Annotated in this window: 57 protein-coding genes (1 of these 57 running past the window's edge); 37 read left to right on the forward strand and 20 right to left on the reverse strand. The window is 63.5% G+C overall.

All coding sequences use genetic code 11. The features are described 5' to 3' along the window. The first annotated feature begins 141 nt into the window (after positions 1 to 141). Entirely contained in the window at positions 142 to 864 is a 723-nt protein-coding gene (locus NKI96_RS00005; protein ID WP_023715379.1) for an RlmE family RNA methyltransferase, read from the forward strand. 191 nt (positions 865 to 1055) lie between these two features. On the opposite strand, the gene NKI96_RS00010 is transcribed toward NKI96_RS00005, so the two are convergent. Continuing rightward, complete coding sequence (locus NKI96_RS00010; protein ID WP_352802437.1) at positions 1056 to 2477, reverse strand: MFS transporter; 1422 nt, start codon at positions 2475 to 2477, stop codon at positions 1056 to 1058. A gap of 243 nt (positions 2478 to 2720) precedes the next feature. Here NKI96_RS00010 and NKI96_RS00015 point away from each other — a divergent pair, with 243 nt between their 5' ends. The 5 genes from NKI96_RS00015 to NKI96_RS00035 all read left to right on the forward strand — a co-directional run bounded on the left by NKI96_RS00015 (position 2721) and on the right by NKI96_RS00035 (position 6094). After that, positions 2721 to 2966, forward strand: coding sequence for a type II toxin-antitoxin system Phd/YefM family antitoxin (locus NKI96_RS00015; RefSeq protein WP_023673036.1), 246 nt, complete (start codon positions 2721 to 2723; stop codon positions 2964 to 2966). Continuing rightward, a complete protein-coding gene (locus tag NKI96_RS00020) occupies positions 2963 to 3418 on the forward strand; it encodes a PIN domain-containing protein (protein WP_023673035.1) in 456 nt (151 codons plus the stop codon). Before NKI96_RS00015 ends, NKI96_RS00020 begins: the two co-directional genes overlap by 4 nt. Before the next feature lie 142 nt (positions 3419 to 3560). Beyond that, on the forward strand, positions 3561 to 5063 hold the full coding sequence (guaB, locus tag NKI96_RS00025) for an IMP dehydrogenase (RefSeq protein ID WP_023711555.1): 1503 nt from the start codon (positions 3561 to 3563) through the stop codon (positions 5061 to 5063). 19 nt (positions 5064 to 5082) lie between these two features. Beyond that, positions 5083 to 5652 carry a hypothetical protein gene (locus tag NKI96_RS00030; protein ID WP_023749016.1) on the forward strand — a complete coding sequence of 190 codons (570 nt, stop codon included), beginning with the start codon at positions 5083 to 5085 and terminating at the stop codon, positions 5650 to 5652. A 22-nt stretch (positions 5653 to 5674) separates the two neighbouring features. After that, positions 5675 to 6094 (forward strand): MAPEG family protein, encoded by a 420-nt coding sequence (locus NKI96_RS00035; protein WP_023673032.1) that lies wholly within the window; start codon positions 5675 to 5677, stop codon positions 6092 to 6094. Between the two features lie 58 nt (positions 6095 to 6152). Here the strand turns inward: NKI96_RS00035 and rnd are convergent, their stop codons facing one another. The 3 genes from rnd to NKI96_RS00050 form a co-directional block, all read right to left on the reverse strand. Beyond that, positions 6153 to 7304, reverse strand: coding sequence for a ribonuclease D (rnd, locus tag NKI96_RS00040; RefSeq protein ID WP_023682426.1), 1152 nt, complete (start codon positions 7302 to 7304; stop codon positions 6153 to 6155). Between the two features lie 75 nt (positions 7305 to 7379). Next, complete coding sequence (locus NKI96_RS00045) at positions 7380 to 8624, reverse strand: MFS transporter (RefSeq protein WP_352446908.1); 1245 nt, start codon at positions 8622 to 8624, stop codon at positions 7380 to 7382. A gap of 104 nt (positions 8625 to 8728) precedes the next feature. Continuing rightward, the gene (locus NKI96_RS00050; RefSeq protein ID WP_352460102.1) at positions 8729 to 9934 is read right to left on the reverse strand and encodes an MFS transporter; all 1206 of its coding nucleotides are present in this window, start codon (positions 9932 to 9934) and stop codon (positions 8729 to 8731) included. A gap of 111 nt (positions 9935 to 10045) precedes the next feature. Between NKI96_RS00050 and NKI96_RS00055 the strand changes: the two genes are divergently transcribed. Beyond that, positions 10046 to 10804, forward strand: a complete 759-nt coding sequence (locus NKI96_RS00055) for a DeoR/GlpR family DNA-binding transcription regulator (RefSeq protein WP_023819606.1) — start codon at positions 10046 to 10048, stop codon at positions 10802 to 10804. Here NKI96_RS00055 and NKI96_RS00060 read toward each other — a convergent pair. Next, complete coding sequence (locus NKI96_RS00060) at positions 10801 to 11220, reverse strand: hypothetical protein (protein ID WP_023734157.1); 420 nt, start codon at positions 11218 to 11220, stop codon at positions 10801 to 10803. The two genes, NKI96_RS00055 and NKI96_RS00060, sit on opposite strands and share 4 nt — an antisense overlap. 223 nt (positions 11221 to 11443) lie before the next feature. Here NKI96_RS00060 and aspS point away from each other — a divergent pair, with 223 nt between their 5' ends. Next, positions 11444 to 13231, forward strand: coding sequence for an aspartate--tRNA ligase (gene aspS / locus NKI96_RS00065; RefSeq protein ID WP_023682421.1), 1788 nt, complete (start codon positions 11444 to 11446; stop codon positions 13229 to 13231). Between the two features lie 230 nt (positions 13232 to 13461). Here aspS and NKI96_RS00070 read toward each other — a convergent pair whose 3' ends face one another. Continuing rightward, complete coding sequence (locus tag NKI96_RS00070; protein WP_352802442.1) at positions 13462 to 14652, reverse strand: aq_1923 C-terminal domain; 1191 nt, start codon at positions 14650 to 14652, stop codon at positions 13462 to 13464. Between the two features lie 404 nt (positions 14653 to 15056). On the opposite strand from NKI96_RS00070, the gene parC reads away from it, so the two are divergent. Further along, a complete protein-coding gene (parC, locus tag NKI96_RS00075) occupies positions 15057 to 17309 on the forward strand; it encodes a DNA topoisomerase IV subunit A (RefSeq protein WP_352802444.1) in 2253 nt (750 codons plus the stop codon). A gap of 280 nt (positions 17310 to 17589) precedes the next feature. Next, entirely contained in the window at positions 17590 to 18804 is a 1215-nt protein-coding gene (locus NKI96_RS00080; RefSeq protein WP_023819331.1) for an AI-2E family transporter, read from the forward strand. Here NKI96_RS00080 and NKI96_RS00085 read toward each other — a convergent pair. The 3 genes from NKI96_RS00085 to NKI96_RS00095 form a co-directional block, all read right to left on the reverse strand. After that, positions 18792 to 19688: a DMT family transporter gene (locus NKI96_RS00085; RefSeq protein WP_352802447.1), complete on the reverse strand. Its 897-nt coding sequence runs from the start codon at positions 19686 to 19688 to the stop codon at positions 18792 to 18794. The two genes, NKI96_RS00080 and NKI96_RS00085, sit on opposite strands and share 13 nt — an antisense overlap. Before the next feature lie 133 nt (positions 19689 to 19821). After that, positions 19822 to 20586 (reverse strand): arginyltransferase, encoded by a 765-nt coding sequence (locus tag NKI96_RS00090; protein ID WP_023682417.1) that lies wholly within the window; start codon positions 20584 to 20586, stop codon positions 19822 to 19824. 139 nt (positions 20587 to 20725) lie between these two features. Next, entirely contained in the window at positions 20726 to 21196 is a 471-nt protein-coding gene (locus NKI96_RS00095; protein WP_352802450.1) for an RDD family protein, read from the reverse strand. 190 nt (positions 21197 to 21386) lie between these two features. On the opposite strand from NKI96_RS00095, the gene sthA reads away from it, so the two are divergent. Further along, positions 21387 to 22775, forward strand: coding sequence for a Si-specific NAD(P)(+) transhydrogenase (gene sthA, locus NKI96_RS00100; RefSeq protein ID WP_023682415.1), 1389 nt, complete (start codon positions 21387 to 21389; stop codon positions 22773 to 22775). A gap of 57 nt (positions 22776 to 22832) precedes the next feature. Here sthA and NKI96_RS00105 read toward each other — a convergent pair whose 3' ends face one another. Next, positions 22833 to 23504 (reverse strand): alpha/beta hydrolase, encoded by a 672-nt coding sequence (locus NKI96_RS00105; protein WP_245260553.1) that lies wholly within the window; start codon positions 23502 to 23504, stop codon positions 22833 to 22835. A gap of 217 nt (positions 23505 to 23721) precedes the next feature. Between NKI96_RS00105 and NKI96_RS00110 the strand changes: the two genes are divergently transcribed. Next, on the forward strand, positions 23722 to 24915 hold the full coding sequence (locus NKI96_RS00110) for an OpgC family protein (protein WP_352802454.1): 1194 nt from the start codon (positions 23722 to 23724) through the stop codon (positions 24913 to 24915). Here the strand turns inward: NKI96_RS00110 and NKI96_RS00115 are convergent. After that, positions 24904 to 26013, reverse strand: coding sequence for a LacI family DNA-binding transcriptional regulator (locus NKI96_RS00115; protein ID WP_023743624.1), 1110 nt, complete (start codon positions 26011 to 26013; stop codon positions 24904 to 24906). The genes NKI96_RS00110 and NKI96_RS00115 overlap by 12 nt on opposite strands. Before the next feature lie 146 nt (positions 26014 to 26159). On the opposite strand from NKI96_RS00115, the gene NKI96_RS00120 reads away from it, so the two are divergent. Beyond that, entirely contained in the window at positions 26160 to 26303 is a 144-nt protein-coding gene (locus tag NKI96_RS00120) for a hypothetical protein (RefSeq protein WP_023673015.1), read from the forward strand. Positions 26304 to 26367: 64 nt separating this feature from the next. Next, positions 26368 to 26511: a hypothetical protein gene (locus NKI96_RS00125; protein ID WP_023689522.1), complete on the forward strand. Its 144-nt coding sequence runs from the start codon at positions 26368 to 26370 to the stop codon at positions 26509 to 26511. Positions 26512 to 26550: 39 nt separating this feature from the next. Here NKI96_RS00125 and NKI96_RS00130 read toward each other — a convergent pair whose 3' ends face one another. Further along, a complete protein-coding gene (locus NKI96_RS00130; protein ID WP_023673013.1) occupies positions 26551 to 26925 on the reverse strand; it encodes a DUF423 domain-containing protein in 375 nt (124 codons plus the stop codon). Between the two features lie 43 nt (positions 26926 to 26968). Next, positions 26969 to 28234 (reverse strand): multidrug efflux MFS transporter, encoded by a 1266-nt coding sequence (locus NKI96_RS00135; protein ID WP_027049607.1) that lies wholly within the window; start codon positions 28232 to 28234, stop codon positions 26969 to 26971. A 150-nt stretch (positions 28235 to 28384) separates the two neighbouring features. Between NKI96_RS00135 and NKI96_RS00140 the strand changes: the two genes are divergently transcribed. After that, entirely contained in the window at positions 28385 to 29050 is a 666-nt protein-coding gene (locus tag NKI96_RS00140) for a GntR family transcriptional regulator (protein WP_023730845.1), read from the forward strand. A gap of 109 nt (positions 29051 to 29159) precedes the next feature. Further along, a complete protein-coding gene (locus tag NKI96_RS00145) occupies positions 29160 to 29393 on the forward strand; it encodes a DUF982 domain-containing protein (protein ID WP_245259900.1) in 234 nt (77 codons plus the stop codon). A gap of 72 nt (positions 29394 to 29465) precedes the next feature. Here NKI96_RS00145 and NKI96_RS00150 read toward each other — a convergent pair whose 3' ends face one another. Then, on the reverse strand, positions 29466 to 29624 hold the full coding sequence (locus NKI96_RS00150; protein ID WP_023673009.1) for a hypothetical protein: 159 nt from the start codon (positions 29622 to 29624) through the stop codon (positions 29466 to 29468). A gap of 178 nt (positions 29625 to 29802) precedes the next feature. Here NKI96_RS00150 and NKI96_RS00155 point away from each other — a divergent pair, with 178 nt between their 5' ends. After that, positions 29803 to 30774, forward strand: a complete 972-nt coding sequence (locus tag NKI96_RS00155; RefSeq protein WP_023700560.1) for a glycosyl transferase family 90 — start codon at positions 29803 to 29805, stop codon at positions 30772 to 30774. Between the two features lie 20 nt (positions 30775 to 30794). On the opposite strand, the gene NKI96_RS00160 is transcribed toward NKI96_RS00155, so the two are convergent. Next, the gene (locus tag NKI96_RS00160) at positions 30795 to 31838 is read right to left on the reverse strand and encodes an aldo/keto reductase (protein ID WP_352802457.1); all 1044 of its coding nucleotides are present in this window, start codon (positions 31836 to 31838) and stop codon (positions 30795 to 30797) included. Positions 31839 to 32081: 243 nt separating this feature from the next. Between NKI96_RS00160 and ppk2 the strand changes: the two genes are divergently transcribed. After that, the gene (gene ppk2 / locus NKI96_RS00165) at positions 32082 to 33002 is read left to right on the forward strand and encodes a polyphosphate kinase 2 (RefSeq protein ID WP_023682405.1); all 921 of its coding nucleotides are present in this window, start codon (positions 32082 to 32084) and stop codon (positions 33000 to 33002) included. A 189-nt stretch (positions 33003 to 33191) separates the two neighbouring features. Here the strand turns inward: ppk2 and NKI96_RS00170 are convergent, their stop codons facing one another. After that, complete coding sequence (locus tag NKI96_RS00170; RefSeq protein WP_023736467.1) at positions 33192 to 33836, reverse strand: dihydrofolate reductase family protein; 645 nt, start codon at positions 33834 to 33836, stop codon at positions 33192 to 33194. A gap of 110 nt (positions 33837 to 33946) precedes the next feature. Continuing rightward, on the reverse strand, positions 33947 to 34642 hold the full coding sequence (locus tag NKI96_RS00175; protein WP_023682403.1) for a winged helix-turn-helix transcriptional regulator: 696 nt from the start codon (positions 34640 to 34642) through the stop codon (positions 33947 to 33949). 176 nt (positions 34643 to 34818) lie between these two features. Here NKI96_RS00175 and NKI96_RS00180 point away from each other — a divergent pair, with 176 nt between their 5' ends. Further along, positions 34819 to 35145, forward strand: coding sequence for a DUF1330 domain-containing protein (locus NKI96_RS00180; RefSeq protein ID WP_023693250.1), 327 nt, complete (start codon positions 34819 to 34821; stop codon positions 35143 to 35145). A gap of 34 nt (positions 35146 to 35179) precedes the next feature. Here the strand turns inward: NKI96_RS00180 and hemB are convergent, their stop codons facing one another. Both hemB and NKI96_RS00190 read right to left on the reverse strand, forming a co-directional pair. Then, positions 35180 to 36235: a porphobilinogen synthase gene (gene hemB / locus NKI96_RS00185; protein WP_023815667.1), complete on the reverse strand. Its 1056-nt coding sequence runs from the start codon at positions 36233 to 36235 to the stop codon at positions 35180 to 35182. A gap of 88 nt (positions 36236 to 36323) precedes the next feature. After that, the gene (locus tag NKI96_RS00190; RefSeq protein WP_352802462.1) at positions 36324 to 36830 is read right to left on the reverse strand and encodes a pyridoxamine 5'-phosphate oxidase family protein; all 507 of its coding nucleotides are present in this window, start codon (positions 36828 to 36830) and stop codon (positions 36324 to 36326) included. A 180-nt stretch (positions 36831 to 37010) separates the two neighbouring features. Here NKI96_RS00190 and NKI96_RS00195 point away from each other — a divergent pair, with 180 nt between their 5' ends. From NKI96_RS00195 to NKI96_RS00275, 17 genes are all read left to right on the forward strand, one after another. Continuing rightward, positions 37011 to 38048, forward strand: a complete 1038-nt coding sequence (locus tag NKI96_RS00195) for an enoyl-CoA hydratase/isomerase family protein (protein WP_023693253.1) — start codon at positions 37011 to 37013, stop codon at positions 38046 to 38048. Further along, the gene (locus NKI96_RS00200; protein ID WP_023682398.1) at positions 38045 to 38467 is read left to right on the forward strand and encodes a DUF6163 family protein; all 423 of its coding nucleotides are present in this window, start codon (positions 38045 to 38047) and stop codon (positions 38465 to 38467) included. The genes NKI96_RS00195 and NKI96_RS00200 overlap by 4 nt, the downstream gene beginning before the upstream one ends. A 203-nt stretch (positions 38468 to 38670) precedes the next feature. Continuing rightward, entirely contained in the window at positions 38671 to 39186 is a 516-nt protein-coding gene (ldtR, locus tag NKI96_RS00205) for a transcriptional regulator LdtR (RefSeq protein WP_023672997.1), read from the forward strand. A gap of 379 nt (positions 39187 to 39565) precedes the next feature. Next, positions 39566 to 40819, forward strand: coding sequence for a L,D-transpeptidase family protein (locus NKI96_RS00210; protein ID WP_023736470.1), 1254 nt, complete (start codon positions 39566 to 39568; stop codon positions 40817 to 40819). Positions 40820 to 41002: 183 nt separating this feature from the next. After that, entirely contained in the window at positions 41003 to 42649 is a 1647-nt protein-coding gene (locus NKI96_RS00215; protein ID WP_023700554.1) for a Na+/H+ antiporter, read from the forward strand. A gap of 171 nt (positions 42650 to 42820) precedes the next feature. Then, positions 42821 to 44134 (forward strand): serine hydroxymethyltransferase, encoded by a 1314-nt coding sequence (gene glyA / locus NKI96_RS00220; protein WP_023669349.1) that lies wholly within the window; start codon positions 42821 to 42823, stop codon positions 44132 to 44134. Positions 44135 to 44214: 80 nt separating this feature from the next. Continuing rightward, positions 44215 to 44799, forward strand: coding sequence for an invasion associated locus B family protein (locus NKI96_RS00225; protein ID WP_023669350.1), 585 nt, complete (start codon positions 44215 to 44217; stop codon positions 44797 to 44799). A 138-nt stretch (positions 44800 to 44937) separates the two neighbouring features. Further along, positions 44938 to 45432, forward strand: coding sequence for a transcriptional regulator NrdR (gene nrdR / locus NKI96_RS00230; protein ID WP_023669351.1), 495 nt, complete (start codon positions 44938 to 44940; stop codon positions 45430 to 45432). 2 nt (positions 45433 to 45434) lie between these two features. Further along, the gene (gene ribD, locus NKI96_RS00235; protein ID WP_023669352.1) at positions 45435 to 46565 is read left to right on the forward strand and encodes a bifunctional diaminohydroxyphosphoribosylaminopyrimidine deaminase/5-amino-6-(5-phosphoribosylamino)uracil reductase RibD; all 1131 of its coding nucleotides are present in this window, start codon (positions 45435 to 45437) and stop codon (positions 46563 to 46565) included. Position 46566: 1 nt separating this feature from the next. Next, the gene (locus NKI96_RS00240; RefSeq protein WP_023669353.1) at positions 46567 to 47184 is read left to right on the forward strand and encodes a riboflavin synthase; all 618 of its coding nucleotides are present in this window, start codon (positions 46567 to 46569) and stop codon (positions 47182 to 47184) included. Between the two features lie 94 nt (positions 47185 to 47278). Continuing rightward, positions 47279 to 47773 (forward strand): 6,7-dimethyl-8-ribityllumazine synthase, encoded by a 495-nt coding sequence (gene ribH / locus NKI96_RS00245; protein ID WP_023669354.1) that lies wholly within the window; start codon positions 47279 to 47281, stop codon positions 47771 to 47773. Continuing rightward, on the forward strand, positions 47770 to 48270 hold the full coding sequence (nusB, locus tag NKI96_RS00250; RefSeq protein ID WP_023669355.1) for a transcription antitermination factor NusB: 501 nt from the start codon (positions 47770 to 47772) through the stop codon (positions 48268 to 48270). Before ribH ends, nusB begins: the two co-directional genes overlap by 4 nt. Beyond that, positions 48267 to 49484, forward strand: coding sequence for an MFS transporter (locus NKI96_RS00255; protein ID WP_023669356.1), 1218 nt, complete (start codon positions 48267 to 48269; stop codon positions 49482 to 49484). The genes nusB and NKI96_RS00255 overlap by 4 nt, the downstream gene beginning before the upstream one ends. Positions 49485 to 49661: 177 nt before the next feature. Then, the gene (gene osmF / locus NKI96_RS00260) at positions 49662 to 50573 is read left to right on the forward strand and encodes a glycine betaine ABC transporter substrate-binding protein OsmF (protein ID WP_352597463.1); all 912 of its coding nucleotides are present in this window, start codon (positions 49662 to 49664) and stop codon (positions 50571 to 50573) included. A gap of 316 nt (positions 50574 to 50889) precedes the next feature. Next, complete coding sequence (locus NKI96_RS00265) at positions 50890 to 52053, forward strand: ABC transporter permease (RefSeq protein ID WP_352597462.1); 1164 nt, start codon at positions 50890 to 50892, stop codon at positions 52051 to 52053. Then, entirely contained in the window at positions 52050 to 52988 is a 939-nt protein-coding gene (locus NKI96_RS00270) for an ABC transporter ATP-binding protein (protein ID WP_352802467.1), read from the forward strand. The genes NKI96_RS00265 and NKI96_RS00270 overlap by 4 nt, the downstream gene beginning before the upstream one ends. Then, positions 52985 to 53752: an ABC transporter permease gene (locus NKI96_RS00275; protein WP_023736475.1), complete on the forward strand. Its 768-nt coding sequence runs from the start codon at positions 52985 to 52987 to the stop codon at positions 53750 to 53752. Before NKI96_RS00270 ends, NKI96_RS00275 begins: the two co-directional genes overlap by 4 nt. A 40-nt stretch (positions 53753 to 53792) precedes the next feature. Here the strand turns inward: NKI96_RS00275 and NKI96_RS00280 are convergent, their stop codons facing one another. Continuing rightward, complete coding sequence (locus NKI96_RS00280; protein WP_156933240.1) at positions 53793 to 54023, reverse strand: hypothetical protein; 231 nt, start codon at positions 54021 to 54023, stop codon at positions 53793 to 53795. Between NKI96_RS00280 and NKI96_RS00285 the strand changes: the two genes are divergently transcribed. Further along, a protein-coding gene (locus NKI96_RS00285; protein WP_023689501.1) for a sodium-translocating pyrophosphatase crosses the window boundary here: on the forward strand, positions 54013 to 55595 show its 5' portion. The gene runs 559 nt beyond the window's last position; 1583 of the gene's 2142 nt are visible here — the first part of the coding sequence; the start codon lies at positions 54013 to 54015; the stop codon falls past the right edge of the window. The genes NKI96_RS00280 and NKI96_RS00285 overlap by 11 nt on opposite strands.

Raw genomic sequence — 55595 nt, forward strand, 5'->3', positions numbered from 1 at the left:
CGCCTTTCCTCTCCCTCCGGAGGGGGGAGAGGTGGCGCGGCGAAGCGGCGACGGAGTGGGGGAAGCCCTCCGCGAAACGCGAAGCGGCCGAAAAACGGCGGCAACTCGGCGAGTGCAAAAACTCAAACAAGAAATAACGTCATGACAAAGAAGCCGGAAAAGCCGGGCTCCGCCAGCATTCGCGTCCTCAAAACACGAATCAAGAAGAAGTCGGGCCTCAAAGAATCGTCGCGCCGCTGGCTGCAGCGCCACATCAATGATCCCTATGTCCAGCGCTCCAAGGCCGACGGCTACCGGTCGCGCGCGGCCTACAAGCTGATCGAGATCGACGACAAGCACCATCTCTTGAAGCCCGGCATGAAGGTCATCGACCTCGGTGCGGCCCCCGGCGGCTGGTGCCAGGTGGCGGCCGCGAGGACCAAGTCGACGGCGGAAAATCCACATGTCATCGGCATCGACTACCTCGAAATGGATGCGGTGCCGGGTGCGCCGGTGCTGCTGATGGATTTCCTCGACCCGGAAGCGCCGCAAAAGCTCGCCGAGGCGTTGGGCGGCGACCCCGATGTCGTGTTGTCGGACATGGCCGCGCCGACGACGGGTCATAAGCGAACCGACCACATCCGCACCATGCATTTGTGCGAGGTGGCCGCCGATTTCGCGCTGTCGGTGCTGAAGCCGGGCGGGCATTTCCTCGCCAAGACCTTCCAGGGTGGCGCCGAGAACGAGCTGCTTTCGATGCTGAAGAAGAACTTCCGCTCGGTGCACCACGTCAAGCCGCCGGCGTCGCGCGATGAGTCGGTGGAACTGTATTTGCTGGCGAAGGATTTTAAGGGCAGAGAGCCACCAGTGGCATCGTCATCCTAGGGCGAAGCAAGGAGCGAAGCGACGCAGCGCAGACCCTAGGATCCATGCCGTGACGTTAACGCGTTGAAACGCTGCAGAATTCTGTGCCGCTGCATCCTTCGATCAAGATCACGGCATGGATCCTAGGGTCTGCGCGACGCTTTGAGTCGCTTCGCCCTAGGATGAACGAAGTGATGAGGGGCGCTCGCCCCTTACTTCCCAGCCGTGCTCACCGGCTCCAGCGTCTTCGGCGTCGTCAGCCGGCCATGTCCCGACACGGCATTGCCGGCATCCGGCGCCAGCCGCATGAATGACACGGACGCTGCCGCCGACACCGCCGCCACGATGAAGAAGGCGATGTGGAAATCGCCGAGCGCCAGCGGTCCGCCATGGATCGAGGTCGAGACTTCCAGGATGCCGCCGGCCAGCGCCACGCCGAGCGCGATCGACAGTTGCTGGAACACCGCCGTGATCGGCGTTGCCTTGCTGGTGTCTTCAGCCGTCACCTCGGCATAGGAGAGCGCGTTGACGCCGGTGAAGAACATCGAGCGGATGAAGCCGCCGACCAGCAATATCGCCAGCATCAGCGCGTAAGGCGTCTCCGGCGTGAACAGGCCGTATATGGCGATCGATGCCGCGGCGATCAGCGAGCCCCAGATCAGCACCCGGCGGAACCCCGCAAGCCGGAAGATCAGCGCGGTAACGAATTTCATGCCAATGGCGCCGATGGCCGAGACGAAGGTGATCATGCCCGACTGGAACGGCGTCAGCCCGAAGCCGATCTGGAACATCAGGGGCAACAGGAACGGCACCGCGCCGATGCCGATGCGAAACAGCGAGCCGCCGAGCACCGAGGAGCGGAACACCTGGTTGCGGAACAGTTCCAGCGCCAGCAGCGGGTTCTTGGCGCGCCGCGCATGCAGCAGATAGAGCACGCCGGAAATCAGCCCGACCGCCACGGTGATGAGGCCGGTCGCCGGCGGCAGATAGGGCAGGCTGACCACCGACAGGCCAAAGACGACGCCGGAGGCCGCCAGCCCGCTCAGTACGAAACCGACGAAATCGAGCGGCGGCGTCTCCATCGAGTCGGTTTGCGGCAGGAAGCGCGTCGCCAGCCAGATGCCGATCAGGCCGATCGGCACGTTGATCAGAAAGATCCAGTGCCAGGTGAAATAGGTGGTGATGAAGCCGCCGATCGGTGGTCCCACAAGCGGGCCGACCAGCGCCGGCACCGTCAGCCACGACATGGCCGCGACCAGCTCGCTCTTCGGCGTCGCGCGCACCAGGACCAGCCGGCCGACCGGCGTCATCATGGCGCCGCCTATGCCTTGCAGGAAGCGCGAGACGACAAAGGCCGGCAGTGAATTGGAGATGGCGCAGCAGACCGAGCCGACGATGAACACGCCGATCGCGGCGCGAAAAATGGTCTTGGCGCCGAACCGGTCGGCCATCCAGCCGCTGATCGGAATGAAGATGGCCAGCGACACCAGATAGGCGGTCAGCGCCAGCTTGAGCGCGATCGGGCTGGTGTGGATGTCGACGGCAATCGCCGGCAGCGATGTCGCAATGACGGTCGAATCCATGTTTTCCATGAACAAGGCGACCGCCAGAATGAGCGGAATGATGCGGTTCAACGAACGCGTCCGAACTGGTCTAAATGTGCCTGCCGGCCAATCCAGGCAATGAAAAGGCGGGCAAGCCGATACAAACGGGCGGTTATCACGCCTCAGGCGCGATGTCGCATTAATTTGCTGTCACTTTTGTGCGACCGTGGGCGGACAAGAGGCATCGCTGCGTTTCGCCACATTGAATGAACTTGCGAAAATTGACCGGGTTCACTATGCTGTAGTGAATATAACTACTATCTGGACAATGTCATGGAAGAAGCCGTTTCCGCAGCCGACGCCAACCGCAAATTCTCGCTCCTCCTGCGCGGTGTCCGCGAAGGACAGAGCTATGTCGTGACCAGCCATGGGCGCCCCGTGGCGCGGATCGTGCCTGCAGGGCAGCCCGACCCTGCGGCGTCTCGTTCGCGCACAGCGCTGCTGTCGCGCCTCGAACGCCAGCCTGTTGTAGAAGCCGGGCGCTGGAGCCGCGACGAGCTTTACGAGGACGAGCGGTGAAGGTCGCGCTCGATACCAACATCCTTGTTTATGCCGAGGGGATCAACGGAGCCGAGAAGCGCGACATCGTTTTCGGCCTGCTGCACGACATTGCGCAAGAGGCAGCCGTCATTCCAGTCCAAGTGCTCGGCGAATTGTTCACCGTTCTCACACGCAAGGCCGGACGATCACGTGCACAAGCGCGCGACGCCCTGTTGAGCTGGCGCGACGCGTTTCCGGTTGTCGGCACGACGCCGGAGGTGATGACGGTCGCGGCTGATCTTGCGACCGATCACCATTTCGGCATCTGGGATGCGACCATCCTGTCTGTTGCCTCGCAAACCGGTTGCCGGCTGCTGCTGTCGGAAGATCTGCAGGACGGCTTCACCTGGGGCGGCGTAACGGTCGTCAATCCTTTCGCGTCACCGCGCCATGTCTTGCTCGATGCCCTGTTGGGCAAGTCCGCCGAATAGGCCACGACCGGCTTTTCATCGGCGCCGCGACGTGTTACCAGCCAGCGCCAATCCTGAAAGGGAAGAAACGAGTCGGCGCTGTCCATTTCGGTCCAGCGCTTTTTTGTATTCTCCCAGCGCTTTTCGTATCCGAGGACTGGCCATGGCAAAAATCATCGAAACGTCCACCGGCGCGCTGGCGCTGACCTTTGACGACGTGCTGTTGCAGCCCGGTCATTCCGAGGTCATGCCCGGTGAGACCGACATCCGCACCCGCATCGCCACCGACATCGACCTCAACGTGCCGATCCTGTCGGCCGCCATGGACACCGTCACCGAGGCGCGGCTCGCCATCGCCATGGCGCAGGCCGGCGGCATCGGCGTCATCCACCGCAATTTCTCGCCGGCCGAACAGGCCGAGCAGGTTCGCCAGGTCAAGAAGTTCGAATCGGGCATGGTCATCAATCCGGTCACCATCGGCCCCGACGCCACGCTCGCCGACGCGCTGGCGCTGATGCGCACCTATTCCATCTCGGGCATTCCGGTGGTCGAGAATGGCGGCACCGGCGGCCAGAAGATCGGCCGCCTGGTCGGCATCCTGACCAACCGCGACGTGCGCTTCGCCTCCGATCCGGGGCAGAAAGTCTACGAATTGATGACCCGTGAGAACCTGATCACGGTCAAGGAGAATGTCGACCAGGACGAGGCCAAGCGGCTGCTGCACCAGCACCGCATCGAAAAGCTCGTCGTCGTGGACAAGTCCGGCAATTGCGTCGGCCTGATCACCGTCAAGGACATCGAGAAGTCGCAGCTCAACCCGCACGCCACCAAGGATGCGCAGGGGCGCCTGCGGGCGGCGGCCGCCACCAGCGTCGGCGATGACGGCTTCGAGCGCGCCGAGCGGTTGATCGATGCCGGTGTCGACCTCCTGGTCATCGACACCGCGCATGGCCATTCGCAGCGCGTGCTCGATGCGGTGACGCGGGCCAAGAAGCTTTCCAATTCCGTCCGCATCCTGGCCGGCAACGTCGCCACCGCCGAAGGCACACAGGCGCTGATCGACGCCGGCGCCGATGCCGTCAAGGTCGGCATCGGCCCGGGCTCGATCTGCACCACGCGCATCGTCGCCGGCGTCGGCGTGCCGCAGCTTTCGGCCATCATGTCGGCGGTCGAGAGGGCGCATAGATCCGGCGTGTCGGTCATCGCCGACGGCGGCATCAAATATTCGGGCGATCTGGCCAAGGCGCTTGCCGCCGGCGCCAGTGCGGCCATGATCGGTTCGCTGCTGGCCGGCACCGATGAAAGCCCGGGCGAGGTCTATCTGCACCAGGGCCGCTCCTTCAAGGCCTATCGCGGCATGGGCTCGGTCGGCGCCATGGCGCGCGGCTCGGCCGATCGCTACTTCCAGGCCGAAGTGCGCGACACGCTGAAACTGGTTCCGGAAGGCATTGAAGGGCAGGTGCCCTACAAGGGACCTGTGTCTGGCGTGCTGCACCAGCTTGCGGGCGGGCTAAAAGCCGCTATGGGTTATGTCGGTGGCCGCGACCTTGCCGATTTTCGCGAACGCGCCACCTTTGTGCGCATATCCAACGCCGGACTTCGTGAAAGCCACGCCCATGACGTCACGATTACCCGCGAAAGCCCGAACTATCCTGGCGGAGCCTGACCGGCAGCCAGAGCGGTACATGCTCTGGCGCCACCAGGCGACGATCGTGCTGCGGCTGGCGCGCCATGCCGGCGCGCTGTGCTTTGCCGCCGCGGCGGTTTTCATCATCATGACGCTGCTGGAATTCTTCTATTTTCGGCGGCTGAGCGGTGGCCTGCCGTCGCTCGACGTGCGCCTTGGCGGGTTCACGCCCGACGAGGGCATGGCCTGGCTGACGGCACTCGGCCGACGCGGCAGCGAGATCATCCTGGTCTGGCACTATTTGACTTTCGACCTTCTCTTCCCGGCGCTGCTGTCGCTGACCATGGTCAGCCTGATCCTGGCAACCGGGCGGCGGCTGAAGAATTTTCGTGCCATGCCGGTGCAGCTTCAGGCGCTGTTCGCGCTGGTCATCGTGCTGCCCTACACATGCGCCGACTACGCCCAGAACATTGCGGTGGCGCGGCTTCTGTCCGATGCGCTGTCGGCCAACCCGGATTCTCTGTCTTTCGCCTCGTCGCTGATCGTCACCAAATTCGCGCTGCTGGCGATCCCCGTCATCGTCATCGCGTTTTTGATCCTTGCCGCCCAGCGGCGTCCACAGGCATGAACGACAGAGCAGGGGCAACGCCATGAGCCAGACCGCGATTTTCTGGCCGATGCTGGCGCAGGTGTTGCTCGTCTATATCGTCTATGTCGTGATGGGCCGGCGCCGCTACGGCGCGGTCAAATCGGGCGAGGCCAAGGTCGGTCAATACAAGGTGCGCACGACCGAGCCCGGGTCGAGCGTCACGGTTGCCAACAATCTCATCAACCAGTTTGAACTGCCGGTGCTGTTCTATGTGCTGTGCCTGGCGCTGCACGCGACCAATGGCGTCAATTATCTGACCCTGGCCTTGATGTGGATTTTCGTGATTTCCCGCTATGGCCACGCCTGGGTCCACCTCACCAGCAACAATCTGCGGTTTCGCAGCCGCGCCTTCTACGTCGGCGCGATCATTCTCTTGCTGGCATGGATCTGGTTCGCGCTACACCTGCTCGGAGCGGTGTAGGGCAGTTGTTTACCCTCCCCCTTGTGGGGAGGGTCGCTCCGCGGAGCGGGGTGGGGGTCTACAAATCGAACACCGCGATCTTGCGCTTGTCGAACTTGATGCCGATTTCGCCGCGCACCAGCTTCAGTGCGGCTTCGCCGAACACGGCGCGTCGCCAGCCCTGCAGGGCCGGCACGTCGGCATCCTCGCCCTCGGCGGCGATGCGGTCGATGTCGTCGCTGGACGCCAGCACTTTCGAGGCGACGCCTTCCTTCTCGGCGACGATCCGCAACAGAACCTTCAGCAGCTCGGAGGCGGCATTGGAGCCCTCGGGCGGCTGAAAGCTCTTGGGCAGCTTCGGCATCTCTTCGCGGGGCAAAGCGAGCGCCGTGTTGACCGCGCCAAGCAATGCGGTAGCCGTCGACGAACGCTCCCAGCCTTTCGGCGTCGTGCGCAGCTTGCCCAACGCTGCCGCATCGCGCGGCGCCTGCTGGGCGACCTCGTATATGGCGTCGTCCTTGAGCACCCGGCCGCGCGGCACGTCACGCTCGCGCGCCTCGCGTTCGCGCCATGCCGCCACCGTCTGCACGATCGCCAGCTCCTGCGGCTTGCGCAGCCGCATCTTCAGCCGCTTCCAAGCGTCTTCGGGGTGCGGATCGTAGGTCTCGCGCGAAGTCAGCACCTCCATTTCCTCGTTTAGCCAATGGGCGCGGTTTTCCCGCTCCAGTTCGGCGCTGAGATGCTTGTAGACGTCGATCAGATGGGTGACGTCGGCCAGCGCATAGTCGAGTTGCTTGTCCGACAGCGGCCGGTGGCGCCAGTCGGTGAAACGCGAGGATTTGTCGAGCCGTGCGCCGGTGATGCGCTGCACCAGCTGATCGTAGGAGACGCTGTCGCCGAAGCCGCAGACCATGGCCGCGACCTGGGTGTCGAACACCGGATGGGGCACCAGATCGCCGAGATGGACGATGATTTCAATGTCCTGGCGCGCGGCATGGAAAACCTTGACCACCGCCTCATTGGCCATCAGCCGGAAGAACGGGGCGAGGTTGATGTCGGGCGCCAGCGGGTCGATCAGCGCGGTGACGCCGGGCGCCGCCATCTGGATCAGGCACAGAATCGGCCAGAATGTCGTTTCGCGGATGAATTCGGTGTCGACGGTGACGAAATCCGACTTTTCAAAAGCGGCGAGAACGGACTCGAGCTCATTTTGGGTGGTGATGACGTGCATCAAATCGCTTTTTATTAACGGGTAAGGTTCTCTTTCAATTTCAGCCATGGGCGCTTTCGTCAAGCCGCCCTCCGGTCAAGTATCCGCCGATCCGTCGGAATCGCCATTCCTGCGCGCCAGCCGCGCGAAGACGGTTGATGTGCGCAGCAGCGCCGTGAAGCGGCTGCGCTTGCCCGCCGGCACGCTGCCGCGCACCTGCATGCGGTAGAGAATGACGGCGATGAGGGTGGCGTAGACGACTGCGCTGAAGACAAACAGGGCGCCCGGTCCGAAATATTGCATGGCCGTCGAGGCCGCGAAGGGGCCACCGATGGCGCCGAAGGAATAGAACAGCATCAAGGCGGCATTGATCAGCACGAACTCGCCCTTGTCGGCGCGGTCGTTGGAATGCGCCGCCGACAGCGAATAGAGCGGCATGGCGAAGCTGCCGAAGATGAAGACGATGATCAAATTGAGGGTCGGATCGGCGCCGGCGACGAAGACCAGCGCCAGCGCCGCGAACATGGCGCCGCATGTCGTGGCCAGAAGCACCGCGCGCCGATCCCAGCGGTCGGAGAGGTAGCCCAGCGGATACTGGATAAGGGCGCCTCCGAAAATGCCGACGCTGACGAAGGTGACGACATCGGCCACCGACATGCCGATCTGCTCGGCATAGACCGGCGACAGCGTGCGGAACGCGCTGTTGGTGACGCCGACGCAGATGCAGCCGAAGCAGCCGAGCGGCGAAATCCGCCAGACGCGGGCGAGATCGAGCTTGACGTCTTCCGGCGGCGTCGGGTTGGAGCGGTCGCCGAGCGACACCGGAACCAGCGACAGCGTGATCATCATCGACATGATGGCGAAGATGGCAAAGCCGCCGGGGCCGAAGATCGGGATCAGGAACTGCGCGCCGGTTACCGAGCCGATATCGACCATGCGGTAGACGGCGAGCACCCGCGCACGATCCTTGTTTTCGACGCCGGAGTTCAGCCACGCTTCCATGACGGTGAACAGGCCGGCAAAGCAGAAACCGCCGGCAAAGCGCACCGCGCACCACATCACCGGGTCGATCACCAGCACCAGGAGCAGCGTACTGGCAGCGGCGATGGCGGCGAGCGCTGAAAACGTCCGGACATGGCCGACTGCCTTGAGGATGCGGGTGACTGCGAGGCAACCAAGCAGGAAGCCGGCGAAATAGAACGTGCCCATCAGGCCGATGTCGGAGGCCGAAAACCCTTCCTGCGCGCCGCGCAACGCGATCAGCGTGCCCTGCAGCCCGTTGCCGCCAAGCAGGATGCCGGCGGCGATGAGGAGCGGGATCAGCGGGCGGATGGAGGACATACGGAACCGTTGCTTGGGTGGCTCCACAGTTCTGAACCATCGGTGTGGCCAATGCCAGTGGCTTGTCCCGCCGCCAACAGGTGTGTGGCTTCAGGTGCGGCCGTTCAAGCTCCGTCGGCCCTCGCCAAAGCTTCGCTCGCCGGCGCAGGCTTGCCCCGGGCAGCCCTTCGGCCAAGCGAGCCGGCGGTCAGCAGGCTGAGCATGATGAACGGGATGCCGATACCGAAGGCCGAGCGGATGCCCCAATGGTCGGAGACGAAACCGAGCAGCGGCGGGCCGAGCAGGAAGGCGACGAAGGAAATCTGCGACAGCGCCGCGACATTGATCGTCGCGGAGCGGTCCGTCCGCTGGGCTGCCGCCGAGATCGCCAGCGGAAAGAGCACGCTGCTGCCGATGCCAAGTAGCGCAAAGCCCAGCATCGATACGAGCGGGGCAGGCGAGAAGAAGACGAGCAGCACGCCCACCGCCATCGTCGCCAGCAGCACCCGCGCCACGACGCTCGGCGAGTGGCGGTCGACAAAGGAGTCGGCAAAGAAGCGCGTGCTCGCTTGCGAGAATGCAAACAGCGCCACTGTGAAGCCGGCGACGAAAGGGCCCGCATCGAACACGGTGCGCATGTAGATTGCCGACCAGTCGATGCTGGCGCCTTCCATCAGCATCGCCGACAGTGTCACCGCGACGAGGACGAGGATCGGCAGCGTCGGCCGCGCCAGCGTTGGCGCCGTCTCGTCATTGCCGGCGAAGCGGCTCGGCGCCGGTTCGTAACCGCCGAGAAACAGCGCGATTCCTGTCGCCACCATCGGTACGACAATCGCCAGGTGCAGTTGCGGCGAAATGCCGAGATGCGCAAGCGCGGCGCCGAACAGGCCGGCGCCGAAAAAGCCGATGCTCCAGAACGAATGCGCCCGGTTCATGATCCGGCGCTTGAGCAGGAATTCGGTTCTGTCGGCCTCGACATTGAGAATGATCTCGACGCTGCCGATCATCAGGCCGACCGGAAACAGCATCAGGAACAGCGCAAGCGGCCCAGGCGCATGCACGGCAATGGCAAAGACAACCGACAAAAGCGGCACCAGCCCGAGCAGCGCGCGGCGGAAGCCGATGCGCTCCAGGATCGGCGCCGCCAGCGTCAGCGCGGTCAAGGTGCCGATTGGCGTCCCAATCAGGCTTAGCCCGAGCGTGCCGTCCCCGATGCCCATGGCGTGCTTGATGTCGGGCAGCCGCGGGAAGATTTGGCCCATGGCGAACGAATAGATCGCAAAGCCGGCGTAGACCCGGTGTTGCGGAGCGAGGCGGAGGCCAAAGGTCATGACGATGCTTTCGGGGAAGAGAGTCGACGGTTGTCACTGTTTGATATGCCTACATCTTGCACAAACATGCAAATCGTGCAAGAACGTGCATGGAAAAAACAGGATCATGCAATGCTGACCGATGAGCGGCATCAAATTATTCGCGATCGCCTGGCCGTCGAGGGAAGGGTGCTGGCCGGCGAGCTGGCAGGCCGCTTCGGCGTTTCGGAAGACACGGTTCGGCGCGACCTCAGGGAGTTGGCCAAGGCCGGGCAGTGCCGCCGCGTCTATGGCGGCGCGGTCGCGGCCGCACCCTTCGCGGCCACGCCGGTCGGCCTGCGCGCCGGCCATGCCGTCGAAGAAAAGACGCGGCTGGCCCGCGCGACCGTGGCACTGCTTTCGCGCGGACAGACCCTGTTCATCGACAGCGGCTCGACCAATGCCGCGATCGCCAGGGCCATCCCGCGCGACATCGATCTGACCGTCGCCACCAATTCGCTCGAAATTGCCTACGTCCTGTCAGACCACGCTTTGGTCGAACTGATTGTGCTGGGCGGGCGGTTCGACCGCCATCTCGGCGCCTGCGTCGGCGCCGACACGCTTGCCGCTGTCGCGCAACTTGGCGCGGACCTGTTTGTTCTCGGATCCTGCGGTCTCGATGCGTCGCGCGGCGTCACGGCCTTCGATTCGGCTGAGGCCGAGGTAAAGCGGGCGATGGCCAAGAACAGCGCAGGCATCGTCATCGCTGTAACCAACGACAAGCTAGCCACAGCCGCACCCTACCGGGTCGCCAGGCCAGAGGCGATCCGCCACCTCGTGGTCGAAAAGACCGCGCCGGCCGCGATCCTCGCGGATTTCGAACGCCAGGGCGCCGAAATCCATTTGGCTTAAACGGAGCTCGGCGCGCGGGCAGTCCGGGACGCAGCATGGGCGACGAACACTTCGACATCTTCCTTTGAATAGCCGAGAAGGGCTCCTTCAAGCCTCGCCAGATCATTCGATGTGAAGATGTCAAAGGCCTCTCCGCTGCGGCACATTCTGGAGATCAACAAGCTCAGTTTGCAGCGCCATTCTTCTGTCGGCAGGCAGTAGCAGCGCTCTTCCACTGAGGTTTTAGGAACAATCTGGGTGAACTTCAGGATGCGACCTTCGTCGACAAACGGTGCAAAACCTGCATCGCCAATATCGTCGGCGTCCATACCCGGTTCCGCCGCGAACAAGGCCATTGATTTGTCGCCCTGAAGCATCAGCTCCAATTCGCGGCCATTATGTGGCCCGACACCCGGCGGGACTGTGGGTTCTGGCATGAAGTATCTCCAGATCATTCGATGATTGCACTGTCGCGAGAAACACTTCTGGCGGCAATGCGCCAAGCCTGGCAAAGACTTCAACACTGACTAGCGGATAGAGAGACGACCCAAACCCGGCTTGCCTTGACAAATCGGGCCTCCCATGCGCTTTTCGCGCAAATTTTGGACCGGGCTTTGATGCTCGACCCACAACCCAGCACCCCGGAATTTTGACATGACAATGCATCGTTACCGCAGCCACACCTGTGCCCAGTTGAGAAAGAGCGATGTCGGCTCTTCGGTTCGCCTGTCGGGCTGGGTGCATCGCGTGCGCGACCATGGCGGCCTGCTGTTCATCGATCTGCGCGACCATTACGGCCTGACCCAGATCGTCGCCGATCCGGATTCGCCCGCCTTCAAGGTGGCCGAGACGCTGCGTGGCGAATGGGTGATCCGCGTCGACGGCGAGGTCAAGGCGCGCCTGCCGGACACCACCAACGCCAACCTGCCGACCGGCGAGATCGAGATCTTTGCCCGCGAGATCGAGGTGCTGTCGGCAGCCAAGGAATTGCCGCTGCCGGTGTTCGGCGAGCCCGACTATCCCGAAGACATCCGCCTGAAGTACCGTTTTCTCGACCTGCGCCGCGAGACGCTGCACAGGAACATCGTGGCGCGCACGAAAATCATCGCCGAGATGCGCAAGCGTATGACCGATGTCGGCTTCACCGAATTCTCGACGCCGATCCTGACGGCCTCGTCGCCGGAAGGCGCGCGCGACTTCCTGGTGCCGTCGCGCATCCATCCCGGCACCTTTTACGCGCTGCCGCAGGCGCCGCAGCAGTACAAGCAACTGATCATGGTTTCGGGCTTCGACCGCTATTTCCAGATCGCGCCCTGCTTCCGCGACGAGGACCCGCGCGCCGACCGTCTGCCCGGCGAATTCTACCAGCTCGACCTCGAAATGAGCTTCGTCGAGCAGGACGACGTGCTGTCGACCATGGAACCGGTGATGCGCGGCGTCTTCGAGACCTTCGCCAACGGCAAGCCGGTGACGCAGACATTCCAGCGCATTCCTTACGATGTCGCCATGCGCAAATATGGCTCCGACAAGCCGGACCTGCGCAACCCGATCGAGATGCAGGCCGTCTCCGACCATTTTCGCGATTCCGGCTTCAAGGTCTTCGCCAACATCCTGGCCAACGATCCGAAGGCCGAAGTGTGGGGCATTCCGGCCAAGACCGGCGGCAGCCGCGCCTTCTGCGACCGCATGAACTCGTGGGCGCAGGGCGAGGGCCAGCCGGGACTGGGTTACATCTTCTGGCGCAAGGAAGGCGACAAGCTTGAAGGCGCCGGTCCGCTGGCCAAGAACATCGGCGAGGAGCGCACCGAGGCGATCCGCCAGCAGCTCGGCCTTGCCGATGGCGACGCCGCCTTCTTCGTCGCCGGCGATCCGAAGAAGTTCGTTACCTTCGCCGGTGCCGCGCGTACGCGTGCCGGCGAAGAACTGAACCTTGTCGACCGCGAGCGCTTCGAATTGTGCTGGATCGTCGACTTCCCGTTCTTCGAATGGAGCGAGGAGGAGAAGAAGATCGACTTCGCCCACAACCCGTTCTCGATGCCGCAAGGCGGTATCGACGCGCTCAACGGCGACGACCTGCTCGGCATCAAGGCCTTCCAGTACGACATGGTCTGCAACGGCTTCGAGATCGCCTCTGGCGGTATCCGCAACCATTTGCCGGAAACCATGGTCAAGGCGTTCGAGACGGTTGGCCTCGACCGCGCCACGGTGGAAGAACGCTTTGGTGGCCTTTACCGCGCCTTCCAGTATGGCGCCCCGCCGCATGGCGGCATGGCGGCCGGCGTCGACCGTGTCGTCATGCTGCTGGTCGGCGCCAAGAACCTGCGAGAGATCACCATGTTCCCGATGAACCAGCAGGCCTACGATTTGTTGATGAACGCGCCTTCGGAAGCCTCGCCGCAGCAGTTGCGTGATCTGTCGCTGCGTGTCGCGGCAGTGAAGAAGGACTGACAGCAGCGTTGCAACTGCCCTTTCTCCCCGTCTCTATTCGGGGAGAAATGTCCGGCAGGACAATGAGGGGCAGCACGCATGCAGGCGATTGGCGAACGGCCTTAGCAGTTGGCGCCTTCTGACAATCGGTTCAGCATCGAACCACAATTTGCAGGCGTTGGCGCCGCCCCTCATCTGCCTGCCGGCACCTTCTCCCCGTATAGTGACGGGGAGAAGGGAGCGAACTTCGATCAGTCTTCGTTGGCCTTGACATGGACGCCCAGCGTCTTGGTCAGGTCGGCCGGGTTGGACATGGCACCGGCCATGATCAGCGCGAACGGCACAGCTGCCGGCGGCTCGGCCGAAATCTGGAGGCTCTTCGGATCGTCGAGGTACTTGCTCACCGCGGCCGTCACTTCGGCGGTCAGTTCGGGATTGTTGAGCTGCGCCATGCCGAACGGCACGATCGCCTTGGCCTGGTTGGCGATGTCCTTGCCCGACATGCCCTGCTGCTTGCCGACATACTCAAGCACTTTGCCGGTGAGCGAATCGTCATCGAAGCGGATCGATGCGCTGTTGAAGGAGAGCTGCTGCAACAGGCCGAGCAGCGCCATGCCTTGCGCCGAATTGTCGGCGCCTTCGGGCTGCGCCGCCATCTTCTTCTGCATCTCCTGCAGCGACTTGACGAAGTCGACCGTGTAGCCGCCGAGGCCGAAGGTCATGCCGAGCGTGCCGGCATTCTCGACCGAGATGTCGTATTTCGACAGGTCCATCTTGCCGTCGCTCGGCTGCCAGGTGCCGCCGATCTCGATATTGCCCGAGATGTTCTGGTAGCCGAGGGCCTCGATGGCTTCCTTGGACTTCGCATCGTCGACCAGGGTCAGGTCGGCGTTGAACTTTTCCGTGGTGGCGGAGAACTCCATCGCCTTGCCGTCGGCCGGCGGCGTGATCTGGACAGCAAGCCCATCCACCGAGAAGGCGGTCTTGTCGGCAACCTTGACCGTCAGGTTTTCGAGTTCGGCCGACTTGTAGATCATCATCGAGCCGAGCGGGCCTGTAGCGCCCTCAGCCGGGATGTTGGCGTCATGAATGACGAAGGGGGTGAGGTTGAGCGTGACGCCGTCCTTGCTATGCTCGAAGGCCGAAGTCGTGATGGTCGCGACATCGAAGCCGCCATTGGCCTCGGTCACGCCCTCGAGCTTGACGTCGCCGATCGGCAGCGCCTCCTTTTCGGCCGCCGGTTTGACCGACACGCCCTGCAGCACCATGCTGGAATTGTCGCCGGTAACGCCGGTCCAGGTGATATCGACGCCCTGGACGGCAAGTGCGGCCTTCAGTCGGTCGGCAACCGCCGTGTCTTGCGCAAAGGCGGCATTCAGCGGCAGCGTCAGCAAAAAGGTCGAAAAAGCAAGTTTCTTGAGTGTCGAACGTTGGATTGTCATCGCGAGTTCCCTGAGAGAGTCCTGAAAAAGTGTTTTCTCAATTCTACGCCATCACCATTCCGTGACGAACTGGACGGGAAAAAGGCGCTTTCCCGCAGATTTGTCGAAAATCACGGCGAAAGGCAAATCGGAGCGGGAGCCTTCGCCCGATGCGGTGAATATGTCATGAAGGTCGGGCTCCCCTGCGTACCGTCTCCTGCCTTAGAGAGGGCGTGTAACAGATTGATGTTGGTTGGCAACAGCACTGCTACCGTTGCTGTTGCACAGGGACGGCAAGGGGGAACATGAAGTCCGTCACATCCATTGGCGGACCTTGAGCCGCCCTCGTAAGCCCAAAGGCTGCAAAGTGCGGATTTCCGCAGCCCCGCCTTGCCGCGAATCACCCGCTCGGCTAGTCCAGCCGCATGGGAAAAAGGATTTTGCCGCCTGAAAATGGCGGCGGTGACCACATCGAACCGGTCGATCTGAAGAAGGCGCTGGAAGAGCGCTATCTTGCCTATGCGCTCTCGACCATCATGCACCGGGCGCTGCCTGACGTGCGCGACGGGCTGAAGCCTGTGCATCGCCGCATCATGCATGCGATGCGGCTGCTCAGGCTCAACCCCGACCAGGGCTTTGCCAAATGCGCCCGCATCGTCGGCGACGTGATGGGCAAGTTCCATCCGCATGGCGACCAGTCGATCTACGACGCGCTGGTGCGCCTGGCGCAGGATTTCTCCATGCGCTATCCCCTCGTCGACGGGCAGGGCAATTTCGGCAATATCGACGGCGATAACGCCGCCGCCATGCGCTATACCGAGGCGCGCATGACCGAGGTGGCGAGCGATTTGCTTGCCGGCATCACCGAGGACGCCGTCGATTTTCGGCCGACCTACAATGAGGAGGACGAGGAGCCCGTAGTGCTCCCCGGCGCCTTCCCGAACCTGCTCGCCAACGGCTCCTCCGGCATTGCGGTCGGCATGGCCACCTCCATCCCGCCGCACAATGCCGCCGAGCTTTGCAACGCAGCGCTGCAGTTGATCGAGCAGCCGGACGCGCCGGTGACAAAGCTGATGGAGTTCGTCCAGGGGCCGGATTTCCCGACCGGCGGCATCATCGTCGACAGCCGCGCTTCCATCCTGGAGGCCTATGAGACCGGCCGCGGCGGTTTTCGCGTGCGCGCCAAATGGGGCCAGGAGGATCAGGGCAGGGGCACCTGGAGCATCGTCGTCACTGAAATCCCCTACGGCATCCAGAAGGCCAGGCTGATCGAAAAGATCGCCGAGCTTTTGATCGCGCGCAAATTGCCGCTGCTCGAGGATGTCAGGGATGAAAGCGCCGAGGACGTCCGCATTGTGCTGGTGCCGAAGAGCCGTTCAGTAGATCCCGGCATTCTGATGGAATCGCTGTTCAAGCTGACCGAGCTTGAAAGCCGCTTTCCCCTCAACATGAACGTTTTGTCGCGGGGCAAGGTGCCTAACGTCCTGTCGCTGAAGGGCGTGCTGAAGGAGTGGCTCGACCATCGGCGCGATGTGCTGATCCGCCGCTCGAAGCATCGGCTTGGCGAGATCGAGAAGCGGCTGGAAATCCTTGCCGGCTACCTGATCGCCTATCTCAACATCGACGAGGTCATCAGGATCATCCGCGAGGAGGATGAGCCCAAGCAGGTGATGACGGCCCGTTGGTCGCTCACCGACACCCAGGCCGAAGCCATCCTCAACATGCGGCTGCGGGCCTTGCGCAAGCTGGAAGAGTTCGAGATCCGCAAGGAGTTCGACGGTCTCACCACCGAGAAGAAGCAGATCGAGGCATTGCTCGCATCCGACGCCAAGCAATGGTCGACGATCAAATGGGAAGTCACGCAGGTTCGCGACAAGTTCGGCCCCGAGACCGAACTCGGCAAGCGCCGCACCCAGTTCGCCGACGCGCCGGAGCATGATCTGACCGACATTGCGCACGCCATGATCGAGCGCGAGCCGGTCACCGTGGTGGTCTCGGAAAAGGGCTGGCTGCGGGCGATGAAAGGCCATTTGGCGGACCATTCCACGCTCACCTTCAAGGAAGGCGACAGCCTCAAGCTCACCTTCCATGCCCAGACCACCGACAAGATCCTGGTCTTCACCACCGGCGGAAAATTCTACACCATCGGCGCCGACCGGCTGCCGGGCGGCCGCGGCCATGGCGAACCGATCCGCATCATCGTCGACATGGACAACGACCAGGACATCGTCACCGCCTTCGTCCACGACCCGAAGCGCAAGCTGCTGCTCGTCTCCTACGATGCCAATGGTTTCATCGTGCCGGAGGAGGAGGTCGTCGCCAACACCCGAAAGGGCAAGCAGGTGATGAACGTCAAGGCGCCCGACGAGGCCAAGGCCTGCATCCCGGTTTCCGGCGATCATCTCGCCATTGTCGGCGAGAACCGCAAGATGCTGGTGTTTGCGCTCTCCGAAATTCCGGAGATGGGCCGCGGCAAGGGCGTTCGCCTGCAGAAATACAAGGATGGCGGTCTGCTCGACCTGAAACCTTTCACGCTGGAGAGCGGCCTGTCCTGGCAGGATTCCGCTGACCGCACCTTCGTCAGGTCGCGCGAAGAGCTGGCCGAGTGGATCGGCGCGAGAGCGTCGGCCGGACGGATGGTGCCGAAGGGATTCCCGCGGACGGGGAAATTTGGTTGAAGCTGCTGATCTCCCCCCAAGTGGGGGAGATGGCCGGCAGGCCAGAGGGGGGCGCTGTCCCGCCAGCGCATCGAATGGTCATGGCTCGCCACTCGGTCGCAACTCTTGGGTCTTCAATGTCGGGTGCCAGGCTGGCGATCCTTCGCGCCCCCCTCTGTCCTGCCGGACATCTCCCCCACAAGGGGGGAGATTGGCAGCTTCACCAACCATTTGGACTATCGTCACGATTGCGGCACTATAACAGTGCATAAACGCTGTGTAGGCTGGGAGAATTGACCGTTTGAAGGAAGCGAAGATCCAGAAGCCGGAACGTCAGCAGCGCCTGTTCGGCCTGTCGACACCGCTGCGGGCCGCCGTCATCCCGCCGCTGTCGGCGGCGCGCTGGCTGTTGGTGCTGATCGTCGCCGCCGGCGTTTATTTCTTCCACGGGTTCCTGTTTCCCGTGCTGGCAGCCCTCGTCATTGCTTTTGCCAGCTGGCCGCTCTACCGCCGGCTGCTTGCCGGTGTCGGCGGTAACCGCACCGTCGCCGCGACGCTCGCCATCCTGTTCATCCTCGCCTTCCTGGTGGTGCCGATAGCGCTCGCCGGCACCTACGCCATCAACGAGGTCCGCGAATGGGTCGGCTGGGCGATCGAGACCAACAGGCACGGCGCGGTCACACCGCACTGGATCACCTCGCTGCCTGTCGTCGGCGAGTGGCTGAACGAACAGTGGATCGACAATTTCGGCCATCCCGGCGGCATCGGCGAGCTGATCCAGCTGGTCAGCGGCGCCAATATCGGCAGCATCTATCGCGGCGTGCTGGCTGCCGGCGGCAGCGCCTTCGGCCTGTTGCTGACGCTGCTGTTCATGATGATCGCGCTGTTCTTCGCCTACCGCGACGGCGAACACTTTGCCAGCCAGATCGACCGGCTCGGCGAACGCATCCTGCCGACGCGCTGGGAGCGGATTTCGCGCGTCGTGCCGGCGACCATCTCCTCGACCGTTACCGGCATGACCGTGATCGCCATCGGCGAGGGGCTGGTGCTCGGCATCGCCTACTGGCTGGCCGGGGTGCCGTCGCCGGTGACGCTGGGCGCATTGACCGGCGTGATGGCGCTGATCCCCGGCGGCGCGCCGCTGTCGTTTACGCTTGTGTCGATCTACCTCGCCGCCAGCGGCTCGCCGATGGCGGGTCTGGCGCTGTTCATCTGGGGCGCGGTGGAACTGTTCATCGTCGACAAGACCTTGCGCCCGAAGCTGGTCGGCGGACCGATCAAATTGCCCTTCCTGCCCACCTTTTTCGGCCTGATCGGCGGCGTCAAGACGATGGGCTTTCTCGGCCTGTTCATCGGCCCCGTGCTGATGGCGCTGCTGGTGGCGATATGGCGCGAATGGCTGCGCGAGGTGGAACTGGCCGAAGACACCGTTCCCGACGGGGCGGCCGAGCTCGAAGGCGGGCCGCCGCAGATCGAGATTGTCGCCGGCCCGGCGAAGAAAAGTCAGACTGGGTAAGCGACGGCGAGCGCTGCCCGGCGCTTGCGCCCTTCATGCAACTGCCACAGGGAATGCGCGACCAGCGTGACGATCAGGATCACGCCGCCGATCAGGCTGTTGCGCGACGGCGCCTCGGCAAAGATCATCCATATCCAGACCGGCGCCAGAACCGTTTCCAGGAGATAGAACATCGCCACTTCCGGGCCTGAAATGTATTTCGGCCCGTTGGCCAGGCAGAAGAAGGCGAACGGCATGATGACGGCGCCGTTGAAAACGATCCACCATGGCGCTTCCACCTGGAAACCGGTCCTGGAGACCATGAGCGCCGCCAGCCCGAACGGCAGCAGGACGCCGGTCAGCGCGGTGAATCCCATATCCCTGCCGCTGGCGCGTGAAACGGTGATGGCGCAGGCAATCGCCAAGGCCGAACACAGCGCCATCACATCGCCGAACAGATTTCCCGTGCCGACGGAATCGCCGACGATGATCGCGATGCCGACGATCATCAGCGCCATTGCCGCAAGCGTCAGCGGCTGCGGTCGCTCCTTCAGGAACAGCCACGAGAGCAGCGCCGAGAACATGGTGGAGAAGGCCAGGATGAAAACCAGATTGGCGGTCGAGGTGTTGTAGACGGCAGTGATGAAGGCGATTGCGCCGAGCCCGTAGAGGGTGGCGACGACGAGCCCCGACCAGCCGGGTATCAGCTGCGGAGCATTCTTGCTGAACGAGCGCCAGATGGCCCATACGATCAGCCCTGCCACGAAGGTGCAGCCGGTGCGCAGCAAAAGGATCGTCCAGGCTTCGCCATGGGCGAGCCGGATCAGGGGAATGTCGATGGTCAGCGCCAGCCCGCCAAGCGCGGTGAGCAGAAGTCCTTTGGTGTGGGCATTGTGAGAGGACATGCAACGGCTTTCGCAATGATTTGAGCAGATGCCGGTCGGCGCAATCGCCCCGCCAACAGACGGGCCAACAGGCGGAAAGACCAGCATCGTCTCGGCTGAAAATGTTTAGATCAGGATCTGGTAAGAAGGAAAATCAGCGCGTGACCGCTTCGTGGTCGTAGCGTTCCCAGCCCTTCGGGCCGAGATGCTCCTGCGGCATGAAGCGCATTTTATAGTTCATCTTGCGCGAGCCGTTGACCCAGTAGCCGAGATAGACATGGGGCAAGCCCATGGCCCGGGCGCGGGCGATATGGTCGAGGATCATGAAGGTGCCGAGCGAACGGTCCTCGAACTCGGGATTGAAGTAGGAATAGACCATCGACAGGCCATCGGCCATCTTGTCGGTCAGCGCCACGGCGATCAGCTCGCCCTGGCCCTTGCCGGTGATGAATGTGTCGGGGCCGCGGCGCCGGTATTCGATCACCTTGGTGTCGACATGGGTATCCTCGACCATCATGGCGTAGTCGAGCACCGTCATGTCGGACATGCCGCCGCGGCGATGGCGAGCGTCGAGATAGCCGCGAAACAGCGAATACTGCTCCGTCGACGGCTGCGCGTCGTGCATGGCGCCGATCAGATCGGAATTGCGTTGGATCACCCGCTTCATGTTGCGGCTGGCGGTGAACTCCTGCGCCAGGATGCGCACCGAGACGCAGGCGCGGCAGGTCTCGCAGGCGGGACGGTAAGCGATGTTCTGCGAGCGCCGGAAACCGCCTTGCGTCAACAGGTCGTTCATCTCCGGCGCCTTGTCGCCGACCAGATGCGTGAACACCTTGCGTTCGAACTGGCCCTCGAGATACGGGCACGGCGATGGCGCGGTCAGGAAGAACTGCGGCGACTGGGTCGGATGGTGCGTCATCGAACGTTGGGAACACTCCTGCGAATCGCTCTACCTTTGGCTTGGCTGGCGAAAAATTCAACAGGATTGTGAAGGCGGGGTTGAACGGACCCCTTCACATTTGCGCACAAATGCCTGTTGGCGTCGGTTGAACGCCGGTTCAACGGTCGCTGCGCCTGACGGCCGTGCCAAGCAGCAGGTCGTGCAGTGTGCGCTTGCGATCGGAAAACAGCGTCACCAGGAGGACGAGCGGCGTCAGGATGACCGTGCTCGCCCAGAACAGCACCGAATGGACAACGGCGGTGAGGCCGTCGATACGGCTGCCGTCGAGACGATCGAGCCGAATGCCCATCATCTTCATGCCTGATGTGGCCTGGTTGCGACCGCCCAGCGTGTTCCAGATGTAGAGAATGGCGACCGCCGGCACGAGGATGGAATACAGCGCCCAGCCAAGACCGAATGTCAAAAGGCCAAGCACGGCCACCAGGATCGCGAACGGAATGGTGAGCAGCGCCACGATGCAATAGTCGATGATGAAGGCCAGGATGCGCCGCGTGCGCACACCGTCATAGGCCCTGACGTCGTCGAGCCTGCTGGTGATGATTTCGCCGTCAAGTACGCGCGCGTTCATGTCATGTCCTCGTAACAGGCGCCACGCTAGGGTGCGCCGCCACTGAAATGGTGAAGACTGCGGGCGGAATCAAGATCGGTTCGTCCATCGGTCCTGCTCGGCAGTGTGACGCGGTTGAGCCGATTGAATTTGGTGGACGGATGGCGTTAGCTTGCTGCGGCGCAACAAGACGCCGAGGGGACGGGGTTACATGGATTACGACATGCTGGTCATCGGCAGCGGCCCTTCCGGGCGCCGCGCCGCGGTGCAATCGGCCAAGCTCGGCAAATCGGTGCTGGTGGTCGACAGGGGCCGGCGCCTCGGCGGCGTCTCGGTGCACACCGGCACCATCCCGTCGAAGACGCTGCGCGAGACGGTGCTGAACCTGTCCGGCTGGCGCGAGCGCGGCTTTTACGGCCGCGGCTACCGGGTCAAGCAGGACATCTCCATCGCCGACCTGGTCGAGCGGCTGCACAAGACGCTCGACCACGAGGTCGAGGTGCTGCAGCACCAGTTTATGCGCAACGCCGTCAAAAGCGTGCGCGCCATGGCGAAATTCGTCGGCCCAAACAAGGTCAGCCTGACGGCAGACAATGGCGACTACTCGGAGGTTGGTTTCACCAATGCGCTGATCGCGGTCGGCACCAGGCCGCACCGGCCGCGCGACGTGCCTTTCGACAAGATCCGCGTCTTCGACAGCGATGAGATGCTGGAACTCGACCATCTGCCGCGCACGCTGACGGTGATCGGCGCCGGCGTCATCGGCGTTGAATATGCGACGATCTTTTCGGCGCTCGACGTGCCGGTGACGCTGGTGGAGCCGCGCAACACCATCCTCGATTTCGTCGACCGCGAGATCGTCGACGACTTCATCCACCAGATGCGCGACCGAGGCATGACCATTCGCCTCGGCAGTACGGTCAAGGAAATCGTCTCAAAACCCGACTATGCCGAAGTGACGCTCGCCGATGGCCGCACCATCCGCTCCGAGATCGTGCTTTACGCCGCCGGCCGCAGCGGCAATCTCGGCAGCCTCGGCCTCGACGTGGTCGGCATCGAGGCCGATTCCCGGGGCCGCATCAAGGTCGATCCGCAGACCTTCCAGACCAGTGCGCCCAACATCTATGCCACCGGCGACGTCATCGGTTTCCCCAGCCTTGCCTCGACATCGATGGAGCAGGGCAGGGTGGCCGCCTGCCACGCCTTCGGCGTGCAACTGCCACCGCCGCCGGAAACCTTCCCCTATGGCATCTACGCCGTGCCGGAAATCTCCACCGTTGGTCAGTCGGAGGAGCAGGTGCGCGAGAGCGGCGCTGCTTATGAAGTCGGTCTGGCGCGGTTCCGCGAAACCTCGCGCGGCCACATAATGGGCGTCAACTCCGGCTTTCTGAAGCTGCTGTTCTCGGTCGAAACGCGCCGCCTGCTCGGCGCCCACATCGTCGGCGAAGGCGCCACCGAACTGATCCATATCGGCCAGGCGGTGATCAACCTCGGCGGCACGGTTGATTTCTTCGTCAACAACACCTTCAACTATCCGACGCTGGCCGAAGCCTACAAGATCGCCGGGCTCGATGCCTGGAACCGGATGGGACAGGGCTAGGCGACGAGCATCTGCTCAGCCGTTCCGCCGGGCGCCGATGCGGTCTACCAAGGTCTCTTAGCCTGCCTGGCGTGCGACCAATGCTGGTCCCGCAAGCCACTGCCGGACGATGGCGGCATCCGGGCCGCCGATTTCGTGACCTGAAGGCACGATGCGCGCATCGACCTCGGCGCCATGTTTGTTGAGCAGCGTCACCAGTGGCGGCGCAAACGGCCCGTAGATCTCGTCCGCGGCACCGGCGACAATCAGGACGCGCGTTCCGGTCAGATCGGTTGCCGGCGCATCGTCAAGCACGGGCATCGCTCTCAGCAGCACTGCTTTTCGGACTCGGCCGGAGTTGAGCAGCATCAGGCTGGAAACCAGATTGGCGCCGTTGGAATAGCCGACGAAAGTCACCCGGGCGAGGTCGAGCCCGTGGCGCTTTGCGGCCTCGCTTGCGAAGGCGGCAAAGGCCAATGTTTCGGCACGGATGCTCGCCTGTTCGAAACTGGTCGGCGTGATCCGCTCGAACCAGCGGAAGCCGTCTTCTTGGCGGATGCGGCCACGCACCGCGACCAGCGTGGCGTTGGGGGCGATCTGCCTCGCAATCGGCACCATCGTCGTTTCGTCGACACCCGATCCGTGCAGTAAAAACAGGCTCTCGCCGCCGGCATTCTCCGGCTTGAGAAGGCGGTAGGGAAAGGCCAGATCCTGATGCAGAAAGGCGTTCTCGTCGCTATATCGATGCACGCTCATATCTCATTGATTTCACGGAGACATTGGTCCTTTGCCAGCTTCAAAACGGAATATTTTCACGCTCCGCGAAATGTGATTGCAACAGGCTCATTTCAGACCGTTTCTGCGCCGATATGCTCCCTGCGGGAGGAATCGAAGCGGTGTGCGCCGATGGTCGCATCCCGGCATGAACAACGCGAGCACCCTTGCTCTCCTTTGAGGCCTTTTGTCGATGACCCTGCCAGTTCCGCCCGATCGCGCCCCGCGTATCGCCGATCGCGACACGCGCATTGACGTGTTCCGTGCGCTCGCACTCCTGACCATCTATATCGACCACGTGCCGGGCACCGTCTTCGAAACGCTGACCTACAAGAATTTCGGATTCTCGGACGCGGCGGAAGCCTTCGTGCTGATCTCCGGCATGTCGGTCGCACTCGCCTATGGCAACAAGTTCCAGCCGGGCGGCCGGCTGCTGGCGATGTTGAAGATGTGGCGCCGGGCCGGCGTGCTTTACAGTGCCCACATCGTCACCACCATGGTTGTGATGGCGTTGTTCTGCGCCGCTGCGGTGTACGGCCGGCGGCCGGAACTGCTCAAGCTGATCAACATCGAGCCGCTGATGAAGAACACGCCGGAGGTCATGATCGGCATTGTCACGCTCGGCCACCAGCTTGGCTACAATAACATCCTGCCGGTCTATGCGGCGCTGCTGTTGATGGCGCCGCTCTTCCTGCTCTTCGTCAGCTACCGGCCGCTGCCGGCGCTGGTCTTTTCCGGCGCGCTGTGGCTCGTCGCCGGCCTCTGGCAGATCGCGCCGCCGAACTATCCCGAGCCCGGCTTCTGGTTCCTCAACCCGCTGTCCTGGCAATTCCTGTTCAACATCGGCCTTGCCGGCATGCTGCATGTCAGGCGCGGCGGCACAATTCCCGTCAATCGTTGGCTGGTGGGCGCCGCGGCGACCTATGTCGCGGCAGCGGCGGTCTGGGTGCACAGCCCGCTCTGGGGCGAGATAACGTGGTTTAACCTGCCCGTGGTGATCGGCGGCTTCGACAAGACGTTCCTGTCGCTGCCGCGGCTCCTGCACATATTGGCGGTGAGCTATCTGATCGTCGCCCTGCCGGCTTTCTCGAACCTGTTCCGTCTCAGCCCGGATCATCCGCTAGCGCTGCTCGGCAAGCGCTCCTTGCCGGTGTTCCTCGCCGGCACGCTGATCGCCATGGCGGCGCAGGTGATGAAGCTGATCAATCCGGGCGGCTTTGCCTATGACGCCTTGCTGATTTCGGCCGGCATCGCCATGCAATTCGTGCTCGCCTTCTATCTTGAGTGGCTGTCCGGCATCGGCTCGAGCAAAAAGCCGGTTCGCAAAGAAGCGCCAGCCGTTCACCAGACCTTCGGCATGCCCGCGATGCCAAGGCTAAGCCGATGATCCCACATCAGCCGCCTGGCTAGCAGGCGAGGGGCCGGACGACCCCCGCACCACGAGATCGACCGGCAGCAATTGCCGGTGCTGCGAGCCGTCATTTTCGAGGATCGCCTTGACGGCCAGGCGTCCCATCTCGGCGATCGGCTGGGCGACGGTGGTTAGTGGCGGCTCGGAGTCGGCGCCTTCCGGCACGCCGTCGAAGCCGACGATGGACACATCGCCCGGCACGGCAATGTTACGCTCGCGCAGCCAGTCGAGCGCATGCAGCGCAATCTTGTCCGACATGGCCAGGATTGCCGTCGGCGTCTGCGGCAGCGCGAAAATATGATCGAGGCCGGCCCGCACGCTCGCCTCGTCATTGAGGGTTTCGTAGATTGGCACTTGCGAGACGTCGATGCCGAAGCGGGAGAGCTCGCCGAAATAGCCACGCAGACGGTCGCGTGTGCCCGAGTAGAGGGATGTCGTCTCGACTTGCTCCTGCGTGACGGGACCAAAGCCAGCGTCGGCAGATTCCAGGGCGAGTACGGCAAAGCTGCGATGGCCGAACTCGGCCAGATGGCGCGCCGCCAGACCCGCGCCGGCGACGTTGTCGACGCCGATCGCAGCGACCGCCTCATTTTCCGAATCGAGATCAAGCGCCACGAAAGGCAGTTTGCGTTCGCGCGCCAGTTCGACCAGCCGCGACCCACCCTCGATGCAGAACACGATGAAGCCGTCGACTAGGGCGCTCTGGATGTTCCAGGCGAGCTGCTCGCTGTTGGCGGCCGAGACCAGCGAAATTCCGGCGCCGGTGGCGTCGCAGGCCTGCGAAATGCTGGCCATCATGACGCGGGCAAAGGGATCGTCGAAGAAATAGGACAATGGTTCTGCCGTTGCCACGCCGATGGCGTTGACCTTGCCGGCGCGCAGCAGCCGGCCCTTGGGATCCGGGCCGGCATAGCCCATCGCTTCCGCCGCCGCCTTGACCCGCTCGCGGACCTCTTCGCGCACGATCTCCGGGCGAGCGAACACGTTGGACGCGGTACCGTGCGAGACCCCGGCCGCCTTGGCGATGTCGGCAAGCCGCACTGGTCTCGTCTTGCCGGAGGTCAATGCCGTCATTTTCGTCTCCTGAACCGGAGCCTGTTTAGCACTTTCGTTGGATCGGTTCAAATTTTCCCTTGATCGGACGGCGGAGAGGGTCTATATTTGAATCGATCCAAGGGATTCATCAAGTACAACTTGGATCGATTCAAGAGGAGGGTGCCATGCATCCCGTGAATTATCTGTTCGAAGACATCTACGGCAATGATTGGGGCATAGTCTCCGACGCCGCCACCCGCAGGCGCCGCGACAAGGTCGGGCCGTGGAGGCGTGACCTGCAATACCTTGTGAAACGCAAGCGCAGCTGATCGGCCCCGGCATTTTCGTGCCAGCTGATTGGATCGATTCAAGTTCTTGAAGAGGAGAACGAACATGCATCCCGTGAAACATCTGTTCGAAGACATTTATCGCAATTACTGGGGTATCTCGCCTGCCACGGAGCAGCCGCAACGGCGGCGGCCGACCAAGCCTGCCAAGCGCAACCGCGACCTGCTGCCGGAAAACCGGCAGGATTAAGCCTCGTGTGATATCTGATGGGGCAGGGTTCTTGCCTCGTCAGGACCGTTGCCGCACGAGCGCCGAGGCCGCGATCACCAGCCAGCCCGCGATGAGCAAGGTGCCGCCGATCGGCGCCGACATCGGGAACAGCCGCGATCCCACGAAATCCCGTGCCAGCAGATCGCCGCAGAACAGAACAAGCCCGACGAGCAGCACCAGGCTGCCGATCCGCAAGATCCGGTTTGCGCCGGCGAGGCCGACGGCCAAAAACACCGGCGCATGCATGAGCAGGAAGGATGCGGCCGTGCCGACGAACGCGCCGCCGAGATGCGCTGAAGCCGCCGACAGCGCCACGCCCGCCGCGCCGGCAATGCCGCCGGCGAAAACGAGGATGCGCGCGCTGTTTGCTGGTGCTGACTCGGCGATGCTCATGTCTCGGGCTCCGTGATTGACGATAGGCGGCGCGACCTGTCTGTCAGGATTTTTCCGATATCGCCAGCATGTCGCGCGTGCGGCGCGCCTGGGCCAGCCAATTATACGCGGCACCGCCCGCCATCAGCAACGACGTGCCGAGAAACACCGCGCGCATGCCGAAATGGCCGCCGACGAAGCCGCCCAGCAGCGGCCCCGCAACCTGGCCGACATATTGCGCCGAGATTGCCAGGCCCAGCACATTGCCGCCGACCCCATCGGGAACATTGTGGCGGATGACGCTGGTGATGCAGGGCAACAGCCCGCCCAGCACCAGACCCATAAGGAACCGCAGCCCGACCAACTGCCAGCTCTCGGTGACGAAGGCCTGCGGTATCAACAGCAGAGCCGAGACGGCCAGCGATGCGACGATGACGTTCCAGTGGCCGATGCGGTCGGCGAGTTTGCCCAACCGTGACGCCGACAGGATGGCGCCGAGTGCGGCCGCCGACATGACGACACCTGAGACCAGGGTCACCCGGCTTGCGTCCGCGACCAGTTGCTGGACGTAGACGGTGATGATCGGCTCGATCGACATGTTGGCGAAGGTGAACAGCATGCCGGTCGCCAGCATGGCCACGACAGGGCGTTTGTCGGGGATCTGCGCCCAACTTCCCTTTGGTTTCTCCTCGCGTTTTGCCTGTACTGGCGGGCGAGGCATCTCCTTTATCAGGAACGTCGTCGCCAGCGCCGCCAGGAAAATGACGCCGCCCGCGATGAGGAAGGTGGCGCGAATACCGATCAATGGCGGCAGCGCGCCGCCAAGCAACGGGCCGACCAGGGAGCCTGCGGTGATGCCGGCCGACAGCACGCCAAGCGCCCAGCCGGAGCGCTCCTTCGGCGTCTGCATGGCGACAAGGATCGTCGAGCCTGAGGAATAACCGCCGGCAAAGCCGATCAGCAGGCGCAAAAGCACCAATTGCCAGACGGTCTGCACCATGCCGGTCAGCGACATGCAGATCGCCATGCCGAAACTGGCGCGCACCAGCATCACCTTGCGGCCATAACGGTCACCCAGCCGTCCCCACAGTGGCGCGACAAGGGCGGCGGCAAGGAAGGTGGCGCCGAAAGCGATGCCGGACCATTGCACGATCGCCGCATGGCCCACGGCGCCCAGCTGTTCGACATAGAGCGGCAGGAACGGCAGCAGCAACGTCATCGCCACAAGCGTGCTGAACGATCCGGCAAAGCACACGAACAGGTTGCGCCGCCAATGAATGTTGTAGGTGGAAGGCACTTCGGCGGCCCGCGCTGCACTGTCCTGCGGCATGTCCTGTCCTGTCCGCTTGCTGCGGATACCATTTTGGGATACCAACTTGGTACCCTCATGGACGCAAAGCCCGGCTGCTGTCAATCAGGCGCTCTCAATGTGATCGGCAAGACCAACGGGCAAGGCCGATCGCCAGCAATGGAAGCAACTATGTCGCAGATGCACATCGTCGAAAAAGCGCTTCGCGAGATGATCCTTGGCCTCGAGGTCGGTCCTGGCGAGCGGCTGACGGAGCGCTGGATCGAGAGCCGCTTCGGCGCCTCGCGCACGCCGGTCAGGGCAGCCCTGCTGCGGCTGGAGACGGAAGGGCTGATCTGCCGCGACGGGCGCGGTTGGACCGTGTCGCCGATCAACCTTGCCGAACTGGAACAGATCGCGGTGTACCGCGAAGCCGTCGAGGTCGCGGCGGTCAGGCTGACTTCGGCGCTGGCCGACAGGAGCGCAGCCGATGTCATCAAGGCGATGCTGGACTCCTGCGACACTGCCACGCCGCGCGAGGAATGGCACCGCGTCGGCATGGATTTCCATATCGAACTGGCGCGGCTCTCCGGCAACGAGTTCCTGTTTCGGGCCGTGCGCGATGCCATGACGCGGCTGTCGCGGGCGCGCTGGCTGGAGGTGCGCGACGAGGCGGCCCTTGGCCGCGCCTGGAGCGAGCATCACGCCATTCTGGCAGCGGTGCGGGCCGGCGATGCCGATGCGGCGGCGGCGCGACTTTCCGCCCATATAGCCGGCAGCCGCGCCCGCCTGGTGACGTCGTTGCACAATGACCGGCGCGGCCTGCGCGCCAGGGGTTTTGCTGTCGTCGCCGCTTGATACCGGTCACGAAAACGAAAGAACGCCGACGCCATCCGCTTTCGGCCTCGCTTCGCGGACGCCGATGGCGTAAGAGGCGGCCATGGAAAACAACCGATTTGAAACACCCGTGACCGTTAAGTCGGGCACGGAGGGAAGCACTCAGCTCTTGCGTACGGTGCGTGAGGCTTCCGATTACCTGCTCAACAGCTGGCCCGGCAAGCGCAGCCCCAAGCATCGCGAAGCGCTGCAGGCCTGCCATGACGCGCTGGCCGGCGACAAGCCGGCGATGATTGCAAGACGCGCCTTCATCGCCGCCGCGCGCGAGGTCAACGTCTTCGTCAGCGACAAGGCCCCGGCCTGATCACATCGGCCTGATCAGACCGGCATTTTGCCAGGATCCGGCCCGTTTCGCGGGCCGGTGATCCTGTCTTGCCTATTTTTCTGTCTCGGTGTCGGTTTTGGAACTTGCCTCGTTCTCAGGCTCGGCGCGCTCCTTGGCCGCGACCTTGGCGGCGAGCTTCTCCGCCTTCTTGGCGGCCTTCTGCCGGTCGCGCTCTTTGCGTTCCTGACCGTAATTCGGTGGTCGAGCCATATCGTTTCCTTTCGCTGTGCCTGATCCTGCCTAGAAGCATTGGCCGGCAAACACAACAGCGCCGCGAGGGCAGATGCCAGCGGTTCTGGACTTGCGTGATGGCGAACACAATGGTTTAGAAAAGGCTGCGGGACAGTTGCTGGAGCCGCCGCCGACCGATTTCGAATCAAAACGACCGATGGCCACGCTTCAAAGAAACGCACAGAAGCTGATCTACTATGCGCGCAACGCCATGCGCGACATCGCGCCGCCGGTTCTTTTCCGGCGCCGGCTCGGCCGGCTGCTCGATCAGGCCAGGCTTTCCGACGCATCGGTCCGCCAGCGGCTCAATTACTACAACACGCTGCGGGAGCCTTTTAGCCCCAGCCCCGAGGCCGTGCCGGTCAGCCGGCTGCCGTCGGACCGCAGCATGTACTATTACGATCTGAAGGAGTTCACCCGTTATTTCGACCCAGATCTGCGCATCGACCTGGAATTCGGCGACGTCATCGAAGTGCCGAAGATGCCGTCGATCGTCAAGGACCGGCCGATAGCGGGCGACAACGGCAACGGCGTCCTGTTCAAGCTGAACAAGTTCCGTCATTTCTACATGCCGGCCGACGATGTCGCCTTCGCCGACAAGCATCCGCTCGTCGTTTGGCGCGGCGAACTCAACAATCCGATTCGCACCTTGTTGCTGGATGCAGCCCGCAATCTGCCGTTCTGCGATGTCGGCACGCCGAGGGCGACAGCACCTGCGGAATACCGCAAGCCCTATCTCAGCATCGATCAGCAGCGCCGCTACCGCTACATCATCTCGCTCGAAGGCAATGATGTCGCGACCAATCTGAAATGGATCATGAGCTCGAACTCGCTCTGCCTGATGCCGCCGCCGACTTACGAGACCTGGTTCGCCGAGGGGCAGCTCGAGCCCGATGTCCATTATGTGCCGCTGGCGCCCGACTTCAGCGATCTGGCCGAGCGGGTGCATCATCTCGAGCAGCATCCGGCCGAGGCCCAGCGCATCGTTGCGGCGGCCAACGCCTATTGCCGCAAATTCGCCGACGAGCGGGCCGAGCAGGCGATCTGCCTGCTCGTGCTCTACAAATATTTCGTGCTCAGCGGCCAGATCGAGCCCGATCCGCAGGTCTGGCGGTTTATCGCGGGCTAGCGGCTTCCGGCGCCCTTAAGTCAGATGACGCTGCGGTCCATAACCAGATCGGCCGGGCCGAAGCGGTCCTTCGCCGTAAACTGCTGGTGCCAGTAGGGATAGAGCACCGGAGGCCGGCTGACGGCATCGAGACGCTGGCGTTCATCAAAGGACAGCGTCAGGCTCGCCGCGGCGAGATTGTCTTTCAACTGGGCTTCGTTGCGCGCCCCGATCACCAGCGAGCTGACGGCCGGCCGGCCAAGCAGCCAGGCCAGCGCCACCTGGGCCGCCGAAACGCCGCGTGCCGCACCGATATCGACCAGCACGTCGACAATCCGCCACAGCCGATCCTCGTCGCGGATCGGGGGTTCCGACCAGCCGCCGATCTGGCGCGCCGTCGGACTGTCGCGGCGGTATTTTCCCGACAGCAGGCCGCCGGCGAGCGGGCTCCACACCAAAACGCCAAGGCCCTGGTCGACCGAGATCGGCAAGAGCTCATACTCGGCCTCGCGTGCTTCCAGCGTGTAGTGGATCTGCTGGGTGACGAAGCGCGGCTGGTGCTGGCTGTCGCTGATGCCGAGCGCCTTCATGACCTGCCAGCCGGAATAGTTGGAGCAGCCGACATAGCGGATTTTGCCCTGGGCAACCAGCGTGTCGAGCGCGGAGATGGTTTCCTCGAGCGGCGTCGCGCCGTCCCATTCGTGCAGGAAATAGATGTCGATGACATCGGTCCTGAGGCGCTTCAGGCTCTTCTCGCATTCGCGGATCAGATGATGGCGCGACAGGCCTTCGTCATTGGGGCCCTTGCCGATCCGCATGCGCGCCTTGGAGGCGATCAGCACGTCGTTCTTGCGCTTGCCGCCGAGCGCCTCGCCGATGATCTCTTCCGACAGACCGTTGGAATAGACATTGGCGGTGTCGATGAGATTGATGCCGGCATCGATGCAAGTGTCGATGATGCGCGAGGCCTCCGCGAGATCGGAATTGCCGACGGCGGCGAACGGCCCGCTGCCGCCGAAGGTCATGGTTCCCAAGGTCAGCGCCGAAACTTTCAAGCCGGAACGGCCAAGCGTGCGGTATTCCATGTCAGATCCTCGTAGTTTTGGTGGGGAGGCGGTTTTAGCAGGAAAGGGCGGGGAAGCCCGAAGGGGTCCGCCAATTGTAGGACAATTTGAGCGGCTTGTCGCCATCCCAGGGCGATGGATCGGCAATGCTCGCTGGTTTGCAGTGATGACCGGCTGGCCGGCGGCTTGCAATAAAACCGTCATTGGCGGCCTATATCGAGTCGGCTCAGGGTTTCATGCCAGCCGGCAAGCGGAGCAGTGGAAATGACCGAGTTGAAGCAGAATTCTCCGGCCAGGGATTGGCTGGAAGCCGAACTCGCCGACATGCTCGACGAGGACTATGAGCTTGAAATGTCGGAGCCGGCGCTGTCGCTGGAGATCTCCAAGATCTACAAGAACGCGCATCCGCCGTCGATCGACCGCATGCAGTATTTCCGCGACCTGATCGGCTTGCAGTCGGAACTGATCAAGCTGCAGTCCTGGGTCGCCTACCACAAGAAGAAGCTGGTGGTGGTTTTCGAAGGACGCGATTCCGCCGGCAAGGGCGGCGTCATCAAGCGCATCACCCAGCGCCTCAACCCGCGCATCTGCCGCGTCGTGGCGCTGCCGGCGCCGACCGAGCGCGAAAAATCGCAGTGGTATTTCCAGCGCTACGTGCCGCATCTGCCGGCCGGCGGCGAGATCGTGCTGTTCGACCGCTCCTGGTACAACCGCTCCGGCGTCGAGCGGGTGATGGGCTTTGCCGAACCCGATCAGGTCGAAGAGTTCTTCCGCGACGTGCCGGAGTTCGAGCGCATGCTGGTCCGCTCCGGCGTCACGCTGGTCAAATACTGGTTCTCGATCACCGACGAGGAACAGCAGATGCGCTTCATGATGCGCATCCACGATCCGATGAAGCAGTGGAAGCTGTCGCCGATGGACCTGCAGTCGCGCGTGCGCTGGGAGCAGTACACCAAGGCCAAGGAAGAGACGTTTGCCCGCACCAACATCCCAGAGGCACCGTGGTACATCGTCGAAGGCAACGACAAGAAGCGGGCGCGGCTGAACTGCATCGACCATCTCCTCAAACAACTGCCCTATGAGGACGTGCCGCACGAAGAAATCACGCTGCCCGAGCGGGTGTTCAACCCGGAGTACGAGCGCCAGGTCCTGCCGCGCGAGCTTTACGTGCCGGAGAAGTATTGAGCACTTTTCCTTCTCCCCGTTTCACGGGGAGAAGGTGCCTGAAGGGCGGATGAGGGGCAGCGCCGGCATCGACGAATTCACAGCCGTCGGACGCTGCTAACCTCCAAAAGCAGCGCTGCCCCTCATTGCCTGCCGGGCATTTCTCCCCGCAAAACGGGGAGAAAGAAGCCTGCGCCTGTTACTTCGCCACTATACCCGCTTGATCGTCACATGCGTGGCGAGCGCCGTGGCCACCTGCTCGGTGCACTGGTAACCCAGCTTCAGCATATCCAGCCCGGCAAACAGGCTCTCGCCCCTCCCGAGCAACACCGGCGACACCGCCAGATGCAACTCGTCGATGAGCTTCTCTTGCAGATATTGCCGGATGGTGGAAACGCCGCCGCCGACGCGGATATCCTTGCCGCCGGCCGCGGCCTTTGCTTGTTCGAGCGCGGCGTGGATGCCGCCGGTAACGAAGTGGAAAATGGTGCCGCCTTCCATCACAATGGAGTCGCGCTTGTAGTGGGTCAGCACGAAGGTCGGCACATGATAGGGCGGGTTGTCGCCCCACCAGCCTTTCCAGCTCTCGTCTGGCCATTCGCCGCGGATTGGGCCGAACATGTTGCGGCCGAGGATCCAGGCGCCGACATTGTCGAAGCTGCGGATGGTGAACCGGTCGTCCACATCGGTGCTGCCGCCATCCTTGCCGACCATCTCGTGGAAGGTGCGGGTGCCGGTCATCCATTTGTGCAGGTATTCGCCACCAACGCCGAGCGGATTTTGCAGGTCCTGGTCAGGACCGGCGCCGAAACCGTCGAGCGACAAGGTGAAGGCATTGACGCGAAGTTTGGACATGGAGACTCCCTTTCGGTGACCAGTTGTGATTTGCAATCAGTATTCAAACTGATTGCATTTTGCAACTAGTATTTTTAGAGGCAAGCCGATCTGTGGAATGCGCAGGGACCTCAAGCCGCCACGCGCTTCGGCATCACCGCAAACGGGCTGAGCCCAAGCCAGATCTGCATCTTGCCGGCGACGTCGAGATCGCCGGTCAGGCTGATCTTGTCGCGTTCCTTGTGAACTGTCGTCAGCCCCATCCAGATCGAGGTCATGGTGCACAGATCGGTCGAGACGTAGAGATCGACGTCGAAGCCCGGATCGTACCAGCAAAGATCGACCTCGCCCTGCTTTTCGACGATCAGCCACCACGATCGTTTTGACGCCGGCAGGTCATGGTACAGGAATTGTATCACGGTGCGCCCGTCCGGCAGCGGACTGGGGTTCAGATTGCGCCGCATGTCCCACATCAGCAGCGACGGATCGAGGTTTTTGAGCGACAGCCTGGCCTCGACCCATTTCTGGCCCCAAAACCCCATCGCCTCGACAACCGGGCGCAAATCCCGGCCCGCCTCGGTCAGCCGGTATTCGAACACGCCCTTCTCGGTCGCGATCTCGGTCCGCTCGACGATGCCGCCGGCCTCGAGGTCCTTGAGCCGTTGCGACAGAAGGGTTGGCGACATTTTCGGCACGCCACGGCGCAAATCGTTGAAGCGGGTCGATCCCGCCACCAGTTCGCGCAGCAGCACCATGGTCCAGCGTGTGCAGAGCAGCTCGGCGGCCATGGAGAGCGGGCAGAATTGCTTGTAACCGGCTTGTGTCATGTGGTGAGCTCCAAAAGATGTTGCCGGACCTTATTCAGAAAACCTGAGTTCAGCCAGTACAGAAGCTGTACTGGCACCCCCGGTACAGTTCTGTGACTGGAGCGGTCCGGCGCTGCCATGCGAGGCAGCGGTCACGTCACCGGGCAGTCCGGTGCCGATCCATGAGGAGTTGGACAATGACCGCTTACGTGATCGCAGACATCAAGGTGAAGGACGACAAATGGGTGCCGGCCTATGCCGCTTCGGTGCATGACCTCGTCCACAAGCATGGCGGCAAGTATCTCGCCCGCAGCGGCAATGTGAAGACGCTGGAGGGCAAGCCGCTCGACACCAGCCTGATCGCCATCATGGCGTTTCCGTCGGCAAAGGCAGCCGAGGCCTTCACCAACGATCCGCAATACGCTCCGTTTGTGGCGGAGCGTCAGAAGGGCAGCGACAGCCGCTTCCAACTGATCGACGATACCGATCTCGCCGGAACGATTCCTTATTTGCCAAAGGCGTGAGGAAAAGCCGGAACCCGGAGCATCCAGGTTCCGGCTAACCCTTCAGCAGCTGCGCCACTTCCGGCGCGAAGTAAGTCAGGATGCCGTCGCAGCCGGCGCGCTTGAAGGCGAGCAGCGATTCCAGCATCGCCTTTTCGCCGTCGATCCAGCCATTGGCGGCCGCCGCCTTGATCATCGAATATTCGCCCGAAACCTGGTAGGCGAAGGTCGGCATTTGGAACTCATCCTTCAGCCGCCGGATAATGTCGAGATAGGGCAGGCCAGGCTTGACCATCAGCATGTCGGCGCCCTCGGCGAGGTCCTGCTCGGCCTCGCGCACCGCTTCGTCGGAATTGGCGTGGTCGAGATAATAGGTCTTTTTGTCGCCCTTGAGCAGGCCGGCGGTGCCGACCGCCTCGCGGTAGGGGCCATAGAAGGCGGAGGCGAATTTCGTCGCATAGGACATGATCGCCACATCCGAAAAACCGTTGGCGTCGAGTGCGTCGCGAATGGCGCCGATGCGGCCGTCCATCATGTCGGACGGCGCGATGATGTCGGCGCCGGCCGCGGCCTGGATGACGGCCGCGGCGGTCACCTGTTCCACCGTCTCGTCATTGACGATGATGCCGTCGCGCAAGATGCCGTCATGGCCGTGCGAGGTGAACGGATCGAGCGCGGCATCGGTGATGATGCCGATCTCCGGCACCGCGTCCTTGATGGCGCGGGTGGCGCGGTTGATGATGTTTTCCGGGTCGAGGATGTGCGATCCCGTCTGGTCGCGCAGGCTGAGTTCAACATTGGGGAAAGTGGCGATCGCCGGAATGCCGAGCTTAGCGGCCCGCTCGGCCTCCTTGACGGCGAGGTCCAGCGACAGGCGGAAGACGCCGGGCATGGCGGCGATCGGCTCGCGCGTGTTCTTGCCGTCGATCACGAAGATCGGCCAGATCAGATCGTTCACCGTAAGCCGGTTTTCCTGCACCAGGCGGCGCGACCAGTCGGCCTTGCGCATGCGCCGCAAGCGGCGGCTGCCGGTGATCTCGTCGACGCTGCGCGCACCGGCGGGCTTTGCCGGTGCGAATTTGTTGCTCGTCGCGGGGGTGAATTTGTTCATCGCAAAAACTCCGGGTCGGGGCGGCTTTTACCACGAGGCCTTGCCGCTGACCAATGCGACACGATTGTGCCAGTCGATAACGCGCTGCTTACGGCTTCGGCGGCCACGCCAGCTCGGGGCCGGTTTTGAAGAACGACACATTGTTGGTGAAGATGCTCTCCGGGGCGAGCCGGATCAGGCGCCCGTCCGGATGGTCGATGTCGGCCACATTGTCGATGAACCAGCGGTTCCAGGTCGCCTCCGGGCCGAGATATTTGTGCAGCAGCCGTTTGAAGCGGTTCGGCGCCATCGCTTCTATGGTGGCGACGCCGCGCAGGCCGAGATGCAGCAGGATGCCGGCCTCATTGTCGAAATGGACGATCTCCACGGCGCAGCGCGGGTCACGTTCGAGGTGTTTGACAGCACTTGCGCCGGTCGAGCCGAGCAGCCAGATCGCAGCGTCCTCCCAGATGAACCACATCGGCGCGTTGCGCGGCGCGCCGTCAGCGGTCACGGTCGCCAGATTGGCCATCAGCGGGCGGCTGAGAACATCATCCGGGTCGAACTTTTTCGGCATCTCCCAGCCATGGCTCGGCGCTGCGGTTTGAAGCGTCATGCGTTTGTCCCTGCATCAGAAGAAAGGCTGTTTTGCCCGGCAATTTTGCGCGCATTTCTGTCGGGGGCAAAGCACGGTCGCGTTGCCTTGCGAAAATCCAAACCGCGCCCGCCGGTTGACGCACCCATGCGCCACCTTTAGCACTTCAGTCCCGCAGGCGCGGGGAGGGATTCTCTGACGATGGACTTTGGCGGCGGCGACGAGATCCGCTTCGAACGGTTGGGCAAGGCAGGCGTCGTCACGCTGACGCGGCCGCAGGCGCTCAATGCGCTGACACATCGCATGATCAAGGCGCTGGACAAGGCGCTCGACGCTTTTGAACGCGATACCGGCGTCGATGTCGTCGTCGTCAAGGCCGAGGGCAGAGCGTTTTGCGCCGGCGGCGACATCATGCACGTCTACGAGGCCCGCGCCGGGAAGCCGCCGGTCGAGTTCTTCGCCGACGAATACCGGCTCAACGCCCGCATCAACAGTTACAAAAAGCCCTATGTCGCGCTGATCGACGGGATCGTTATGGGCGGCGGCGTCGGCATCTCTTTCCACGGTTCGCAGCGTGTGCTGACCGAGAACGCCCAGTTCGCCATGCCCGAAGTCGGCATCGGTTTCTTCCCCGATGTCGGCGGCAGCCATCTTCTGCCCGACCTTGGCGGCAGCTTCGGCATGTATCTGGCGCTGACCGGCAACCGCATCCGCTATGGCGATGCGCTGTGGTCTGGCCTGGCCACCCACACCATCAAGGCCGCCGACCAGGCTGCCTTTCTCGACCGGCTCTGCGCCAATGGCGATCCGGAATCGGTGCTGCGCGGTTTTTTCGTGCCGGCCAGGCGGGAGACCGGCCAGCCGGTGCTGGAAGCCATTGCCCGGCATTTTTCCCAACCCTCGCTCGCCGAAATCCTCAAGAGCCTGGAGCGGGCGGCAGGCGCCGACGAGTTTGCCGCCAAGACGCTGGCCACCATCCGCACCCGCTCGCCGACCAGCCTCAATGTCGCGTGGCGCCAGATCAGCGCCGGGCTGACGCTGTCGATGGAAGCCTGCATGAAGATGGAGTTCCGCATCCTCAACCGCATGCTGGCCGGGCACGACTTCTATGAAGGCATCCGCGCCGTCCTCGTCGACAAGGGTTCGACGCCGCAGTGGCGGCCGGCAAGCCTGGCCGAGGTCGACGCTGCTTCGGTGGACGCCTATTTCGCGCCGCTCGAACGGGAGCTCGAACTGTGAGCGAGGTCACGTCGCGGCGCATCGTGCTGCAGCCCTCGGGCGTCGAGATCATCTTCGCCTGGTTCCAGCGCGTCATAGCGGGCTATTGCCTGCTGTTCGGCATCCTGTACTGGATCCGGCTGATCGGTTTTTATCCCGGCCCGCTGTGGCGCTTCGACCTGATGCCGGTGCACTGGCAGGTCGTGGCGGTGATGCTGGCCGTGTTCTTCCCCTTCGCCGCCGCCGGCCTGTGGATGCTGGCGTCGTGGGGCCCGGTGATCTGGTTCATCTGTGCTGTCACCGAGACCATCATGTATGCCGGCTTCCCCGATCTCTACGGCCACCGGCCGCTGATCGTCTTCTCGCATGCCGCGGTCGCGCTGCTCTACATCGCCTTCCGCGTCGTCATCTGGATGCGCAAGCGCCCTGCGCGCGCCTGAAACGCCGCCCCGCAGCCATTGGCTAAATCTTTAGGTTAATTATCCTTGCTCGGGTGACCGTTCGTTAAGCGTCTTGCGAAACCTATTACCGGTAAGCTCTTGTTAGCCCTAGCGTTTAAGTCGAATTTTATGAGTATTCGATAGTGTCGCAATCAAGGTGAAAAACAAAAAATCACCAGGGCGACAAACGAGAGGCAAAGACAATGATCAATTCGCGTCCGGCGGCGAAGACCGCCAACGTATCCGACGATCGCCGCGAGGCTATCCGTTCGCTTTACATGGAATCGCTGCAGCTGGTCGAGCGTCTGCATCGCCGTCTGCTTGACGTGATCAAGGACGAGTTCGACCGCAATGGCCGTTCCGACATCAATGCCATCCAGGCGCTGCTTCTGTTCAACATCGGCAACTCCGAGCTGACCGCCGGCGAGCTGCGCTCGCGTGGCTACTATCTCGGCTCGAATGTCTCCTACAATCTGAAGAAGCTGGTCGATCTCGGCTTCATCAACCACCAGCGCTCGCGCATCGACCGCCGTTCGGTCCGCGTTTCGCTGACGCCGAAGGGCAATGAAGTGGCGGAAGTCGTCGCCGGTCTCTATGAGCGCCATGTCGGCTCGATCGAACAGGTCGGCGGCATCAACAGCGAAGAGTTCAAGCAGATGAACCGCGCGCTGCAGCGCCTCGACCGCTTCTGGAACGACACCATCGCCTACCGGATGTAATCAGCGGGCCATTGAATAGCAGCTGCGCCGGAAGAAGCGCGGCCGGAGGCAAGTCTCAGTCAACAGGCCGGTGCCGAAAAGCACCGGCCTTTTCTTTTTCGAGCCGCCTGCGCTTCCAATTCGGCGCAAAGCCACGTTGCCGCCATATTCGCGGTGGAAGCGAGGGCTGTGGGTATGCGGCGGCGAAAGCTGTTCGCGCGCCTGTAAGGTCGCATCGCCGTCCGCTTTTGACGGCCAGGTGACGCAGGTCATGGTTGGCTAATTGTTAACAATGCCAACTTTAGAGTGCGGGCGATATCGCCCAACATCGAGCACGTAGCCGAACGCTGCAACAGCCAAACGCTACAAGCCAAACACGACAAGAATGTCTGGAACGTCCATGAGAACCAGCCGCCGCTTTTTCCTTTCCGGAGCTTCCGCGCTCGCCGTTGCCATGGTTGCCAATGCCGCCAGCGCGCAGGATGTGATCGACGATATCCTGAAGTCTTCGAACCGTGGCAATTGGGACGACCAGTTCGACGCCCGCGCCTCCGAAGGCGGCAAGGTCGCCTCGACGCTGCCGATCTTCAGCCTGCAGACGGTTGCCTTCACCGAACAGGCTGTGGCGCAGTATCAGAACATCGTCGCCCAGGGCGGCTGGGGCGAGGTGCCGGCGACAAAGAAGCTGCAGCTTGGCGTCGACGATCCGGACGTGGTGCCGCTGCGCAAGCGGCTGATGGTTTCGGGCGACCTGGCGCAGAGCGCCGGCATTTCGACGTCGTTCGATTCCTACGTCGACGCCGCGGTCAAGCGCTTCCAGGCGCGCCATGGCCTGCCGGCCGACGGTGCCATGGGCAAGTACACTTATGCGGCGATGAACGTTTCGGCGCAGATCCGCCTCGGTCAGCTGCAGACCAATCTGGAGCGCCTGCGCGAAAAGGCCGGCACGCTGGGCAGCCGTTACGTGCTGGTCGATATCCCGGCGGCACAGATCGAGGCGGTCGAGAACGATCGCGTCGTGCTGCGCCACACCGCAATCGTCGGCAAGATCGACCGCCAGACCCCGGTGGTCAATTCCAAGATCAACGAGATCATCGTCAATCCTTACTGGAACGCGCCGGTCTCGATCGTGCGCAAGGACATCATTCCGCTGATGCGGAAGAACCCCGACTATCTCAAGGACAGCCACATCCGGCTGTTTGCGCCTGATGGCAGCGAAGTCGATCCGATGACTGTCGACTGGTCGACGGATGATGCCGCAAAATACCGCTTCCGCCAGGATCCGGGTTCCGGCAACGCCATGGCCTCGGTGAAGATCAACTTCCCCAGCCCCGACGGCGTCTACATGCACGATACGCCGCAGCAAAGCCTGTTCGGCAAGATGATGCGCTTCGATTCCTCGGGCTGCGTGCGTGTCCAGAACGTGCGCGACCTCGTCACATGGGTCCTGCGCGACACACCCGGCTGGGACCGCCAGCATTTCGAGGCGACCATCAAGACCGGCGAGAACACGCCGGTGCAGGTCGTCAACCCGGTTCCGGTCCACTTCCTCTATGTGTCGGCCTGGTCGACGGGTCCGGGCGTCGTGCAGTTCCGCGACGACGTCTACGCGCTCGATGGCGCCAGCGAACTGCAGATCACCTCTTCGCTCTAAGCGGCTGATCTCCTTCAGGAAAGGCCACCGCAAGGTGGCCTTTTCCGTTCGACATCCCAACAGAAGAAGACTGGTGGCCGCCAGCCATGCAGGCCATGAACACTGCCGGACGTTGCGCCGCAGGCCCATCTGGACGGACTAACGGCAATTGCGCATGGTCCTCAAAACAGCCGGAATCGCGCCATGCAGGTCGCAATCTTCATCCTCGCCGTGCTGGTCTTCGTCGCTCTTTCCGGCGCACTGGTGCGGTTGGTTCGGGTGCCGCTGCCGGTGCTGCAGATTGCCATCGGCGCCGCGCTCGCCTGGCCGGTGAAAGGCATCCATGTCGAGATCGACCCCGAACTCTTCCTGCTGGTGTTCATCCCGCCGCTTTTGTTCGGCGATGCCTATGGAGCGCCCAAACGCGAGCTGATCGCGCTGCGCGGACCGATCCTCGATCTGGCCATCGGGCTGGTCTTCTTTACCATTGTCGGCTTCGGTTATGCCTTGCACTGGTTGGTGCCGAGCATCCCGCTGGTCGTCGCCTTCGCGCTCGCTGCCGTGCTGTCCCCGACCGACGCCGTGGCGGTGTCCTCGATCGTCGACAGAAGCCTGGTGCCGGCGCGGCTGATGCATATTCTGGAAGGCGAGGCGCTGCTCAACGACGCCTCGGGCCTGGTCATGTTCCGCTTCGCCGTCGCCGCCGCCGTGACCGGCAGCTTTTCCTTCGCCGATGCATCGCTGAGCTTCTTTTATGCCGTCGCCATCGGCATCCTGGCCGGCATCGCCGCGTTGTTCATCGCCGCCAGGCTCCTGCAGCTTCTGAATCGCATCGGCGGCGTTCCGGCCGAGGCGCAGGTTCTGGTCATGGTCCTGCTGCCCTTCATTGCCTATCTCGTCGCCGAACATCTGCATGCCTCAGGCATTCTGGCGGCGGTCACCGCCGGGCTTTTGACCGGCGGCTCCGGCGTCTTCCGCTTCCTCGGCGTCTCGGCGCGCATGCAGACGATCTCGCTGTGGACAACCTTGTCCTTCGTCTACAATGGCGCGCTGTTCATCGTGCTCGGCATGCAGCTTCCCGAAATCATTCGCCGCGTGCCGCCCGAACTGACTGGCCATTACCCGATCATCCAGCCGGTCGCGACGGTGATTGCGCTGACGCTGTGCCTGATCGCGCTGCGCTTCCTCTGGATCTGGGTCGGCGACATCGCGGCAGGCCTCAAGGCAAAATGGGGAAAGCGCAAGGCCGAGCCGTTCGGGATGCGTGTGCGGCTTGCCGGCTCGGTGGCGGGCGTGCGCGGCGCGATCACGCTGGCCGGCATCCTGTCGCTCCCGCTCGCCATGCCGGACGGCTCGCCTTTTCCCGCGCGCGACCTGGTGATCTTCCTCGCCGCCGGCGTCATCATCTGTTCGCTCGCCATCGCCAGCGTGGCGCTGCCGAAGATAGCGCGCGGGCTGGTCGAGCCGGGCGAGGATGGCAGCGCCATCGAGGAGCGTCTCGCCCGCATCGGCGCCGCCAAGGCGGCCATCGCCCGCGTCGAAAGCATGGCGGGCGCCAGCGACGACGACCAGGGCGAGGTGCCCGGCGCCAGGCTTGCCGCCGCCGAAAACATCGTCGCCGGCTACCGGCGCCGGATCGCCACTTCGGACGAGGCCGACGACGCCCGGGCAGAGGCCCGCGAAGCCGGGCGGCTGGAGCTCGAAATGCGGCTTGCCGGCATCGAGGCCGAGCGCATCGCCGTGCGCGACATGTTAAGCAGCGGCGCGATCAACGACCATACGGCGCGGGCGCTGTTTACCGAGATCACGCTCACCGAAGCCTTGCTGCAGGGGCGGCAGGAGCGAAAATAGCGGTTCAGGGCCGCTCTGGCGCAATCCGGCCAGCAAATTTCGCGCTGCAAACGTGGCGAGGCGAAAACAACTGTGTTAATGGCGCGGCAATGCATGTCGCCCGGAACCGTGCAGCGGTTTCGGGGCAGCGATATGCATAGATAGATGCCCCGAACCGAAGGATTTCAGGCCATGGCAACTGCAGCGGCAGCGTCGAACAAGTTCGAATCCTTCTTCGAAACCACGCTGGAAGATGCCGATCCGGAGATCTTCGGCTCGATCCGCAACGAGCTTGGCCGCCAGCGTCACGAGATCGAGCTGATCGCCTCGGAAAACATCGTTTCGCGCGCCGTGCTCGAGGCGCAGGGCTCGATCATGACCAACAAATACGCCGAGGGTTATCCGGGCAAGCGCTATTATGGCGGCTGCCAGTTCGTCGACGTCGCCGAGGAACTCGCTATCGAGCGCGCCAAAAAGCTGTTCGGCTGCAACTTCGCCAATGTCCAGCCGAATTCCGGCAGCCAGATGAACCAGGCGGTCTTCCTGGCGCTGCTGCAGCCCGGCGACACCTTCATGGGCCTCGACCTGAATTCCGGCGGCCACCTGACGCACGGTTCGCCCGTCAATATGAGCGGCAAATGGTTCAAAGTCGTTTCCTACGGCGTGCGCAAGGACGACCATCTGCTCGACATGGACGCGATCGAAAAGACCGCACATGAGACCAAGCCAAAGCTGATCCTGGCCGGCGGCACCGCCTATTCGCGCATCTGGGACTGGAAGCGCTTTCGCGAGATCGCCGATGCGGTCGGCGCCTATCTGATGGTCGACATGGCCCATATCGCCGGCCTGGTTGCCGGCGGCGTGCATCCGTCACCGCTGCCGCACGCCCATGTCGTGACCACGACCACGCACAAATCGCTGCGCGGCCCGCGCGGCGGCATGATCCTGTGCAATGACGAGGACATCGCCAAGAAGATGAACTCGGCGGTTTTCCCCGGCCTGCAGGGCGGCCCGCTGATGCATGTCATCGCCGCCAAGGCGGTCGCCTTCGGCGAGGCGCTGAAGCCGAGCTTCAAGCTCTATGCCGAGAGTGTCGCCGCCAACGCGAAGGCGCTGGCGTCGAGCCTCAAGGAAACCGGCCTCGACATCGTCTCCGGCGGCACCGACAACCATCTGATGCTGGTCGATCTCAGGCCCAAGAACGCCACCGGCAAGCGCGCCGAGGCAGCGCTCGGCCGCGCCAACATCACCTGCAACAAGAACGGCATCCCGTTCGATCCGGAAAAGCCTTTCGTCACCTCGGGCGTGCGTCTGGGCACGCCGGCCGGCACCACGCGCGGCTTCGGCCAGGCCGAGTTCCGCGAGATCGGCAAGTTGATCGCCGAGGTGCTGGACGGGCTGAAGGTCGCCAATTCCGACGAAGGCAATGCGGCTGTGGAAGCAGCCGTGAAGGCCAAGGTCGTGGCGCTGACCGATCGTTTCCCGCTCTATCCCTATCTCGGTTGACCGCCAGCGGCGCATCGTCTTTTATCCCGCGCTCTGCGCCGCTTGCTGTTCGGGCGGCGCGGCCTGTTGGAGATCTGACGATGCGCGTGTTCCGTCCTGCCGTTCTGGCCTTCATCGGCTCGCTTGCCGCTGTCGCCGTGTCGGGCGCGATCGCCCAGGAGCAGCCGCAGCCGGGCACGGATATCCCCGCCACAAACACCTTTGGCAGGTGGACCACCATCATCGATGCGCTCGACACCGGCCAGGATTCCCACAAGACCTGCGCTGCCTCCACGGCCTTTGTCGATGGCGGCGGCAATGCCGGCACGCTGACGCTTTCGATCTCGACTGGCGACGCCCTGCCGCCCGATGCCTATCCGGCGATCATGTTCACCGTCGCCAACAAGGAGCTGCCGACCGGCAAGAAGATCGCCGCGACCTTCGGTGACCCCGGCGTCAAGGTTTCCGCGACCGTCTATTCCAATGATGCCGGCCGCCCGAGCTGGACCGTCGACAACCAGGCCAAGACCAGTCTCGCTTTGTTGCGGGCCATGCGCCAGGTCATCTCGCTCGACGTGACGTTCGGCAAGCAAGCCGTCGCCAGCATCCCTATGGACGGCTTCACCAAGGCCTACCGCAACCTCGGAACGTCCTGCGGCTTCCCGACCAAGGACGTCGCCCCCTGACATATCTGGCGCGGCTGGCAATTTTCCTCCCGCCTCGCTATCTCTGAGGGCGCCAGCGGCCGTTGCCGAACCTTTGCCGTCCCGGCAAAAACCTCTAAGCCTATCGTTCCGCCAGAATCGCCAACCTGAAGGCTCTCCATGCGCTGTCCCTATTGCCAGTCCGAAGATACGCAGGTGAAGGATTCGCGCCCCGCCGAGGATGGCGCGGCGATCCGCCGGCGGCGCGTCTGTCCCGATTGCGGTGGCCGTTTCACCACTTTCGAGCGCGTCCAGTTGCGCGACCTCGTGGTGGTGAAGAAGTCCGGCAGAAAGGTGCCGTTCGACCGCGACAAGCTCTTGCGTTCGGTGGAGATCGCGGTGCGCAAGCGCAATGTCGATCCCGAGCGCATCGACCGCGCCGTCACCGGCATCGTGCGTCAGCTCGAAAGCTCCGGCGAGACTGAAATCGCCTCGGGCGAGGTCGGCCGGCTCGTCATGGAAGCGCTGAAGTCGCTCGACGACGTCGCCTATGTCCGCTTTGCCTCGGTCTATCGCAATTTCCGCGAGGCCAAGGACTTCCATGACGTGCTGGGTGAGCTCAAAGGCGACGAGCTCAAGGGCGACGAGCTGAAGAGCGAAGAGGACGCCGGCTGAGCATGGCAAGCCAAACGTCAGGGAAGGCCGATCAGCAGGCCCTCGATCGCCGCTTCATGGCCGCGGCGGTGAGGCTCTCGCGCAGGAATGCCGGCCGCACCTCGACCAACCCTTCCGTCGGCACCATAATCGTTCGCGACGATGGCGCCGGCCCGATGATCGTCGGCACAGGGGTCACCGCTGTTGGCGGCCGGCCGCATGCCGAGACCGAGGCGCTGGCTGAAGCCGGCGAGTTGGCGCGCGGCGCCACGGCCTATGTCACGCTGGAGCCCTGCGCCCACCATGGCCGCACCCCGCCTTGCGCCAACGCGCTGGTCAATGCCGGAGTGGCGCGGGTCGTCGGCGCCGCCAGCGATCCCGATCCGCGCGTCTCCGGCAAAGGCTATGCCATCCTGCGCGCCGCCGGCATCGAAGTGGTCGAAAAGGTGCTGGTCGAGGAAGCCGCCGAGCAGATGGCCGGCTATTTGATTCGATCCCTGAAAAAGCGCCCGGAAGTGACTCTGAAGCTTGCGCTTTCCAGCGACGGCAAGATCGGCAGGCATGGCGCCGGCCAGGTTGCGATCACCGGCGATGTCGCCCGCCGCGAAGTCTATCTGATGCGCGCCGAAGCCGATGGCATACTGGTCGGCATCGGCACGGCGCTGGAGGATGATCCCGCGCTCACCGTGCGGCTGCCGGGGCTGGAGAACCGCTCGCCGGCGCGCATCGTGCTCGACCGCCAGATCAGGCTGCCCGAAGCCTCGAAGCTGGTCTCCGGCATCGACCGCGTGCCGCTCTATATCGCCGCGAGCCTGGAGGCCGACCCGCTGCGGCGGTCGGTGCTGGAGCGTGCCGGTGTGCGCTTCATCGGCACCGAAACCCATGAAGGCGGCATTGCCTTGCCGGAACTGCTCGAGGATCTCGGCGCGCTCGGCATGGCCAGCGTTCTGGTCGAAGGCGGCGCCAAGGTGGCCAGCGCCTTCCTCGCCGAGGGATTGGTCGACCGCATCGTGCTGTTCCAGGGACCGGAAGCGATCGGCGAGGGCGGCATTGCATCGCCCATCGACGCCAACCATATCCCGGCAGGCTTCCGCAAATTGCGCGAGATGCGCTTCGGGGAAGACAGCTATGCCGAATGGGTGAGAGATATCTGAAATGTTCACTGGAATTGTCACCGATATCGGCACTGTCGCGGCCATCAAGCCGCTGAGCGAAGGCGTCGGCCTGCGCATCGACACTGCCTATGATCCCGCGACCATCGCTATTGGCGCCTCGATTTCCTGCGGCGGCGTCTGCCTGACGGTGACGGCGCTGCCAGATGGCGGCTCGAATGCCCGCTGGTTCGAGGTCGAAGCCTGGGAAGAGGCACTGAGGCTGACCACGGCGTCGGGCTGGAAATCAGGCACCAAGGTCAATCTCGAGCGGGCACTGAAGATCGGCGACGAACTCGGCGGCCACATCGTGTCGGGCCATGTCGATGGCATGGCCGAAATCGTCGAGCGCAAGGACGAGGGCGATGCCGTGCGCTTCACGCTGGAGGCGCCGCGCGAACTGGCGAAATTCATCGCGCCCAAGGGTTCCGTCGCACTCGACGGCACCTCGCTCACCGTCAACAAGGTCGAAGGCGCCCGTTTCGACGTGCTGTTGATCCACCATTCGCTGACCGTGACGACCTGGGGCGAGCGCAAGGTGGGCGACAAGGTCAACCTCGAGATCGACACCATGGCCCGCTACGCCGCGCGACTGGTCGAGGCAGTGAAAGAGGGGCTTTGAGCCCCCCTGGGAAATTAGACCGGGCCTGAGCGTCGGACAAAGCTTGCGAATGTGACCGCTTCAGCCTAAGTCACCGGTACCCCCGGAGACATTCATGGCAGGCACATCCCAACACGGCAAAGCGTTCATTCGCCCGAAGAAGAAGGCCCACCTTCTGATTATCGAGGCGCGCTTTCATGACGATCTTGCCGACGCGCTGCTCGACGGCGCGACGAGCGCGCTCGACGAAGCCGGCGCGACCTATGACGTCATCACCGTTCCCGGTTCGCTGGAAATTCCAGCAGTGATCACTTTTGCGCTCGACGGCATGGGCGAGGGCGGCAAGGACTATGATGGTTTTGTCGCGCTCGGCACCATCATTCGTGGCGACACTTATCATTTCGACATCGTCGCCAATGAATCGAGCCGCGCGCTGATGGATCTCTCGGTGCAGGAAGCGATTGCGATCGGCAACGGCATCCTGACCACCGAGAACGACGCGCAGGCCTGGACGCGCGCCAAGCGCTCGGAGGGCGACAAGGGCGGCTTTGCCGCGCGCGCGGCGCTGACCATGATCGCGCTCAAGGAGAAGCTGGGAGCGCAATCGTGAGCGAACCCGCTTCGCCCGGCCAGCCCGCGACACGCCATGCCAATAAGCGTGGCGCCGCCCGTCTGGCCGCCGTGCAGGCGCTTTACCAGATGGACGTGGCCGGCAGCGGCGTCTTCGAGATCACCGCCGAATACGAGGCGTTCCGGCTCGGCAAGGAAGTCGACGGCGCGCTTTATCGGGAGGCCGACGCGCAGTGGTTCCGCGCCATCCTGGCCGGCGTCGTCGAGAACCAGACGACCATCGATCCGATCATACGCCAGGCGCTGACGGAAGACTGGCCGCTGTCCAGACTCGATTCGACGTTGCGCGCCATCCTGCGCGCTGGCGTCTACGAACTGATGAAGCGCGACGACGTGCCGGTGGCCGTCATCGTTTCGGAATATGTCGACATCGCCAAGGCCTTCTACGAGGAAGACGAGCCGAAGCTGACCAACGCCGTGCTCGACCGTGTGTCGCGCCGGGTGCGGGGCGAGGGGCGCGGCAAGGACGCATTGTGACCGGCACCGTCGCCGGCGCAGCAAGGGAAGCGCGCCGCACGGCGATCATCCTGGCGACGTCGCAGGCGATTATCGGTTCGGCCGCGCCGATTGCCATTTCCATGGGCGGGCTGGCCGGGCAATATCTGCTTGGCCCCGATAAGTCGCTGGCAACGGCGCCAATCACCGGCTTCAACATCGGCGTGGCGCTCGGCGCGTTGCCGGCCGCGGCCATCATCCGTTGGCTCGGCCAGCGCGGCGGCTTCATGACCGGCACCATCGTCACCGCGCTTGGCGGCGTCATCTCCACGTTGGCTCTGTTCCACGCCAGCTTCTGGCTGTTCGCTTTCGCGCTGCTGGTGATCGGCGTCGGCGGCGCCTTCGTCCAGCAGTTCCGCTTCGCCGCCGCCGATAATGCTCCGCCCGAATTCAAGGCGCGCGCCATTTCCTTCGTGCTGGCCGGCGGCGTCATCACCGCGATTCTCGGGCCGCAGATCGTCATCTTCACCCGCGAATTGCTGGCGCCGGTGATGTTTGCCGGCTCGTTCGTGGCCATTCCGGTTCTGGCGGCGGCCGGCGCCATCATCCTGTCATTCCTGCGCATCCCGGCCAGGGCTCCCGGCCACGCGCAAGTCGCGTCAAGCGACGCCCGGCCGCTGTCCGAGATCGTCACCCGGCCGCGTTTCGTCGCGGCACTGTTTTGCGCCGTCGGCAGCTATGCGCTGATGAGTTTCGTCATGACCGGCGCGCCGCTGGCCATGGTCGGCTGCGGCCTGTCGACGGACGACGCCACGCTCGGCATTTCCTGGCATGTGATGGCGATGTTTGCGCCGAGCTTCTTCACCGGATCGCTGATCCATCGCTTCGGCGCCGAACGCATCGTCGCCACCGGCCTGGTCCTGCTCATCGGCTGCGCCGCGGTGGCATTGTCCGGCCTGCATTTGTGGCAGTTCTGGACGGCGCTGATCCTGCTTGGCCTCGGCTGGAATTTTGCCTTCATCGGCGCCACCTCCATGGTCGCCGACAGCTACCATCCGTCCGAAAAGAGCAAGGTGCAGGGCTTCCACGACTTCGTCCTGTTCGGCTCCGTCGCCTTCGCCTCGCTAATGTCGGGCGCCATCTACAATGCGTGGGGCTGGGAGATGCTGAACTGGCTGGTTTTCCCGGTCGTCGCCCTCTGCTTCGTCGCCCTCGGCGCGCTCAAACTGACCGGATCGCGCAAAGCGCGCGCCTGATCCGGTTCTATCTTTGGCTTGGCACGACGTGTCAGCATGGCGCCGACCGAATCGCGGCGACCGCACAAAATTATTGCGTCTGTACCCATTGTTATGAAACCGTGTGCCCCGACGGGGCGTTGAAGCCATGCTCATATGCGGCCACCGCATTTCGGTCCAAAGCAAGGGGTTTTCACAATGTTTTCAGTCAAGATTCTGGCCGGCGCGGCGTTGGCGCTCGGCATCACGGCCGCCTCCGCCAATGCCCAGGTGGTCGTCTCCTCGAAGATCGACACCGAGGGCGGCGTGCTCGGCAACATCATCCAGCTTGTGCTCAACGCCAACAACATCAAGACCACCGACCGCATCCAGCTCGGCGGCACGCCGGTGGTACGCAAGGCGATCACTGCCGGCGAGATCGACATCTATCCCGAGTACACCGGCAATGCCGCTTTCTTCTTCGAGAAGGCCGACGATCCGGTCTGGAAGGATGCCGCCAAGGCCTATGAGACCGCCAAGAAGCTCGACTATGATGCCAACAAGATCGTCTGGCTGTCGCCGTCACCGGCCAACAACACCTGGGCGATCGCGCTGCGCAAGGAGGTTGCCGAGACCAACAAGCTGGCGACCCTGACCGACTTCGGCAAATATGTCGCCGGTGGCGGCACGGTGGTTTTGGCGGCCTCAGCCGAGTTCGTCAATTCGGCGGCAGCCCTGCCGGCGTTCCAGACCACTTACGGCTTCACGCTGAAGCCCGAGCAGTTGATCACGCTTTCGGGCGGCGACACCGCCGCGACGATCGGTGCTGCCGCCAACCAGACCAACGGCGCCAACGCCGCCATGGTCTACGGCACCGACGGCGGCATCGCGCCGTCCGGCCTGGTCGTGCTCGCCGACGACAAGGGCGTGCAGCCGGTCTACCAGCCGGCGCCGATCATCCGCGAAGCGGTGCTGAAAGAGCATCCGGAGATCGAGACGCTGTTGAAGCCGGTGTTCGCCAAGCTCGACCTCGTCACGCTGCAGGAACTCAACGGCCGCGTCCAGGTCGGCGGCGAGCCGGTCAAGGGTGTCGCCGAGGACTTTTTGAAGAAGGACGGGTTTTTGAAGTAGTCAGCGCATAGCTGATCGTGACGCTGGTGCGAGACACCCCTCTCTGGAAGCTGCTGATCTCCCCCCTTGCGGGGGAGATGTCCGGCAGGACAGAGGGGGGTGCTGTCCCGCCGACCTCACAACCGGTAGCAGGTGCGTGCCTCGACAGGGTTGCTTCTGAACAAGCCGACGCTCGAAAGCTGGCGATCCTTCACACCCCCCTCTGGCCTGCCGGCCATCTCCCCCGCAAGGGGGGAGATCGGATTTCGCGTCGGCTTTCGCCGATCACCGGCGTAGTCTGCGCAACGTGGAAAATCGCTCCTCATGAGGGGCATCCATGACCCTGCGTTTCGACAAGCTCGGCATGGTTATCGCGGCGATCGTTGCCTATGCGGCGTTTCTGGCCCCGTTCGCCACCTTCCGCGCCAATCGTATCGTTCCCGGTCAGGCGCGCTCGATCCTCGAGGCGCTGCCGGCCACAGTCGGGCCGCTGCTGCTGGCGGTCGTCGTCGTGGCCGCAATTGTTGCGTTGCTGAAAACCCCGCTTGTCCTGCGCCTGGCTGCAAGCGTCGTGGCGCTCGCCGCCCTTGCCATCCTGATCGGTGTCGCCGGCACCTTCCTGACGCCGGCCGGCAACACCTTCGCCCGCATCTCGCCGGCTTCCGGCTTCTGGCTGTTGATCTTTGCCTTCACATTGTTGCTCGCCGACGTGCTGACCAGGCTCAACCTGTCGCCACCGGCCCGCATCGGCGTGCTCGTCCTCGCGGCGCTGGCCATCGGCTTGTTGCTGATATCGGGGCAGTGGGACAGCCTGTCGATCCTCAAGGAATATGCAAACCGCGCCGATAGTTTCTGGGCGGAAGGCTCCAAGCACATCACACTGGCGCTGGGGTCGCTGGCGGCGGCGGTGATCGTCGGCCTGCCGCTCGGCATCCTGTGCCACCGCGTCGAACGGTTGCGGGCCGGCGTGCTCAATGTGCTCAACATCGTCCAGACCATACCCTCGATCGCGCTGTTCGGCCTGCTGATCGCGCCGCTCGGCTGGGTTGCCGCGCATGTTCCGGGTGCCGCAGCGCTCGGTATCAGAGGCATCGGCACCGCGCCCGCCTTCGTGGCTTTGTTCCTCTATTCGCTGCTGCCGGTGGTGGCCAACACCGTGGTCGGGCTTGCCGGCGTACCCCGCGCGGCCAATGATGCCGCGCGCGGCATGGGCATGACCGATGGCCAGCGCCTGTTCGGCGTCGAGTTTCCGTTGGCCTTTCCGGTGATCCTCACCGGCATCCGCATCGTGCTGGTGCAGAACATCGGCCTGGCCACCATCGCAGCACTCATCGGCGGCGGCGGCTTCGGTGTGTTTGTGTTCCAGGGCGTTGGCCAGACGGCGATGGACCTGGTGCTGCTGGGCGCCGTGCCGACGGTGGCGCTGGCCTTTGCCGCGGCCATCATCCTCGACGCAGTGATCGAAATGACCGCCACCAGGCGCAGGGTTGAAACGGCATGATCGAGATCGAAGGCATTACCAAGCGCTATGACGCGACGACCGTGGTCAACGACGTGTCCATGGTCGTCGAGCCGCGCACGGTTTGCGTCATTGTCGGTACCTCCGGTTCCGGCAAGACGACGCTGCTGCGAATGATCAACCGGCTGGTCGAGCCGACCGCCGGCGTCATCAAGCTCGACGGCAACGACAACCGCACGCTGCCCGGCTACGAGCTGCGCCGCAGCATCGGCTACGCTATCCAGGGCCACGGCCTGTTCCCGCACCGCACCGTTGCGCAGAACATCGCCACCGTGCCGGTCCTGCTGGGCTGGGACAAGGACCGCATCAAGGCCCGCGTCGATGAGTTGATGACACTCTACCAGCTCGACCCCGAGGCCTATGGCCCGCGCTACCCGCACGAACTGTCCGGCGGGCAACAGCAGCGTGTCGGCGTCGCCCGCGCGCTCGCCGCCGAGCCCAATGTGCTTCTGATGGACGAACCGTTCGGCGCACTCGACCCGATCATCCGCACCAAGGCGCAGGAGGACCTGCTGGCAATCCAGAAGCGCTTCGGCACCACCATCATCCTCGTTACCCACGACATGGAGGAGGCGGTCCATATGGGCGACAAGATCGCCGTCATGGATGCCGGAAAGCTGGTGCAATACGCCAAGCCGGAAGAGGTCCTGGCGCGGCCGGCGAACGCCTTCGTCGAGACCCTGGTCGGCGCCAGCGAAAAGCCGTTCCGGCTCTTGTCGCTCGGCCGCGTGCGCGACGCCGTGGAAATGGGGACTGCCGAAGGCGAGGCGATCCCAGGCGACGCCAGCCAGCGCGACGCGCTGGCCGAGCTTCTGTGGTCGGGCCGGCCGGCGCTGCCGGTCAAGGGCGAAGACGGCAAGCCGCTCGGCCGCGTCACCGTCGACGGGCTGGTGAAGCGCGCGGCGAGGCCGGCATGAAAGGGGCCGGTCTAAAAGCCTGGCTGCCTTCGCTGCTCAGGCTTGCCCTGGTGGTGCTTCTCATAGCCTTCGTCACCAATCCCGGCTGGTTCGAGCCGCTGTTGAAGCCGCTGACCGAAAACAATGCGCCGGCGATCTACAATCAGGGCAGCCTGCTGACGCTGACCCTGCTGCATCTCAGGACCGTGCTGATCGCTACCGCCGCCGCAACCATCGTTGCCGTGGCGCTTGCCATCCTGGTGACCAGGCCGGCGGGCGCCGAATTCCTGCCGCTGTCGCGCAGCTTGGTGAACATCGGCCAGACCTTTCCGCCGGTGGCGGTGCTGGCGCTGGCGGTGCCCGCCGTGGGTTTCGGCGAGAAGCCGACGCTGATTGCGCTGTTTCTCTACGGCCTGCTGCCGATCTTCGAGAACGCGCTGACCGGCCTCACAACGCTGCCCGGCAACATCATGGAGGCCGCGCGCGGTGCCGGCATGACGGGCTGGCAAAGACTGGTCAAGGTCGAATTGCCGCTGAGCGCGCCGATCATTCTGGGAGGAATAAGGCTGTCGGTGGTGATCAGCCTGGCCACGGCGACGATCGGCTCGACGGTTGCCGCCAAGACGCTGGGCGAGGTGATCATCGCCGGCCTGCTGTCCAACAATCTCGCCTTCGTCCTGCAAGGCGGCCTGATCGTCGCGGCGCTGGCGGTGCTGATCTATGACGGACTGTCCGCCATCGAGCGCTATACGGCGCGCAAGATGGGGCAGGAGACTGGCGACTGACCTTCGCTGGACTGCGGGCAAAGCATTGACTGACGCGGCGTCATTTCAATCGATCTAATAGCAGGGCATCGGCAATGGGAATGTTGTGGCCTAAACCTTTTGGCTGAAAGCGGGGCAAAAACCGAACAATATCTTGACGTTCCGAGCCCTGTTTCGCATACACCGCTGCGAAGGACGGATTCCGCCTAGGCTTATCCGCTCCCCGCACCAACGGCCCAGGGAGGGGTTCTTTTGGGCCATCAATCGAGGAAAATTCGGCAATGACCATCATTTCTGCCGTCATCGCCTGCGGCTTGCTTTCAATCCTTTACGCCATCTGGGCGACACGATCGGTTCTTGCAGCCGATCAGGGCAATGCACGCATGCAGGAAATCTCCGCCGCCATCCGCGAAGGCGCGCAGGCCTATCTGGCGCGCCAGTACACCACCATCGCCATCGTCGGCGTGGTCGTGCTCGTGCTCGCCTGGTGGCTGCTTTCGATCACCGCCGCGGTCGGCTTCCTGATCGGCGCCGTGCTTTCGGGCGCCGCCGGTTTCATCGGCATGCACGTCTCGGTGCGCGCCAATGTGCGCACCGCGCAGGCGGCGTCCAACAGCCTCGCCGCCGGTCTCGACATCGCCTTCAAGTCGGGCGCCATCACCGGTATGCTGGTGGCTGGCCTGGCGCTGCTCGGCGTGTCGATTTACTACTATATTCTGACCGGCCCGATGGGCCTGCAGCCCAATGACCGCATCGTCATCGATGCGCTGGTTTCGCTCGGCTTCGGCGCTTCGCTGATCTCGATCTTCGCCCGTCTGGGCGGCGGCATCTTCACCAAGGGCGCCGACGTCGGCGGCGATCTCGTGGGCAAGGTCGAAGCCGGTATTCCCGAAGACGATCCGCGCAACCCGGCCACCATCGCCGACAATGTCGGCGATAATGTCGGTGATTGCGCCGGCATGGCCGCCGACCTCTTCGAGACCTATGCGGTGACCGTCGTTGCCACCATGGTGCTGGCTGCCATCTTCTTCGGCGGAACCGCCGCTCTGGGTGCGGCGATGCTCTATCCGCTCGCGATCTGCGGTGCCTGCATCCTGACCTCGATCGTCGGCACCTTCTTCGTCAAGCTCGGTTCCAACGGCTCGATCATGGGCGCCCTCTACAAAGGCCTGATCGTCACCGGCCTGCTGTCGATCGTCGGTCTCGGCGTCGCTACCTCGGCAACTGTCGGCTGGGGCGAGGTCGGCACCGTCGCCGGCATGACAATCATCGGCAAGAACCTGTTCATCTGCGGCCTGATCGGTCTCGTTGTGACCGGTCTCATCGTGGTGATCACCGAATACTATACCGGCACCAACAAGCGCCCGGTGAACTCCATCGCCCAGGCCTCGGTGACCGGTCACGGCACCAACGTCATCCAGGGACTTGCGGTGTCGCTCGAATCGACCGCACTGCCGGCAATCGTCATCGTCGGCGGCATCATCTCGACCTACCAGCTCGCCGGCCTGTTCGGCACGGCGATCGCGGTCACCACCATGCTCGGCCTTGCCGGCATGATCGTCGCCCTCGACGCCTTCGGCCCGGTCACCGACAATGCCGGCGGCATTGCCGAAATGGCCGGCCTGCCCAAGGAAGTGCGCCACTCCACCGACGCGCTCGACGCGGTCGGCAACACCACCAAGGCGGTGACCAAGGGCTATGCCATCGGTTCGGCCGGTCTTGGCGCGCTGGTGCTGTTTGCGGCCTATTCGAACGATTTGAAGTTCTTTGCCGCCAATGGCGACAAATATCCATACTTCCAGGGCATGGGCGATGTCTCCTTCGACCTCTCCAATCCCTATGTTGTCGCCGGCCTGATCTTTGG

This window comes from Mesorhizobium sp. M0292, from assembly GCF_040321695.1.
GTDB lineage: Bacteria > Pseudomonadota > Alphaproteobacteria > Rhizobiales > Rhizobiaceae > Mesorhizobium.

Excerpts from the sequence above, each read along its gene's own strand:
- NKI96_RS00005 (WP_023715379.1), top strand. The coding sequence starts at position 142 with ATGACAAAGAAGCCGGAAAAGCCGGGCTCCGCCAGCATTCGCGTCCTC.
- NKI96_RS00015 (WP_023673036.1), top strand. The coding sequence starts at position 2,721 with ATGGAAGAAGCCGTTTCCGCAGCCGACGCCAACCGCAAATTCTCGCTC.
- guaB (WP_023711555.1), top strand. The coding sequence starts at position 3,561 with ATGGCAAAAATCATCGAAACGTCCACCGGCGCGCTGGCGCTGACCTTT.
- NKI96_RS00030 (WP_023749016.1), top strand. The coding sequence starts at position 5,083 with ATGCTCTGGCGCCACCAGGCGACGATCGTGCTGCGGCTGGCGCGCCAT.
- NKI96_RS00035 (WP_023673032.1), top strand. The coding sequence starts at position 5,675 with ATGAGCCAGACCGCGATTTTCTGGCCGATGCTGGCGCAGGTGTTGCTC.
- rnd (WP_023682426.1), bottom strand. The coding sequence starts at position 7,304 with ATGCACGTCATCACCACCCAAAATGAGCTCGAGTCCGTTCTCGCCGCT.
- NKI96_RS00045 (WP_352446908.1), bottom strand. The coding sequence starts at position 8,624 with ATGTCCTCCATCCGCCCGCTGATCCCGCTCCTCATCGCCGCCGGCATC.
- NKI96_RS00050 (WP_352460102.1), bottom strand. The coding sequence starts at position 9,934 with ATGACCTTTGGCCTCCGCCTCGCTCCGCAACACCGGGTCTACGCCGGC.
- NKI96_RS00055 (WP_023819606.1), top strand. The coding sequence starts at position 10,046 with ATGCTGACCGATGAGCGGCATCAAATTATTCGCGATCGCCTGGCCGTC.
- NKI96_RS00060 (WP_023734157.1), bottom strand. The coding sequence starts at position 11,220 with ATGCCAGAACCCACAGTCCCGCCGGGTGTCGGGCCACATAATGGCCGC.
- aspS (WP_023682421.1), top strand. The coding sequence starts at position 11,444 with ATGCATCGTTACCGCAGCCACACCTGTGCCCAGTTGAGAAAGAGCGAT.
- NKI96_RS00070 (WP_352802442.1), bottom strand. The coding sequence starts at position 14,652 with ATGACAATCCAACGTTCGACACTCAAGAAACTTGCTTTTTCGACCTTT.
- parC (WP_352802444.1), top strand. The coding sequence starts at position 15,057 with ATGGGAAAAAGGATTTTGCCGCCTGAAAATGGCGGCGGTGACCACATC.
- NKI96_RS00085 (WP_352802447.1), bottom strand. The coding sequence starts at position 19,688 with ATGTCCTCTCACAATGCCCACACCAAAGGACTTCTGCTCACCGCGCTT.
- NKI96_RS00090 (WP_023682417.1), bottom strand. The coding sequence starts at position 20,586 with ATGACGCACCATCCGACCCAGTCGCCGCAGTTCTTCCTGACCGCGCCA.
- NKI96_RS00095 (WP_352802450.1), bottom strand. The coding sequence starts at position 21,196 with ATGAACGCGCGCGTACTTGACGGCGAAATCATCACCAGCAGGCTCGAC.
- sthA (WP_023682415.1), top strand. The coding sequence starts at position 21,387 with ATGGATTACGACATGCTGGTCATCGGCAGCGGCCCTTCCGGGCGCCGC.
- NKI96_RS00110 (WP_352802454.1), top strand. The coding sequence starts at position 23,722 with ATGACCCTGCCAGTTCCGCCCGATCGCGCCCCGCGTATCGCCGATCGC.
- NKI96_RS00115 (WP_023743624.1), bottom strand. The coding sequence starts at position 26,013 with ATGACGGCATTGACCTCCGGCAAGACGAGACCAGTGCGGCTTGCCGAC.
- NKI96_RS00120 (WP_023673015.1), top strand. The coding sequence starts at position 26,160 with ATGCATCCCGTGAATTATCTGTTCGAAGACATCTACGGCAATGATTGG.
- NKI96_RS00125 (WP_023689522.1), top strand. The coding sequence starts at position 26,368 with ATGCATCCCGTGAAACATCTGTTCGAAGACATTTATCGCAATTACTGG.
- NKI96_RS00130 (WP_023673013.1), bottom strand. The coding sequence starts at position 26,925 with ATGAGCATCGCCGAGTCAGCACCAGCAAACAGCGCGCGCATCCTCGTT.
- NKI96_RS00135 (WP_027049607.1), bottom strand. The coding sequence starts at position 28,234 with ATGCCGCAGGACAGTGCAGCGCGGGCCGCCGAAGTGCCTTCCACCTAC.
- NKI96_RS00140 (WP_023730845.1), top strand. The coding sequence starts at position 28,385 with ATGTCGCAGATGCACATCGTCGAAAAAGCGCTTCGCGAGATGATCCTT.
- NKI96_RS00150 (WP_023673009.1), bottom strand. The coding sequence starts at position 29,624 with ATGGCTCGACCACCGAATTACGGTCAGGAACGCAAAGAGCGCGACCGG.
- NKI96_RS00155 (WP_023700560.1), top strand. The coding sequence starts at position 29,803 with ATGGCCACGCTTCAAAGAAACGCACAGAAGCTGATCTACTATGCGCGC.
- NKI96_RS00160 (WP_352802457.1), bottom strand. The coding sequence starts at position 31,838 with ATGGAATACCGCACGCTTGGCCGTTCCGGCTTGAAAGTTTCGGCGCTG.
- ppk2 (WP_023682405.1), top strand. The coding sequence starts at position 32,082 with ATGACCGAGTTGAAGCAGAATTCTCCGGCCAGGGATTGGCTGGAAGCC.
- NKI96_RS00170 (WP_023736467.1), bottom strand. The coding sequence starts at position 33,836 with ATGTCCAAACTTCGCGTCAATGCCTTCACCTTGTCGCTCGACGGTTTC.
- NKI96_RS00175 (WP_023682403.1), bottom strand. The coding sequence starts at position 34,642 with ATGACACAAGCCGGTTACAAGCAATTCTGCCCGCTCTCCATGGCCGCC.
- NKI96_RS00180 (WP_023693250.1), top strand. The coding sequence starts at position 34,819 with ATGACCGCTTACGTGATCGCAGACATCAAGGTGAAGGACGACAAATGG.
- hemB (WP_023815667.1), bottom strand. The coding sequence starts at position 36,235 with ATGAACAAATTCACCCCCGCGACGAGCAACAAATTCGCACCGGCAAAG.
- NKI96_RS00190 (WP_352802462.1), bottom strand. The coding sequence starts at position 36,830 with ATGACGCTTCAAACCGCAGCGCCGAGCCATGGCTGGGAGATGCCGAAA.
- NKI96_RS00195 (WP_023693253.1), top strand. The coding sequence starts at position 37,011 with ATGGACTTTGGCGGCGGCGACGAGATCCGCTTCGAACGGTTGGGCAAG.
- ldtR (WP_023672997.1), top strand. The coding sequence starts at position 38,671 with ATGATCAATTCGCGTCCGGCGGCGAAGACCGCCAACGTATCCGACGAT.
- NKI96_RS00210 (WP_023736470.1), top strand. The coding sequence starts at position 39,566 with ATGAGAACCAGCCGCCGCTTTTTCCTTTCCGGAGCTTCCGCGCTCGCC.
- NKI96_RS00215 (WP_023700554.1), top strand. The coding sequence starts at position 41,003 with ATGCAGGTCGCAATCTTCATCCTCGCCGTGCTGGTCTTCGTCGCTCTT.
- glyA (WP_023669349.1), top strand. The coding sequence starts at position 42,821 with ATGGCAACTGCAGCGGCAGCGTCGAACAAGTTCGAATCCTTCTTCGAA.
- NKI96_RS00225 (WP_023669350.1), top strand. The coding sequence starts at position 44,215 with ATGCGCGTGTTCCGTCCTGCCGTTCTGGCCTTCATCGGCTCGCTTGCC.
- nrdR (WP_023669351.1), top strand. The coding sequence starts at position 44,938 with ATGCGCTGTCCCTATTGCCAGTCCGAAGATACGCAGGTGAAGGATTCG.
- ribD (WP_023669352.1), top strand. The coding sequence starts at position 45,435 with ATGGCAAGCCAAACGTCAGGGAAGGCCGATCAGCAGGCCCTCGATCGC.
- NKI96_RS00240 (WP_023669353.1), top strand. The coding sequence starts at position 46,567 with ATGTTCACTGGAATTGTCACCGATATCGGCACTGTCGCGGCCATCAAG.
- ribH (WP_023669354.1), top strand. The coding sequence starts at position 47,279 with ATGGCAGGCACATCCCAACACGGCAAAGCGTTCATTCGCCCGAAGAAG.
- osmF (WP_352597463.1), top strand. The coding sequence starts at position 49,662 with ATGTTTTCAGTCAAGATTCTGGCCGGCGCGGCGTTGGCGCTCGGCATC.
- NKI96_RS00265 (WP_352597462.1), top strand. The coding sequence starts at position 50,890 with ATGACCCTGCGTTTCGACAAGCTCGGCATGGTTATCGCGGCGATCGTT.
- NKI96_RS00270 (WP_352802467.1), top strand. The coding sequence starts at position 52,050 with ATGATCGAGATCGAAGGCATTACCAAGCGCTATGACGCGACGACCGTG.
- NKI96_RS00275 (WP_023736475.1), top strand. The coding sequence starts at position 52,985 with ATGAAAGGGGCCGGTCTAAAAGCCTGGCTGCCTTCGCTGCTCAGGCTT.
- NKI96_RS00280 (WP_156933240.1), bottom strand. The coding sequence starts at position 54,023 with ATGATGGTCATTGCCGAATTTTCCTCGATTGATGGCCCAAAAGAACCC.